The 57,671-nt window shown below is 67.3% G+C and carries 45 protein-coding genes (1 of these 45 running past the window's edge); 21 read left to right on the top strand and 24 right to left on the bottom strand.

Annotated elements, in window-relative coordinates; all coding sequences use genetic code 11:
• Positions 1–3,017, bottom strand: the 5' portion of a protein-coding gene (locus tag JR064_RS15520; protein ID WP_241093103.1) for a hemagglutinin repeat-containing protein. 12,367 nt of this gene lie to the left of the window's left edge; 3,017 of the gene's 15,384 nt are visible here — the first part of the coding sequence; the start codon lies at positions 3,015–3,017; the stop codon falls past the left edge of the window.
• Positions 3,018–3,111: 94 nt separating this feature from the next.
• On the bottom strand, positions 3,112–4,788 hold the full coding sequence (locus JR064_RS15515; protein WP_206230333.1) for a ShlB/FhaC/HecB family hemolysin secretion/activation protein: 1,677 nt from the start codon (positions 4,786–4,788) through the stop codon (positions 3,112–3,114).
• A 446-nt stretch (positions 4,789–5,234) separates the two neighbouring features.
• Between JR064_RS15515 and JR064_RS15510 the strand changes: the two genes are divergently transcribed.
• From JR064_RS15510 to pyrF, 4 genes are all read left to right on the top strand, one after another.
• Complete coding sequence (locus JR064_RS15510) at positions 5,235–5,852, top strand: TetR/AcrR family transcriptional regulator (protein ID WP_206230332.1); 618 nt, start codon at positions 5,235–5,237, stop codon at positions 5,850–5,852.
• Entirely contained in the window at positions 5,852–7,153 is a 1,302-nt protein-coding gene (locus tag JR064_RS15505) for an NAD(P)/FAD-dependent oxidoreductase (RefSeq protein WP_206230331.1), read from the top strand. The genes JR064_RS15510 and JR064_RS15505 overlap by 1 nt, the downstream gene beginning before the upstream one ends.
• Positions 7,154–7,348: 195 nt before the next feature.
• Complete coding sequence (locus tag JR064_RS15500; RefSeq protein ID WP_206230330.1) at positions 7,349–8,245, top strand: 5'-nucleotidase, lipoprotein e(P4) family; 897 nt, start codon at positions 7,349–7,351, stop codon at positions 8,243–8,245.
• Positions 8,242–8,976, top strand: coding sequence for an orotidine-5'-phosphate decarboxylase (gene pyrF / locus JR064_RS15495; RefSeq protein WP_179570085.1), 735 nt, complete (start codon positions 8,242–8,244; stop codon positions 8,974–8,976). Before JR064_RS15500 ends, pyrF begins: the two co-directional genes overlap by 4 nt.
• A gap of 203 nt (positions 8,977–9,179) precedes the next feature.
• Here pyrF and JR064_RS15490 read toward each other — a convergent pair whose 3' ends face one another.
• The 4 genes from JR064_RS15490 to JR064_RS15475 all read right to left on the bottom strand — a co-directional run bounded on the left by JR064_RS15490 (position 9,180) and on the right by JR064_RS15475 (position 18,052).
• A complete protein-coding gene (locus JR064_RS15490) occupies positions 9,180–10,697 on the bottom strand; it encodes a tryptophan halogenase family protein (protein WP_206230329.1) in 1,518 nt (505 codons plus the stop codon).
• 119 nt (positions 10,698–10,816) lie between these two features.
• Positions 10,817–13,840, bottom strand: coding sequence for a TonB-dependent receptor domain-containing protein (locus tag JR064_RS15485; protein ID WP_206230328.1), 3,024 nt, complete (start codon positions 13,838–13,840; stop codon positions 10,817–10,819).
• A 91-nt stretch (positions 13,841–13,931) separates the two neighbouring features.
• Complete coding sequence (locus JR064_RS15480) at positions 13,932–14,978, bottom strand: LacI family DNA-binding transcriptional regulator (RefSeq protein WP_425510304.1); 1,047 nt, start codon at positions 14,976–14,978, stop codon at positions 13,932–13,934.
• A gap of 8 nt (positions 14,979–14,986) precedes the next feature.
• Complete coding sequence (locus JR064_RS15475) at positions 14,987–18,052, bottom strand: galactose-binding domain-containing protein (RefSeq protein WP_206230326.1); 3,066 nt, start codon at positions 18,050–18,052, stop codon at positions 14,987–14,989.
• 389 nt (positions 18,053–18,441) lie between these two features.
• Between JR064_RS15475 and JR064_RS15470 the strand changes: the two genes are divergently transcribed.
• Together JR064_RS15470 and plsB are read left to right on the top strand one after the other, a co-directional pair.
• Entirely contained in the window at positions 18,442–19,386 is a 945-nt protein-coding gene (locus JR064_RS15470; RefSeq protein ID WP_206230325.1) for a hypothetical protein, read from the top strand.
• Positions 19,386–22,058, top strand: a complete 2,673-nt coding sequence (plsB, locus tag JR064_RS15465) for a glycerol-3-phosphate 1-O-acyltransferase PlsB (protein ID WP_206230324.1) — start codon at positions 19,386–19,388, stop codon at positions 22,056–22,058. Before JR064_RS15470 ends, plsB begins: the two co-directional genes overlap by 1 nt.
• A 138-nt stretch (positions 22,059–22,196) precedes the next feature.
• Here plsB and JR064_RS15460 read toward each other — a convergent pair whose 3' ends face one another.
• Positions 22,197–22,775 (bottom strand): DUF488 domain-containing protein, encoded by a 579-nt coding sequence (locus tag JR064_RS15460; protein WP_191826104.1) that lies wholly within the window; start codon positions 22,773–22,775, stop codon positions 22,197–22,199.
• Positions 22,772–22,975: a YdcH family protein gene (locus JR064_RS15455; RefSeq protein ID WP_179570107.1), complete on the bottom strand. Its 204-nt coding sequence runs from the start codon at positions 22,973–22,975 to the stop codon at positions 22,772–22,774. The genes JR064_RS15460 and JR064_RS15455 overlap by 4 nt, the downstream gene beginning before the upstream one ends.
• A gap of 163 nt (positions 22,976–23,138) precedes the next feature.
• Between JR064_RS15455 and JR064_RS15450 the strand changes: the two genes are divergently transcribed.
• Positions 23,139–23,711 carry a hypothetical protein gene (locus JR064_RS15450; protein WP_179570109.1) on the top strand — a complete coding sequence of 191 codons (573 nt, stop codon included), beginning with the start codon at positions 23,139–23,141 and terminating at the stop codon, positions 23,709–23,711.
• Positions 23,712–23,792: 81 nt separating this feature from the next.
• On the opposite strand, the gene JR064_RS15445 is transcribed toward JR064_RS15450, so the two are convergent.
• The 3 genes from JR064_RS15445 to JR064_RS15435 form a co-directional block, all read right to left on the bottom strand.
• Positions 23,793–24,809, bottom strand: a complete 1,017-nt coding sequence (locus JR064_RS15445) for a glycoside hydrolase family 43 protein (RefSeq protein WP_206230323.1) — start codon at positions 24,807–24,809, stop codon at positions 23,793–23,795.
• Positions 24,810–24,839: 30 nt separating this feature from the next.
• Positions 24,840–26,324, bottom strand: coding sequence for an MFS transporter (locus JR064_RS15440; protein ID WP_179570113.1), 1,485 nt, complete (start codon positions 26,322–26,324; stop codon positions 24,840–24,842).
• 176 nt (positions 26,325–26,500) lie between these two features.
• Positions 26,501–29,440, bottom strand: a complete 2,940-nt coding sequence (locus tag JR064_RS15435) for a TonB-dependent receptor (protein WP_179570115.1) — start codon at positions 29,438–29,440, stop codon at positions 26,501–26,503.
• A gap of 495 nt (positions 29,441–29,935) precedes the next feature.
• Here JR064_RS15435 and JR064_RS15430 point away from each other — a divergent pair, with 495 nt between their 5' ends.
• The 5 genes from JR064_RS15430 to JR064_RS15410 all read left to right on the top strand — a co-directional run bounded on the left by JR064_RS15430 (position 29,936) and on the right by JR064_RS15410 (position 37,899).
• Complete coding sequence (locus JR064_RS15430; protein WP_206230359.1) at positions 29,936–31,243, top strand: MFS transporter; 1,308 nt, start codon at positions 29,936–29,938, stop codon at positions 31,241–31,243.
• 99 nt (positions 31,244–31,342) lie between these two features.
• Entirely contained in the window at positions 31,343–32,326 is a 984-nt protein-coding gene (locus JR064_RS15425; RefSeq protein WP_206230322.1) for an endo-1,4-beta-xylanase, read from the top strand.
• Between the two features lie 58 nt (positions 32,327–32,384).
• Positions 32,385–33,803: a glucuronate isomerase gene (uxaC, locus tag JR064_RS15420; RefSeq protein WP_206230358.1), complete on the top strand. Its 1,419-nt coding sequence runs from the start codon at positions 32,385–32,387 to the stop codon at positions 33,801–33,803.
• Positions 33,804–33,913: 110 nt separating this feature from the next.
• Entirely contained in the window at positions 33,914–36,604 is a 2,691-nt protein-coding gene (gene galB / locus JR064_RS15415) for a beta-galactosidase GalB (protein WP_241093108.1), read from the top strand.
• Between the two features lie 95 nt (positions 36,605–36,699).
• Complete coding sequence (locus tag JR064_RS15410; protein WP_206230321.1) at positions 36,700–37,899, top strand: endo-1,4-beta-xylanase; 1,200 nt, start codon at positions 36,700–36,702, stop codon at positions 37,897–37,899.
• A gap of 48 nt (positions 37,900–37,947) precedes the next feature.
• Here the strand turns inward: JR064_RS15410 and JR064_RS15405 are convergent, their stop codons facing one another.
• The 3 genes from JR064_RS15405 to JR064_RS15395 all read right to left on the bottom strand — a co-directional run bounded on the left by JR064_RS15405 (position 37,948) and on the right by JR064_RS15395 (position 41,382).
• A complete protein-coding gene (locus JR064_RS15405; protein ID WP_206230320.1) occupies positions 37,948–39,117 on the bottom strand; it encodes a serine hydrolase domain-containing protein in 1,170 nt (389 codons plus the stop codon).
• A gap of 280 nt (positions 39,118–39,397) precedes the next feature.
• Positions 39,398–40,741, bottom strand: coding sequence for an XVIPCD domain-containing protein (locus tag JR064_RS15400; RefSeq protein WP_206230319.1), 1,344 nt, complete (start codon positions 40,739–40,741; stop codon positions 39,398–39,400).
• Positions 40,742–40,752: 11 nt separating this feature from the next.
• Entirely contained in the window at positions 40,753–41,382 is a 630-nt protein-coding gene (locus JR064_RS15395; RefSeq protein ID WP_206230318.1) for a hypothetical protein, read from the bottom strand.
• 204 nt (positions 41,383–41,586) lie between these two features.
• On the opposite strand from JR064_RS15395, the gene JR064_RS15390 reads away from it, so the two are divergent.
• Positions 41,587–42,624: an SMP-30/gluconolactonase/LRE family protein gene (locus JR064_RS15390; RefSeq protein ID WP_206230317.1), complete on the top strand. Its 1,038-nt coding sequence runs from the start codon at positions 41,587–41,589 to the stop codon at positions 42,622–42,624.
• A 64-nt stretch (positions 42,625–42,688) separates the two neighbouring features.
• Complete coding sequence (locus JR064_RS15385; RefSeq protein ID WP_206230316.1) at positions 42,689–43,177, top strand: DMP19 family protein; 489 nt, start codon at positions 42,689–42,691, stop codon at positions 43,175–43,177.
• Positions 43,178–43,795: 618 nt separating this feature from the next.
• Here the strand turns inward: JR064_RS15385 and JR064_RS15380 are convergent.
• Positions 43,796–44,668, bottom strand: a complete 873-nt coding sequence (locus JR064_RS15380) for an aldo/keto reductase family oxidoreductase (protein ID WP_206230315.1) — start codon at positions 44,666–44,668, stop codon at positions 43,796–43,798.
• A 112-nt stretch (positions 44,669–44,780) separates the two neighbouring features.
• Between JR064_RS15380 and JR064_RS15375 the strand changes: the two genes are divergently transcribed.
• Positions 44,781–45,677 carry a LysR family transcriptional regulator gene (locus JR064_RS15375; RefSeq protein WP_206230314.1) on the top strand — a complete coding sequence of 299 codons (897 nt, stop codon included), beginning with the start codon at positions 44,781–44,783 and terminating at the stop codon, positions 45,675–45,677.
• Positions 45,678–45,863: 186 nt separating this feature from the next.
• On the opposite strand, the gene JR064_RS15370 is transcribed toward JR064_RS15375, so the two are convergent.
• Positions 45,864–46,427, bottom strand: a complete 564-nt coding sequence (locus JR064_RS15370; RefSeq protein ID WP_206230313.1) for a DUF6891 domain-containing protein — start codon at positions 46,425–46,427, stop codon at positions 45,864–45,866.
• A gap of 208 nt (positions 46,428–46,635) precedes the next feature.
• The gene (locus JR064_RS23135) at positions 46,636–47,073 is read right to left on the bottom strand and encodes a SymE family type I addiction module toxin (RefSeq protein ID WP_241093100.1); all 438 of its coding nucleotides are present in this window, start codon (positions 47,071–47,073) and stop codon (positions 46,636–46,638) included.
• 577 nt (positions 47,074–47,650) lie between these two features.
• On the opposite strand from JR064_RS23135, the gene JR064_RS15360 reads away from it, so the two are divergent.
• The 4 genes from JR064_RS15360 (at position 47,651) to JR064_RS15345 (ending at position 49,485) form a co-directional block, all read left to right on the top strand.
• Positions 47,651–47,971 (top strand): DUF6968 family protein, encoded by a 321-nt coding sequence (locus JR064_RS15360; protein ID WP_206230312.1) that lies wholly within the window; start codon positions 47,651–47,653, stop codon positions 47,969–47,971.
• 68 nt (positions 47,972–48,039) lie between these two features.
• A complete protein-coding gene (locus JR064_RS15355; RefSeq protein WP_206230311.1) occupies positions 48,040–48,429 on the top strand; it encodes a hypothetical protein in 390 nt (129 codons plus the stop codon).
• Between the two features lie 68 nt (positions 48,430–48,497).
• On the top strand, positions 48,498–48,989 hold the full coding sequence (locus JR064_RS15350) for a HEPN domain-containing protein (RefSeq protein WP_206230310.1): 492 nt from the start codon (positions 48,498–48,500) through the stop codon (positions 48,987–48,989).
• Between the two features lie 253 nt (positions 48,990–49,242).
• Positions 49,243–49,485, top strand: coding sequence for a hypothetical protein (locus JR064_RS15345; protein ID WP_206230309.1), 243 nt, complete (start codon positions 49,243–49,245; stop codon positions 49,483–49,485).
• Positions 49,486–50,420: 935 nt separating this feature from the next.
• On the opposite strand, the gene JR064_RS15340 is transcribed toward JR064_RS15345, so the two are convergent.
• Both JR064_RS15340 and JR064_RS15335 read right to left on the bottom strand, forming a co-directional pair.
• The gene (locus tag JR064_RS15340) at positions 50,421–50,900 is read right to left on the bottom strand and encodes a hypothetical protein (RefSeq protein WP_206230308.1); all 480 of its coding nucleotides are present in this window, start codon (positions 50,898–50,900) and stop codon (positions 50,421–50,423) included.
• A 466-nt stretch (positions 50,901–51,366) separates the two neighbouring features.
• Positions 51,367–52,296 carry a LysR family transcriptional regulator gene (locus JR064_RS15335; RefSeq protein WP_206230307.1) on the bottom strand — a complete coding sequence of 310 codons (930 nt, stop codon included), beginning with the start codon at positions 52,294–52,296 and terminating at the stop codon, positions 51,367–51,369.
• Between the two features lie 139 nt (positions 52,297–52,435).
• Here JR064_RS15335 and JR064_RS15330 point away from each other — a divergent pair, with 139 nt between their 5' ends.
• A complete protein-coding gene (locus JR064_RS15330; protein ID WP_206230306.1) occupies positions 52,436–52,834 on the top strand; it encodes a RidA family protein in 399 nt (132 codons plus the stop codon).
• Positions 52,835–53,026: 192 nt separating this feature from the next.
• Positions 53,027–53,935, top strand: a complete 909-nt coding sequence (locus tag JR064_RS15325; protein WP_241093099.1) for a DUF6624 domain-containing protein — start codon at positions 53,027–53,029, stop codon at positions 53,933–53,935.
• Positions 53,936–53,975: 40 nt separating this feature from the next.
• Here the strand turns inward: JR064_RS15325 and JR064_RS15320 are convergent, their stop codons facing one another.
• From JR064_RS15320 to JR064_RS15300, 5 genes are all read right to left on the bottom strand, one after another.
• Positions 53,976–54,338 carry a VOC family protein gene (locus tag JR064_RS15320; RefSeq protein WP_206230305.1) on the bottom strand — a complete coding sequence of 121 codons (363 nt, stop codon included), beginning with the start codon at positions 54,336–54,338 and terminating at the stop codon, positions 53,976–53,978.
• A 70-nt stretch (positions 54,339–54,408) separates the two neighbouring features.
• Positions 54,409–54,807, bottom strand: a complete 399-nt coding sequence (locus tag JR064_RS15315; protein ID WP_206230304.1) for a hypothetical protein — start codon at positions 54,805–54,807, stop codon at positions 54,409–54,411.
• 84 nt (positions 54,808–54,891) lie between these two features.
• The gene (locus JR064_RS15310; RefSeq protein WP_206230303.1) at positions 54,892–55,227 is read right to left on the bottom strand and encodes a hypothetical protein; all 336 of its coding nucleotides are present in this window, start codon (positions 55,225–55,227) and stop codon (positions 54,892–54,894) included.
• A 47-nt stretch (positions 55,228–55,274) separates the two neighbouring features.
• A complete protein-coding gene (locus JR064_RS15305) occupies positions 55,275–55,799 on the bottom strand; it encodes a carboxypeptidase-like regulatory domain-containing protein (RefSeq protein WP_206230302.1) in 525 nt (174 codons plus the stop codon).
• A 60-nt stretch (positions 55,800–55,859) separates the two neighbouring features.
• Entirely contained in the window at positions 55,860–57,323 is a 1,464-nt protein-coding gene (locus JR064_RS15300; protein ID WP_206230301.1) for a mannitol dehydrogenase family protein, read from the bottom strand.
• Positions 57,324–57,671: the final 348 nt, after the last annotated feature.

The raw sequence follows: 57,671 nt of genomic DNA, 5'->3' as shown, positions 1-57,671 counted from the left end.
CTGGCCGCGCTCAGGGTCAGATCGCGGCCGGCGAAGACGCGGGCCTGGTTGTCCAACGCCTGATCCGCCTGCAGCGCGACATCGCGCCCGCCCTGGGCGATGCCCGACAGAGAGAGGGCGCCGCTGCTGCGCAGGCTCAGATCCGTGCCGGCATCCAGCGCGCCGCGGCTGTCGATCGTGCCCGCGTCCACCTGCAGCGCCGTGGCGGTCTGCACCACGGCGTCCTGGCCGAGCGCGACGCTAGCGCCGCGCATGCCCAGATCGCCGCCTGCGACCGCCTGGCCGCCCACGTTCAACGCGCGCTGCGCCTGCAGCTGCAGCGTCGTCGCGCTGCGCAGCGAGCCGGCCAGGGTCAGATCGCGGCCGGCCTGCAACTGTGCCGATTGCGCCTGCACGCCGCCACGCTGTTGCACATCGCCGAGCGCGGCGGCGCGCAGCGCACCGGCCGCTACCACGACGCCATCCAGGTTCAGATCGCCGCGGCTGTCGAGCGCGAGCTCGCCGCGCTGGCTGCCGAGCTGGCCGCTGCTGGCGATGCTGCCGGCGGCGATGCGCACGTCGCCGCCGCCGACCAGGTCGCCACGGTTGTCCAGCGCATCGGTCGCGGCGAGGTCGAGGCTCGTGCCGCCATAGGCCTTGCCGGTTTCGGCCTGGGCGAAGCTGCCGGCGCTCAGGCGCAGGGCGCCATCGGCATGCAGGCTGCCGTCGTTGCGCAGTGCGGCGACACTGGCGATGGCGGCATCGCCGCTCGCCGACAAGGCCGCACCGCTGGCGTTGTCCAGGCTGCCGGCGGCCACCGCCAGGTCGCCCCCGGCGATCACCTGCGCCTGGTTCTGCAGCGTTGCGGCGCTGTCGAGCGCGACGTCGCCGCGTGCCTGCAGCGTGCCGGCCAGGCGCATCGCGTTGGCGCTGCGCAGGGACAGCGTGGTGCCCGCGTCGAGCACGCCGGACTGGTCGATGTCCGCGCCTTGCAGGCGCAGCGCGCCACCGGACTGGATCTGCCCGGCCTGCAGCAGCGCGCTTTGCGCATGCAGATCGGCGTCGCCGCCCGCGGCGATCGTGGCGGAACTGCGCAGTTGCCCGTCGGCGCTCAGTTGCAACGCGCCGTCGGTCTTCAGCGTGCCGTCAAGCGACGCGTCGCCGCCCGCCTGCAGCTGCGCGCTGGCCGCGCTGAGCGTGCCGGACTGGTGCAGGTCGCCCGCGGCCTGCGCCGTCAGCGCCCCCTTCGCCGCCACGGCGCCGTCGAGCGCGAGATCGCCGCGGCTGTACAGGCTGGTGGTGCCGCGCTGGCTGCCGAGTTCGCCGCTGCTGGCGAACTGCGCCGCGTTCACGCTTAGCGCATCGCCAGCGACCAGGCTGCCGCGGCTGCGGGTGACGCCGCTGCTGGCGATGTCCGCATTGCGGCCGGCATAGCTGCTGCCGTCATTCGCGAAGGCCGCCGCGTCGATCCGCAGGTCGCGCCCGGCGTACACGGTGCCGGCATTGTCCAGCGTACCGGCGGTCGCCAGGGCGACGTCGCCGCTGGCGGACAGCACGCCGTTGGCGCGGTTGCCGATCGCCGCCGCAGCGATGTCCACGCGGCCGCCGGCGCTGAGCTGGCCGGCGTTGTCGAGGCGGCCGCCGGCCTGCAGCGCGGCGTCCTGCCAGGACTGGACCAACCCGGACAGGCGCATGTCGCCGTCGCTGCGCACGCCAAGGCCGGCACTGGCATCGAGCGTGCCGGCGGCATCGATCCGTGCCGCCTGCACGCTCATCGCGCCACCGCTCTGCAACGTCCCGGCGCTCTGCAGCCAGCTGCCGCCGGCATGCAACGTCAGCGCAGCGCCGGCGTAGGCCACGCCGCTGTTGCGCAGGGTGCCGCTCGCGTCCAGGCTCAACGCGCCGCTGCTGTACAACGTGCCGCCGGCATCGAGTTCGGAGCCGAACAGGCTGATCGCGCCGGCGCTGCTGCGCCCGCTGTGGTCGAAACTGCCGCTGGCGCGCGCGTCGAGCAGACCGCTGGCGACGGTGTCGCCGCTCAGGCTCAATTGCGCGGCGCGCAGGCGCACGCCGGCCTGCTGCGAACCGAGCGTGCCCTGCTGGGTCAACGCGCCTGCGGCGCGCAGGTCCACGTCGTCGCGGGCGACCGTGGTGCCGCTCAGGCTGAGCTGGCCGGCGCTGTCGATCTGCAGGCTGCCGCTCTGCGCGGCCAGGGTGCCGCGGCTGACCACGCCGACGCCGGCTTCGGTGGCGATCAGGCGGATGCGGTCGGCGTACATGCCGCCGAGATAGGCCACGTCGATGCCGATCGACGGCGCCGCGCCATCGCTGCCCGGCAGCAGCTCCAGCAGCATGCCGTCGTAGCCGATGCGCTGCGCGCCGGTGCTGGCGAGCAGGTCCTTGGCCCACACCGAGCCGTCCACGCTGAGCTGCCGCGACAGCAGATCCAGGCGATCGACGTTGGACGCGTCCAGGCCATTGCTGCCGATGCTGAGCACGCCGCCGGTGATGCCGAAGCCGTTCAACGCACCGTCGCTGCCGAGTTGCGGCGTGCCGGTGGCCAGGGTGACCCGCGAGGCGTTGAGGAAGCCGCAGCCGTCGCAGCTGATGCCGTTCGGGTTGGCGATCACCAGCTGCGCCCTGGCCCCGGCGATTTCGGTATAGCCCTGCAGGCGGCTGGCGGTGCTGGTGACTTCGTTGAGGATCAGCGTGGCCGCACCGCTGTTCTTCAGGTTGTCGTTGCCGGCGATGTAGCCGCCGAGTTCGGTCTTGGAGATGTTGGCGCTGTTGTTGAGGATCAGGCCGTTGCTGCCGACGTCGAAGCGCGAATAGCGGTTGTGCGAGACGCCGCGCGCGTTGGGGGCGACGATGTCGACCACCGGCACGCCGTTGGCCGCCGCCTGCTGGCCCGGCTGTTGCCCGCCTGGATTGGCGACCGGCACGACCTGCGCGTAGAGCGGCAACGAGGTCCAGGTGACGGTGCAGCACAGCAGCATCGCCACGCCGCGCTTGAAGCGGTCGGCCATCGTGGTGCCCATCCCAGCGGAATCCTTGTCCATCGCCATTTCTCTCTCGTCGCGCCATGGGCGCTCAAAAAAACAAAAACCCGGTCCGCCCAGCGGCGGCCCAGGGTCAGAACTGATAGGTCACACGCACGCCGTAGGCCGGCTGCGCGGTATCGAAATCGCGTGGTGCGTGCAGATCCCAGCCGGCGAAGCCGTCCCAGCTGAGTCCGCCGCGCGCGCCGCGCACGCCGACGAAAGCGCCGACCAGGCTGCGTCCGTCCTGCCCGCTGGCGCTGGGGCCACCGATGCGGCCGGCATCCATGCCCAGGTACGGGACGATGCCCAGGCGCTGCACCGGCAGATTGAGCGTGTTGCGCCAGTACGCGCCGCGTTCCGCGCCGAGGGTGCGTTCGCCATCGAAGCCGCGCACGCTGTAGCGCCCGCCGATGCTGATGAACTCCGAGCCGAGCAGCAGCTGCGAGGCAGTCTGCGCATGCAGGCTGCTGTCCCAGCTGGCGGCAATGCTGCCGAGCTTGAACGGCAGCCCGGTGCTCACATCCAGCGTGGTGACGCCGTAGCGGAAGCTGGGGAAACCCACCGCCGGGTCGTAGCCGGTCCATTGCCCGTCGAACCAGGGCGTGCCGCGGCGGTGCGCCAGGCGCAGGTCCAGCTGCATCGGTCCCAGGTAACGGCGGTGGCTGAGGTAGGCCTCGGCGCTGGTGGTGTGGCGGCGCTGGATGCCGATCTCGATGCCGTCCAGGTAGCTGCGCGCCTCGCGCTTGGCCACGACCACGCCGGCGGTGGTCTTGCTGCTGCCGTTGCGATGGACGACGCGCTGCAGGTCGAGCTGGGCACTGTTGGATTCGCCGCTGGACTGGAAGCTCTGCAGGTAGCCGTCCACGCGCTGGTGGTAGCGGTAGGACGACAGCGACAGCGCGAACGTCCACCAGCCCCACGGCACGCTGTAGCTGAGGCTGTTGCCGCGCGTGCCGCGCTCGGCACCGTGATCCACCAGGTCGTGGTTGTAGCCGATCGACAGCAGGTCGTTGATGCCCAGCGGCGCGTCCAGCGCGAAGTCGATCCCGCCCTGCGCACGGCCGGTGGCGCGCACGCCGGAGTCGTCGGCGTTGAGCACGCTGCGCCAGCGCCGGCTGTGCTGCAGGGTGATCACCAGGTCCGATTCGCCAGGCTGCTCGCCCGGGGCGATGTCGATCTTGGCGTCCTGCGAGGGCACCCGCTTGAACTGCTCCACGGCCTGCTCGATCGCGCGCAGGTCGACCAGGTCGCCCGGCCGCAGCGGCAAGGCGCTGCGCCAGAACGCACGGCCATCGGCAGACTCAACGCGGACCTGGCGCAAGCGGCCGGGCATCAGCTCGAAGCGCAGGCGGCCGCTGGACAGGTCCTGCTCGGGCACGCCGATGCGGGTGGTGACCAGGCCGCGTGCGACCAGCTGGTCGAGCGCGCGGCGGCGGATCAGATCGATGCCCTCGCGGCCGATGCAGCGCCCCTGGTACTGACGCAGGGACAGCCACAGCCAGGCGAAGCGCGCGCCATCGGCGCCGGCGCCGCCCAACTGGATGCGCTGGATCGGGAAGCACAGGGTTTCGGTGGGCAGCGCGATGCTGCGCATGTCGGCGGGAGCCACGGCCTCACGCGGGCCGGCAAACGGCGCCTGCCGGTCCTGTTCCTGCTTGCGCTGCACTTCCTCGGCCTGGCGCAGCTGTTCCTGGCGGTCCAGCGTAGTGGGCGGGTCCTGGGCCTGGGCGGACAGCGCACAGCCTGCCCAGGCGCCTACGGCCAGCACGGCACGGAACGTTGCTTTTTTCCACGGCACTACGGCAGTCCCCTGTTACGCATCCGGCGTCTCCCTGCCTGCGCAGGGCGTCGTTCGCATCCTTCCGACTTGCGCTGCACGTCGCGTGCAGGCAGCGCGAACTGTGGTGCACACCACGGGAACCGAGAATCCGGGTGGCCCCGGCGCGCTGTCGGGAGATTCCCTAACGCTCGGGGGATTGCGTGACTCACACCCCGTTTGATATGGAACGGCTGCGCTCTTGCCTGTATTTGTCTACGAAACGCACCATCCGGCGTTTTCCAAGCGCCTAGGGAGTTTCCTTGGTTGCCTGACAGCATGGCGCTCCGCCATCCAGGCTCCATCGGCGCGTTGCTGAAAAATAGATTGAATGTTCATTCTAGTATGAACATACTACGCGAGAACGCTGTAAGCCCAGGCCCCCAAGGAGCAGACCGATGACCACATTGCCGCCTAAGCAGCAGGAGTCCGACAAAAGCGAACTCCGGCGCCGCCAGGTTCTCGATGCCGCGACCGAGTGCTTCCGCCGCGAGGGGTTCCACGGGAGCAGCATCGCGCGGATCTCGAAAGTCGCCGGGATGAGCCCTGGCCACATCTACCACTACTTCGCCAACAAGGAAGCCATCGTCGAGGCGATCGCCGAGCGCGAGCGGGACGAGATGGCCGAGTTGCTGCTGAAGATGGAGCAGGATCGTGTCGGCGGCGACCTGGTCGCGCGCCTGACCCGACACACCGCGGAGGTGGTCGAACGCAACAGCGATCCGGCGACCGTCGGGCTGATGCTCGAACTCGGTGCGGAGGCCGCCAGGAACCCGGCGATCGCACGGATCCTCTATCGCACCGACCAAGCCATCGCGCGCCAGTTCTCCGCGCTGGTCGATCGCATCGGCGCTCCGGCCTGGCTCGACGCGCAGGAATTGCAGTTGCGTACCGGAATGCTCGCGACCCTGTTCCGGGGGCTGGCAATGCGGGCGTTATTAGAGCCTGATCGGGATCAGGCCGCGACCGTACGCCTGGTCAACGAGATCGTGCAACTGCTCCTGGGAGAACGCTGATGGCCGGTACCGCCGAATCGTTGCCGCGCATCGCCATCGTCGGCGCTGGCATCGCCGGGCTGGTGCTGGCCACCCGTCTGGGCCATCGACTGGGCAAGCGCGGCAAGGCCAGGATCCTGCTGATCGACCGCGAGCCGACCCATGTGTGGAAGCCGATGCTGCACACGTTCGCGGCCGGGACGTGGAACATCTACCAGCAGCAGGTACAGCTCCTCGCCCATGCCAGGACGCACCATTTCGACTATGTGCCCGGGCAGCTCGACCACATCGATCCACCAGGCCGGCGCCTGCGCCTGGCGCCGCTCGTGCTCTCCGGCGAAACGATCGCCAAGGCGCGCGATGTCCCGTTCGATGTCGCCGTCCTGGCGTACGGAAGCCGCGCAAACGACTTCGGCACGCCCGGGGTCATGCAGTACTGCCACTTCATCGATGGGCAGCAGCAGGCCGATGCGTTCAACATGCGGCTGCGCGCCTACGTCGCGCGCAGCTTCTCGGGCGTGGGCGAGGTGCAGATCGCGATCGTCGGTGGGGGCGCGACCGGCGTCGAACTCGCCGCCGAGCTCAGCAGGATGATCGACCTGGCCTCCGGCTATGGGGCGAACGGCATCCAGACGCGCCTGCGCTTGACGCTTCTGGAGAGCGGACCGCGCATCCTCGGCGCATTTCCGGACGATGTCGCTGCCTCCGCCACCGCGCAGTTGCGCGCGCTGGGAGTGGATGTACGCACCGGCGTGCGTGTCGTCAGCGCCGATGCCGCTGGATTCGCGCTTGCCGATGGTGGACGCGTGGAGGCACCGCTCAAGGTTTGGGCAGCGGGGATCCGTGCTTCGAGCGCGCTTGTCGAGAGCGGTTTCCAGTTGAATGGCGCTGGCCAGATTGTCGTTGCGGACAACTTGGTGGTCGAAGGACAACAGCGGATATTCGCGTTGGGCGATTGCGCCAGCCTTATTCCGGAAGGCGCCGCGCGGCCACTTCCGGCCACAGCCCAGGTCGCCAACCAGCAGGCATTGCATCTGGCTAGGCACCTTCCAGCGTATCTGCTGGAAGGCAGGGGGCCACCTGCGTTCCGCTTCCGTGACCTGGGGTCTTTGGTCTCGCTCAGCGACTACAACGCGTTCGGAACGCTAGGGCGCTTCGGGTTCTTCCGGGCCCGCTTCATCAAGGGCCGCTTCGCACAGTTGAGCCACGCCTGGTTGTACCGCCAACACCAGGTCTCGCTGCATGGCGTTCCGCGCGCCGCGCTGCTCTGGGTCGCAGAGCGCATCAACGCCATGGTGCGCCCCAGGATCCGCCTCAGTTGAGCTCCGACCGCTTGTCCGGCAATCGCTCATGCAGGCGTGGCTGGCCCATCACGATCTGGCTGCTGCACGGACGCAGTAGACAATTGCCGAGCCCCGCGGCGATTTTGCCGCGACCGGCGTTTGCCGTCGCCGTGCTACGACGGCGAGCGCAACCGGCTAAAATCGGCGGACTAATTCGCTAGGTCCCCGCGCCCGATGACCCCGATCGCCCGCACCGCACTGGCCTGCGCCGTGCTCGCCCTGTCCGCCTGCAAGCCGCAGGCGCCGGCCACCGATGCCGCGGCGACGCCGGCCGCCAAGACCGCCGACACCGCCGTGGCCGGCGACGACAACCTCAACGCGGTGCTGTGGATGCAGCGCTCGGCCGAATACCGGGCCGTGGCCGAGCAGACCTACCGCGCCGCCGCCGACCGCCTGGATGCGGCGCTGAAGGAGCCGAACTGGGACGCGCTGGTGCCGGAGGAGCGCGGCAACACCGCGGCCGGGCTGAAGCCGGCGGTGGTGATGGACGTGGACGAGACGGTGCTGGACAACTCCCCGTACCAGGCGCGGCTGATCCGCAACGGCAAGGAATACGACGAGGTCAGCTGGGACCAGTGGGTGGCCGAGAAGAAGGCCAAGCCGATCCCCGGCGTGGTCGATTTCGCCAAGGCGGCCACCGCCAAGGGCATCACCGTGCTGTACGTGTCCAACCGCGCGGTGCACCTGACCGACGCGACCCTGGCCAACCTGCGCAGCGCCGGCCTGCCGGTGGCCGACAACAGCGTGCTGCTGGGCCTGGGCACGGTGGTCAAGGACTGCGAGCAGAACGGCTCGGAGAAGAACTGCCGGCGCAAGCTGGTCGGCCAGCAGTACCGCGTGCTGATGCAGTTCGGCGACCAGCTCGGCGATTTCGTGCAGGTCGTGGCCAACACCCCGGACGGCCGCGCACAGCTGCTGCAGCAGTACCACGACTGGTTCGGCGAGCGCTGGTGGATGCTGCCCAACCCCAGCTACGGCTCCTGGGAACCGGCGCTGTTCAACAACGACTTCGCGCAGCCGCGCGCCGCGCGCCACCAGGCCAAGCGCGACGCGCTGGAGCTGGCGCAGTGAGCCGCGCGCCGCTGGCGCTGGAGGCGCGCGAACGGCTGATCTTCGCCCTGGACGTGCCCGGCCGCGCCGAGGCGATCGAGTGGATCGAGCGGCTCGACGACGCGGTGGCGTTCTACAAGATCGGCATGGAGCTGCTGGCCTCCGGCGAATACTTCGACGTGCTGGAGACCCTGGCCGCGCGCGGCAAGCGCGTGTTCGTGGACCTGAAGTTCTTCGACATCCCGGCCACCGTCGGCGGGGTGATCCGGCGCCTGTCGCAGTGGCCGGTGGACTACTGCACGATCCACGGCTGGCATCCGGCGATGATGCAGGCCGCGGCCGCGGCCAATGGCGGCGACATGCGCCTGCTGGCGGTGACCGTGCTGACCTCGATGGGCCGCGCCGACCTGGCGTCGATGGGCATCGACCGCGAACCGCAGGACGTCGTGGTGGAACGCGCCCTGGCCGCGCAGGCCGCCGGCATCGACGGGGTGATCGCCTCCGGCCAGGAAGCGGCGCCGATCCGCCGCGCCACCGGTGCCGGCTTCTCGATCGTGTGTCCGGGCATCCGCCCCGGCGGCCCGGTCGGCGACGACCAGCAGCGCACCGTCGGTGTGGCCCAGGCCTTCGCCGATGGCGCCGATGCGATCGTGGTCGGCCGCCCGATCCGCCAGGCCGCCGATCCGCGCGCCGCGGCCGAAGCGATCCAGCACGAGATCGCCGCGACCCTGGCGCATGCGGCGGCGCGTTGATCGATCAATAAATATCAACGACTTAGCTAATAAAACTTAAACCATTGCATTAGCTGCGCACTGCCGGTAGCATGCGCAGCGTCCGGCGTTGCCGGAGATGCGCCACAAACCGTTCTCCGGCTTCGGTCGGATTTTGAAGAGGCCCGCGCCTTGGTGCGCGAGGCCTCTTTTTTTACGCCCGGCACGCGATCCGGGCAGCCCGCTCAGCGTGGCGCGGCGGCGCAGTAGCGGTCGATGAAGGCCTGGTGCGGCGGCATCGCGTCCACGCAATGGCCGATGGTCTGCTCGATGCTGGCGACGAAGCGTTCGATGTCCGCGGCCGGCACCTGGTCCACCAGCGGGTGGTAGGCGCGCGGCAGGATGCCCTGCCCGACCATCACCTGCACCCAACTGATCTCGGCGAACATCTCCTCGCCGTTGCGGTAGAAGCGGCCGCTGTCGGCGAACAGGTCCAGCGTCGCCTGCAGCTCCGGGGTGATCGCCATGCTGCGGCACTGCCGCCAGAAGTCGCTGTCGTCGCGCTCGGTGGCGGTGTAGTGCAGCACCAGGAAATCGCGGATGCGGTCGAACTCGAAGGCGATGCGGTCGTTGTAGCGCTGCACCAGCACCGGGCTGATGCTCTCGCGCGGGAACAGCTCCAGCAGCTTGGAGATGCCCGACTGGATCAGGTGGATGCTGGTGGATTCCAGCGGTTCCATGAAGCCGCTGGCCAGGCCCAGCGCGACCACGTTGCGGTTCCACACCTGCTTGCGGCGCCCGGTGACGAAGCGCAGCGGGCGCGGATCGGCCAGCGCCGCGCCGTCCAGGTTGGCCAGCAGCGTGGCTGCGGCTTCGTCGTCGCTGATGTGCGCGCTGGAATACACGTAGCCGTTGCCGGTGCGGTGCTGCAGCGGGATGCGCCACTGCCAGCCGGCCGCGCGCGCGGTGGCGCGGGTGTACGGCGTCGGCGGGCCGACCTTGGCGCAGGGCACCGCCAGCGCGCGGTCGCACGGCAGCCAGTGGGTGAAATCGTGATAGCCGGTATGCAGCGCCTGCTCGATCAGCAGGCCGCGGAAACCGGAGCAGTCGATGAACAGGTCGCCGGCGATCGTGTCGCCCGAGGCCAGCCGCACCGAGAGCACATCGCCCGATTCCGGATGCAGCTGCACCTCCTCGACGATGCCTTCGCGCCGGGTCACCCCGCGCTGCTCGGAAAAGCGGCGCAGGAACGCCGCGTACAGCGAGGCGTCGAAATGGTAGGCGTAGGCGATGTTGGCCAGCGGCGAGTTGGGCGGCGCGTCGCTGGCCGAGGTCATGAACTTGCCGCGCTTGGCGGCCACGGTGTTGAGCGTGTAGGCGCCCAGCGGCTTGGCCTTGCCGGCCAGCGCCTGCTTGAACCAGTACTGCTGGAACGGCAGCAGCCCGAGCGAATGCCCGATCTCGGTGCCGAAGCCGTGGATGTAGGAGGTGCCCGGCCGGTGCCAGTCGACGAACTCGATGCCGAGCTTGAAGCTGCCCTGGGTCTGGCGCACGAACTCGGCTTCGTTGATGCCGAGCAGATTGTTGAAGGCCTTGATGTGCGGCACGGTGGCCTCGCCGACGCCGACGATGCCGATCTGTTCCGATTCGATCAGGGTGATGCGGTAGTCCGGGCCCAGCACGCGCGCCAGCGCGGCGGCGGCCATCCAGCCGGCGGTACCGCCGCCGACGATGACCAGGTTGCGGAGAGGGGCGGCGATCATGCGTGCGCGGTCCTGTGCGGAAAGAAGGGAGTATCCGATACGCGAACGGGGCCAAGCGGCCCCGTCCGGAAAAACCCCACGCGCGCCGGTCGGGCACGCGCGTGGGCGATGGCGGTGGATCAGAACTTGGCGCCGATCTCGAAGGTCACGGTGCGCGGCACGTAGTTGATGTCGCCGGTCCTGTTGATGGTGATGTCCGGCTCGAAGTTCCCGTTGCTGCCCCAACCGTTGTAAGCATACGAGGAGTAGTTCTTGAAGTTGAAGGCGTTGAGCAGGTTGATGCGCGCCGACAGCTTGAAGTCGTTGTACACGGCGAAGTCCTTGGTGGCCTGGAAGTCGACGGTACGGTAGCCCCAGATCTTGCCGCCAACCAGGAACTTGCCACTGCCCGGGGGCGTGACGCCGACCTGCTGGCACGTGCCATTGTCCGCATCGACCCTGCCGTAGCAGGCGATTTCGTTGATGGGCTCCGGGGTCGCCAACACCACCTTGGCGCCGAAGGTCACGCCCCACGGGCCATCGATCGAACCCGACGCGACGAAACGATGCGCCGACGCTGCGTCGGACTTCACGAATGGATAGTCGCGAATGGTCGGCTTGTCGAACGCGTATGGCTCGTCGATCTTGCGGTTCTGGCGCGCGCTGGTGTGGGTGTAGGACAGCGTCAAACCCCATCCCGATTCCTTGGTGTAGGGCTTCTCCGCGGACAACAACACCTGGCTGCTGCGCTGCTCCAGACCGTTGTTGCCGATGATCGTGTTCTGGTAGCCGGGCACCGGCTCGCCCCACGGCGCGGCGCCGGTCGCATCGAAGTACGCGCCGTCGGGGTAGCGGTTGATCAGCGACATCACGAAGCCGTCGTAGCTCAGGATGCGCTGGAAGGTCACATCCGTCAGCCAGTCGCCAACCTGGTTGCTGATGCCGATGCTGTACTGGTCGCTGTAAGGGGTCTTGATCTTGTTGTTGAACATGAACAATTCGGCGCTGCCACTGACGCCGGGAATGGTGTTGAGTTGATCCACGCCCTGCAGGAACCTGGGATCCCAATCGAAGCAAACGCGGTCGGCCTTGTAGCAGGACGAGGCGGCGGGATCCTTGAAGTACACCACCACCGGCGATAGCGCCGCCTTGCTGGTTTCCAAGGCCAGCTGTTCGAACAGGTTGCGGTCGTAGGACCGGCCGGCACCGCCGTGCAGCACTGCGGTCTCGTCGCCGAAGAAGTCGTAGGAGAAGCCCAGGCGTGGCGCCCAGGCATCCTTGAAGTTCTTGCGGTTGTTACCGGTGCTGATGTAGTTAGCCGCATTGATGCCGCTGGGCAGCAGGCGGTCGGCCCACGGATGGCCCGGGTTATCCGGATCGTCGCCGTACAGTGCGTCGACGAACGCCTGCGAGGTCACGAAATCCGTATAAGCCGGATTCTTCTCGTAGTCCCAGCGCACGCCGACGTTGATCATCAGCTTGTCGGTCGCGGCCCAGTCGTCCTGGATGTAGATGCCGTACTGCTTGGACGGCGACTCCACCGTGGCCTTCTGGCCCGGCGTGGTGTACGGCGCGATGAAATCCACTCGGTACGGGATGGAGGCGACACCGTTGGCATCGACCGAGTAGCTGAATTGCGGATTGAGCGCGGCCGCGTCCTGCGAGGTCAGCTTGATGTCCTTGTAGCTCACGCCCATCTTGATGGTGTGCTCGCCATGCCATTCGAAGCTGGTGAACGTCAGGTCGTTCTGCAGGAACCAGCCCTTCTGACTCTTGCGTTGCACGTTGAGACCGCCGGCCGAGCCGGTTTCCAGATAAGTGTATTCGCCGATGTTCGGGTCGTTATAGTTCAGATACTTGTAAATGATGCCGTTACCGATGCTCTTGGGCGTCGGGTTGTTCTCCGAGTCCTCGGTGCCGACAATCAACTCGTTGAACCAGTTGTCGGCGCTGTGCTGCCAACGCAGGCTGGCGCGCTTATCCTTGTTGACCTTGTTGGTGCCGTGCTCAGGGGTGCTGGTGCCGCCCACGTTGCCGGTCTGGGTTTCATCGCGATACTGCCCGCTCAATTCGATGCGGTCGCGGTCGGTCGGTTCGAAATCGATCTTACCGAAGTACAGGTCTTCGGTGAATGGCATGTTGGCCGCGCCGAGCTGGCTGGACAGGTTGGACGGCAGAAGACCGATCTGAGGCTGTGCATTGGCGTCAGCCTGCACGCTCTTGGGCACCACGTTCTCCTTGCCTTCGTAGGCGACGAAGAAGTGCATGCGGTCCTGCAGGATCGGGCCGCCCAGGGCGAAGCCGTACTCCTTGGTCTGCGAATCGATCTTGCCGTTGTCCTCGTCCGGGCGCTTGTCGCGCAGGTCCTGGTCGGTATAGCGGTAGAACGCCTCGCCGTGGAACTCGTTGGTGCCCGACTTGGTCGCCGCGGTGATCGCCGCGCCGCTGATCTGGCCGTACTCGGCCTTGTAGTTGGAGGTGATGACCTTGTATTCGCCGATCGCCAGCTGCGGGAACGGATTGCCCTGGGTATCGCTCTGGCCGGCGATGCCGCCGCCCTTGACGTAGCTCTTCTGGCCGACGCCATCGATATACAGGTTGCCGGCACTGGCGTTGGAGGCGCCGCCACGCAGCTTGGTATTTCCATTGCCATCGATCTGGAACACCATGCCCGGCACGGTGTCGGCGAACTCGAGGAAGTTGCGCGTGGCCTGCGGCAGCTGCTGGATCTGGCGCAACGAGACAACATTGCCGACCTCGGAGGTCTTGACGTCCTTCATCGACGGCGGCGCCGTGACGTTGACCGTCCCCAGCGTGGTGGCGTCGCCGCTCGGCGCTGCGGCCGTGCCGGCGTCGAGATCGACCGTGGACGAGGAGGCGACCTGCAGCGTCACGCTGCGCTTGACGCCGTTGGCCTCGACCGTATAGCTGCCCGGTGGCAGGCCAATCACGGTGTAGGTGCCGTTGGGCCCCGCCGGCGTACGTCGCACCGAACCGGTGGCGGTATTGGTGACGACCACTTCGGCGCCGGCCTGGGCCTGGCCGCGCAGGATCGCGGTGCTGGTCTGCGCCATCGCCGGCATCGTCGCGAACAGGCTGGTCGCCAGGGCGCAGCACAGCAGGCTGCGTGCGGGCATATTGGAAGCAGAACGCTTTCTCTTCATGACAGAAACCCCTCCCAGGGCAGTAAACGGGTTCATTCGTTGTTTCTTCTAGTTGGATGCAAACGGTAAGGGTGGAGCGCGACGGGCGGTGTCAGTCCATGGCGGGTCCTCGCTGGGCACTGGACGCACGGACGATCAATTGGGGAGCGATATCGGAGGAAAGCGGCGCATCCGCGCCTGCGGTCTGCGGCTCCAGCGCGGCGAGCAGCAGCTGCATCGCGCGCGCGCCGAAGCCGGCGATGTCCACCCGCATCGTGGTCAGCGCCGGGTGCACGTAGCGCGCCATCGGCACGTCGTCGAACCCGGCCAGGGCGATGTCGTCGGGCACGCGCAGGCCGGCGTGAGTGAAGGCGAACAGGCAGCCGAGCGCCATCATGTCGTTGGCCGCGAACACCACGTCCGGACGCTCACCCTGCAGCAGCGCCTGCCCCGCGCGATAGCCGGAGGCTTCGTCGAAATCGCCCGGCAACACCCGCGGCGCCACGTCCGGGCAACGCTCGTGCAGTTCGTCGCGGTAGCCGCGCAGGCGTTCGCGCGCATCGAAGTTGTCGTCCGGCCCGGCGATGAAGGCGATGCGGCGATGGCCGCTGTCCAGCAGGTGGCGGGTCATCGCTCGTGCGCCGCCGTAGTTGTCCACGTTGAGCACCTGCGCGTCGGCGATGCGCTCGGCGCAGTTCATCAGCACCGCCGGCAGCGTGCCGGGCAGCATGTCGGCGGCTTCGTCGGCGTTGGTGCTCAGATAGGGCGACATGATCAGCAGCCCGTCCACGCGCCCGGGCATGCGCCGCACCGCCAGCCGCTGCTCTTCCGGCTCGCCGTGGTAGCTGGACACCAGCAGGTGCAGGCCGCGCTCGCGCGCGACCGTGTCGATGCCGCGGATCAGCTCGGAAAAGAATTCGCCGTGCAGGTCGGGCAGCACCACGCCGATGGTGTGGGTGCGGCGACTGCTGAGGCTGCGCGCGGCATGGTGCGGCACGTAGTGCAGGGTGCGCGCGGCTTCCAGCACGCGCGCGCGCACCGGCTCGGCCACGTGCTGGTGGCCGTTCATGGTGCGCGACACCGTCGCCACCGAGACGTTGGCCAGGCGCGCCACGTCCTTGATGGTGATGCTGGCGCGCTGTTCCGGCGCGTGTGCGATGCGCGGATTCACCAGCGTGCCTCCAGGGTCCGGAACGGCTTGCTCAACACCACCCCGGCGGCGTCGTAGGCGTCGATGCGCCGCCCGTCCACGCGCACCTGCGCCGGCCGCGTGCGCGAGGGCCAGGCCACGCGCACCGCGGTGCCCGCGCGCAGGCCGCTGCCGAGATCGATCCGCAGCACGTCGTCGCGCTGGCGCGCGCGCATGCTCAGCTGGCCATAGGCGGTCGGCAGGCGCTGCACCGCCAGGCCCTCGCCCTCGACCCAGGCCGGCGGCGTGCCCGGCAGCAGCACCAGCGCGTCGTCGCCCTCGTGCATCAGCATGCCGAACACGGTGCGCGCGTACTCGGCGCCGATCCAGGTGTGCGGCATGTCGCCGAGATAGCGCGGGAAACGCGGCCGCGAATGCACCACTTCGGCCAGCACCTGCCATTCGAACGGGCGGCGGTCGCGCAGCATGTCCTGCAGCAGTTCGTCGGCGACCTGCGGCTGGTCCAGGTGCACGTAGGTCAGCACGTTGCGCATCTCGTACGGCGAATACGCCCACAGCGCATTGGGCTGCTTGCGCTTGCGCACGTCGTCGAGATAACGCGCGAAGGTGGTGCGCAGCGCCTGTTCCGGCAGCAGGTCCTGCTGGCCGGTGGGATCCAGCGCGATCGACACGCTGCTCGGATCGCCGTCGCCCAGATCGGCCGCGGCGGGGATGAAGTCGGCGCCCTTCCACGCCATCGTGGCGCGGATCGAGGCGGCCAGCGAGGTGCGCAGCGCGGCGTACTGTTCGCGCGCCCAGGCCGCGGTCGCCGCATCGCCCAGCGACTCGGCCAGCCACGCGCCGTCGTGCCAGCCCTTCAGCGCCCAGTAGTCGTCCCAGTAGCTGTGGGTGGGGCTGGAATAGCCTTCGTGGCTGATCGACGGCGCCAGGATGCCGCGGAAGCGCTCCGGCGCCGGCTGCTCGCCCATGTAACCGGGCACCAGGGTGCGCTCGCGCAGTTCCTGCATGAACTGCATCGCCAGCTTCACCTTCGGCAGGTAGGCGCGCACGCTGTCCGGGCCGCCGTCCAGGCGCGCCACGTCGGCGACCAGGGTGATGTATTCGCCCTGGCTGTCGTATTCCAGGTCCGAGCCGAAGCCGTCGTTGACGCTGCCGTCGTCGTTGAGGATCGGCGACACCAGCCCGTTCGCATGCACCGCGTGGTCGCTGTACCACTGCAGGTAGTCGCGCGCGACCTTGGCCTGGCCCATGCGCAGCAGGATCGCCGAGGTGGCCATGCCGTCGCGGATGAAGGAGCGGTTGTAGTTGCGCGGGCCGGGCTGCATCGCCGGGCCGGTCTGGTTGATCAGCATGTACGCGGCCTGCGCGCGCAGCATGTCGACCAGGCTGGCGTCGGGCAGGCTCAGGCCGACGTTGCCCAACCGGCGTTGCCAGTCGGCGGACACGCGCTCGGCCAGCGCATCGAAGCCGCGGCCCGGGTCGCGCGCCTCGGCGCCGAGCAGCGCGGCGCGATCCAGCGCCGGTGCCGGCGGCAGCCGGCCCTGCGCGTCGGCGCTGGCGGTGCCGAGCGGGAACGCCAGCACCACGTCCTGCTGCGCGCCCGGCGCCAGCGTCACCGCGTAGTTCAGCATCGCTGCGGCAAGGCCGTCGGCGTCGTGCGCATCGCGCTGCGCGGGCAACGTGCCGGCGGCGACGTGGCGGGTGATCTCGGTTTCCCCGTGCGGGCCGAACGCCTCGGCGCCGGCGCCGCTGGGCGCGCTCAGCGATTCCAGCAGCAGGCGGCCGTTGACGCGCACCGCGGCGTCCTCGACGGCGATGTCGTGGATCGGCGACAGGCCGCCGTTCTGCCACGGCGGGTTCATCTGCATCGGCCGCACCAGCAGCGACAGCGTGCCGCTGACCGGGCTGCTGCCGGTATTGCGCAGGCGGTGGCGCAACATCGTCACCGGTTGCCCGCCGTGTTCGATGGTGAAGGTCTCGCTGCGCAGTTCCAGCCCCGGCTGCGGCGACCAGCTCACCGACGGCATCGGCTTCCAGCCATCGCGCAGCGCATGCGTCAGCGCGTGGCCGTCGGCGCCGGCGGCAGTGCCGGAGGCGTCGCGCCACAGCGGCTGCACCAGCGGCGCGCCCTTCCACGCTTCCAGGTTGCCGTATTCGTCGAAGATCGATTTCTGCCGGCCGGCGTGGATGCCGACCGCGGTCCAGTAGGTCTGCTGCATGTGCAGCGAGGCCGGGAACAGCGCGCCCTGGCCGCGCTGCGCGGCAACCTGGTAGCGCTTCATCGGCGTCATCACCGCCTTCGGCCCGAGCAGGCGCAGGCGGCGCAGCGCCGGTGCGGCCGCGCCCGGCACGGCATCCACGCTCAGCCGCAGCGCGCGCGCCTCGACCGGCGCGGTGCCGGCCAGATAGGCGCTGTCGCTCTGCCCGGCCTGCGGATCCTCGGCCAGCGTGCGCCAGCGGCCCGCGGCGTCCTGCGCCTGCAGCCGCGCCGCGCCATGCGCGCCGGCGAATTCGACGATCAGGCCGGCGCTGGCGAAGGCCCTCGGGAACGCGATCTCCAGCTGCCGCGGCTGCGCGCCCTTGCCGGGCATGGCCAGCGCCGCACCGCCTTGCCACAGTGCCGCCGCCGCGCCGGCCGGCACGCCGCGCAGCCGCGCGCTGTCCGCTGCGCCCAGCGGCTCCATCTCGAAGATCGAGATGCCCCAGTCGGCGGTGCGTTCGGGACTGGCCAGGCGCAGGTAGCGCGCGCTACGCGGCGCGAAGAACAGCGTCTCGGTGCCGCCCATCGAATCGGCCATGGTGTAGACCGTGTCCCAGCGCTGGCCGTCGCGCGAGGCCTGCAGCAGGAAACCTTCCGGATTGGCGCTGTCCCATTGCAGGCGCACACCGCCAAGCCGCGCCTCGCGGCCCAGGTCGACCTGGAACCAATGGCCGGGACTGAACGCGCCGCCGGTGCGAGTCGTGGCATCGCCGTCGATCAGGTAGCCGATCGCCTGCGCCTTGACCTGGCTGGAAGAACTGGAGGCGCGCCATGCCTCGCGCGGCGGCAAACGGCCGTCCTGCGCGTACGCGGACAGGGTCATGGCCAGGCCACACAGGACGCCGGCCAGGGCCAATCCGCCACGGCCGCTACCAGCGTGACACAGTGCTCGGAAGATTTCGGACATGTATCGCACTGGGACCCCCGTCCAGTACCACCTCGAGGCAAGGTGGGCGGACGGTAACAGCAACTGCAAGCGGTTACATGATGCGCCGCAACATTGCGCAATGTGGCGGCACACTGTGCGATACACCGACATCGCGCCGACATCGTTGTCTCGACCAGTCCGATCGGGCCAAGAATTGTCCCGGCACGACATCGGTATCCAGCCCCCGACAATCGCCACGACCGCACTGCCAGCGGCGCACGGCTTGCCCGAATCGCGCGCGCCCAGCAAGATGCGGAACGTTTTGGGGAACGAGCTAGCACCATATGCCGCCACGTCCGACCCGGCTCACACCCTTGCATGTCGTTCCCGCGCTGCTGCTGGCCGCCCTGGCCCTGTCCGGGTGCAAGCGCAGCCCCGCCGAGCTGCCCGGCGCCAGCGCCGAACCGGCCGCGGCCGTGCGCGAACTGGCGCATACGCTGCAGCGCAACGACCTGGCCGGCTATGCCCGCGCCGCGGTGCCGCCCGCGCACTATCAACGGCTGCAGCAGGCCTGGAACGAGGACCGCAGCCGCTGGCCGCTGACCCAGTCGCCGCTGGCCGAACGCCTGCCCGAGGTGCTCGACACGCTGTCCGCGCCGGACGCCGAACGCCAGCTGCAGCGCGCCTTCGACGCGCAGTTCGGCGGGCAGAGCGCGAGCCTGCGCCAGGCCGCGCACTCGCTGGGCCTGTTCGGCGTGCAATACCTGCGCAACCAGGGCGACTACACCCCGGAACAGCGTGGCCACTACGTGCAGCTGGTCCAGGCGCTGAGCGGCTGGGCCGAACACGCGCCGCTGGCCGAGCGCAAGCGCGCGCAGGCGGCGATCGCGCAGCTCAGCGCCGCCGCGCGCCGCACCGGCCTGCGCAGCGACGCCGACCTGCATGGCCTGGGCATGGAGCAGAGCCTGCAGCGGCTCGGGCCGTTCCTGGGCGAGCTGAAGACGGTGCTGGCCGGCTACGGCCTGGACCTGGACGCCAGCGCGCGCGAATTGCGCACCGGGCTGGTCAGCCAGCAGGGCGATCAGGCGGTGGTGCGCATCCAGTACCCGCTGGGCGGCGCGCAGATCGACACCACCGCGGTCCTGGTGCGCCGCCAGGGCCGTTGGTATTTGCGCGATACCCTGCACGAGGTGGACGCGCTGCTGGCCACCGCCGCGGCACCGCATACGGCCCCGGCCGAGGCGCCCACGGCCCCGCCCGCCGACCCCGCAGCGCCGGCTAAGCGATAATGACGCCGATGCCAGAACAAAATCCCCTCCCCTTTCCCGACGACGCTGCGGCTGCGCGCGCCTCGGACCCGGCGCACGCGCCCGCCTCTCCGGCCAGCGGCGATGCCGCCGGCAGCGTGCCGCCGGCTACCGGCACTGCAGCGCTGCCGAGCCCGGTGCTCGCCGCGCGCGCCGCCAAGCGGCCGCTGTGGGCGCGCCTGCTCGGGCGCGTGGCCGATCCGTGGCTGGGCCTGAACATCGAACCGGCCGAACCCGGCCAGTACGACGACGGCCGCCCGGTGGTCTACGTGCTGGAGGACTACGGCCTGTCCAACGCGCTGATCCTGGACAAGGCGTGCCGCGAGGCCGGCCTGCCGTCGCCGCTGGTGCCGCTGCCCGGCGACCCGCTGGGGCGCAAGCGCGCCTACCTGGCGCTGTCGCGGCGCAGCAGCAACAACGCGCTGATCCCCGAGCAGCGCGGCGCCAAGACCCATTCCGATTCGCTGGCCAAACTGCTGCAGGCACACCGCGAGCGCCCGGACCTGGACATCCACCTGGTGCCGGTGTCGATCTTCGTCGGCCGCGCCCCGGACAAGCAGAGCGGCTGGTTCGCGGTGCTGTTCTCGGAAAACTGGGCGCTGGTCGGCAGCTTCCGCCGCCTGCTCGGCGTGCTGCTCAACGGCCGCAGCACCATCGTGCGCTTCGCCCCGCCGGTGTCGATGCGGCTGACGATCGAGGAAGGGCTGCCGCCGGAACGCACCGTGCGCAAGCTGCAGCGCGTGCTGCGTACCCACTTCCGGCGCATCCGCGAGGCGGTGATCGGGCCGGACCTGTCGACCCGCCGGCTGCTGGTGGACCAGGTGCTGGCCGCCGAACCGGTGCGCGAGGCGATCGCCGCGCAGGCCAAGCGCGACAACAGCAAGCCGATGGACGCCTGGCGCAAGGCCCATGCCTATGCCTGGGAGATCGCCGCCGACTATTCCAGCCCGGTGGTGCGCTCGGCCAGCTTCCTGCTCACCCACGTGTGGAACCGCATCTACGCCGGCGTGCTGGTGCACCACCTGGACAAGCTGAAAGAAGCCGCGCCCGGGCACGAAGTGATCTACGTGCCCAGCCACCGCAGCCACATGGACTACCTGCTGCTGTCCTACCTGCTGTACGAACGCGGCATCGTGCCGCCGCACATCGTGGCCGGCATCAACCTCAACCTGCCGGTGGTCGGCACGCTGCTGCGCAAGGGCGGCGCGTTCTTCATCCGCCGCTCGATTCGCGGCAACGCGCTGTACTCGGCGGTGCTCAGCGAATACGTGGCGCAGCTGGTGGCCGGCGGCTACTCGATCGAATACTTCGTCGAAGGCGGGCGCTCGCGCACCGGCCGTCTGCTGCAGCCCAAGGGCGGCATGATCGCGATGACCCTGCGCGCGTTCCTGCGCCAGCCGCGCAAGCCGGTGCTGTTCCAGCCGATCTACGTCGGCTACGAGAAGCTGATGGAAGGCAACAGCTATCTCGACGAACTCAGCGGCCGGCCCAAGGAGAAGGAATCGATCTGGGGCCTGCTGTGGAGCATCCCCAAGGTGCTCAAGCAGAACTACGGCCAGGTGGTGGTGAACTTCGGCGAGCCGATCGCGCTGAGCCAGGTGCTGGCGCAGCGCGCGCCGGACTGGGACGGCCAGCCGCTGGGCGAGGACGAAAAACCGAGCTGGTTGAACGGCACCGTCGATGCGCTGGCCGAGCAGATCCAGGTGCACATCAACGCCGCCGCCGACGTCAATCCGGTCAACCTGCTGGCGCTGGCGCTGCTGTCCACGCCCAAGCACGCGATGGGCGAAGCCGACCTGATCGCGCAGATCGAACTGTGCAAGAAGCTGCTGGCCGAACTGCCGTACTCGGACCGGGTCACCGTCACCCCGCATTCGCCCGAGCGCATCATCGCCCACGCCGAGGAGATCAACGTGCTGACCCGCACGCCGCATCCGCTCGGCGACGTGCTCAGCGTCAACGGCGACAACGCGGTGCTGCTGAGCTACTTCCGCAACAACGTGCTGCACCTGTTCACCGCTTCCTCGTGGGTGGCGTGCTGCTTCCAGAACAACCGCCGCATGAGCCGCTCCGGCCTGCTGCGGCTGGGCCGCACCGTGTACCCGTTCCTGCAGGCCGAACTGTTCCTGCCGTGGAGCGAAGACCAGTTCGCCGAACGCATCGAGCGCACCATCGAGGTGTTCGTGCGCGAAGGCTTGCTGCTGCAGGTCAACGACGACGACGGCGGCGTGCTGGCGCGCAACACCGGACAGACCGACGAAGTGTTCCGCCTGCGCGCGATCGGGCATTCGCTGCAGCAGGCGTTCGAGCGCTACTACATCGCCATTTCGGTGCTGGTCAAGAACGGCCCCGGCAAACTCGGCGCCGGCGAACTGGAAAGCCTGTGCCAGCAGGCCGCGCAACGCCTGAGCCTGCTGTACGCCCCGGCCGCGCCGGAGTTCTTCGACAAGACCCTGTTCCGCGGCTTCATCCAGAAGCTGCGCGAACTGAAACTGGTGTGGCCGGACGAGAACAGCAAGCTGATGTTCGACGAGCGCCTGGACGCATGGGCGAAAGATGCCAAGTTCATTCTTGGCCGCGAACTCCGCCACACCATCGAACGGGTCAGCCCGGAGGCGGCGAAGCCGGAAGAGCCGGTGGTGCCGCAGGATTGAGGCGGCCACCGCATGCTGCTTTTCTCGCCGCTAGCGACAGCCCTGTAGGAGCGGCTTCAGCCGCGACAGACACCGCCCGGCGAGACCCTGTCGCGGCTGAAGCCGCTCCTACAGGTGACATCGTACGGATCGAATCGCTCAGCCGCCGAACAGATCGCCAGTGACCGGCCCGGCAGGCGCGACGTTCGCCGGATAGACCAGTTGCCCATTCGCATCGCTGCGCGCGGCGGGGTTGAGCGTCGCCGGCTCGCGGCGCCTGGCGTCGAGCAGGTGGATCACCGGGTGGCCGTGGTGCAGCAGGTGGTCGCAGACGATCTGGCGGTGGCATTGGCGCCAGTCGGCTTCGGCGCACATCACCGCGCAGGCGCCGCGGTTGCCGAGCGCGCGCAACTGGGCGAAGGCCTCGCCGAAGTCGGCGCCCAGCGCGTAGTCGGCGTAGTTGTGGAAACCGGCGCTGCGCCAGTGGCCGTTGCGTTGCGGGTCGATGCCGGGTTGCCTGTCGCGGCGCCCGCCGAGCGCACGAAAGTGCGTATAGCCGATGCCGGCCGCGGCCAGGCTGCGCGCCAGCGCGCTGCCGTCGAACTGCGGAAAGCGCCGCGAAGACGGAAACGCGCGCACGTCGGCCAGGTGCGCGATCTGCGCGCCGTGCAGGATCTCCAGGAACGCGTCCAGGCCACGCGTGGAGTGGCCGATGCTGAAGAACGTCGCCGCGCTCACGCCGGTTCGTCGGGGATCAGCAGGTTTTCCAGGCGCATGATGCAATCCTTGAGCTGCAGCTTGCGCTTCTTCAGCCGCTTGGCCTGCAGTTCGTCGTCGAGGTTGGCCGGGGTGCGCTGGATCTGTTCGTCGAGCGCACGGTGCTCGCGCCGCAGGGCGTCGATGCGCAAGGAGATCTCGGCGGGCGTCATGTCGTCCATTGCGTCCGAGCATACACAGCCAGCGCACCCGCCGTCACCGTGTGCGGCGCCGGCGTTTTCCGCGACCGCGCTTGCCGGCACAATGCACGCGCCGGGAACCGGCACGGCGCCGCGTTGCGGCACCGCCAACCGCGGCCGCCGCGCCGCCAGAAAGGAGTCTTCCATGCGCCCCACCCAGTCCCTGCTCGCCCTGGTCCTGGCCACCGCCCTCCCCGGCCTGGCCGCGGCGGCGGACACCAAGTACGACGGCTTCCTGTGCTGCAACATGCGCAGCGACGGCAGCTGGATCAGCGACAGCAACTACGCCGAGAACGGCAAGCGGGTGATCCCCGCCGGCACCCCGGTCAAGGTCACCGGCTACGGCCGCTATCGGGTCAACGTGCTGATCGATGGCCAGAAGCAGTCGATCGGCAACGACTACAGCCGCGACCTCGGCAACGAGGCCTTCGCTCAGCGCTACGTGATCGCGCAGGATCCCAAGCTCAAGCTGGCGGCGTATCCGCCGAAGATCCGCGAGGCGATCGGCAGCAGCCGGGTCACCAAGGGCATGACCCGCGAACAGACGCTGATGGCGCTGGGCTACCCGATCAGCAGCGAGAATCCGAACCTGGACGCCAAGCTGTGGCGCTACTGGCTGACCAGCTTTGGCGAGTTCCAGGTGTCCTTCGACGATGCCGGCAAGATCGAGAAGGTCACTGCCGATCCGCAGACCCAGAACCTGGTCTGGATGCCGTAGGCCGCGCAGCGCCTGCGCACGTGCAGCGGCGGTCGGCGCTGCGCGTGCGGCGCGGGTCGGCGAACCGGCCCCGCGCCGTCCTCACTCCCCGTACGGATGGACCAGCGCGATGCGCCCCTGCGCGTCGTGCTGCAACTCGGTGAGCTTGATCGAACGCAGATGGGTGACGCCGCCGGACAGCATGGCGTCGTGATAGAACAGGTACCAGGTGCCCTGGAACTCGCAGATGGAGTGGTGCGTGGTCCAGCCGATCACCGGGCTCAGCAACGGCCCCTGGTAGGTGAACGGACCGTAGGGCGAATCGCCGATCGCGTAGCACAGCAGGTGCGTGTCGCCGGTCGAGTACGACAGGTAGTAGCGGCCGCCGTACTTGTGCAGCCACGGCGCCTCGAAGAAGCGGCGCGCATGGTCGCCGGCCAGCAACGGCTGGCCCTGCTCGTCGACGATGCTGATCTCGCGCGGCGGCTCGGCGAACTGGGTCATGTCCGCGCGCAGCCGCGCCACGCGCGGCCCCAGCGCCGGCTCGGCATCGGCCGGTTCCTCGTGCGCCTGCGCATACGCGTTGTCGCGGTACTTCTGCAGCTGCCCGCCCCAGATCCCGCCGAAATACAGGTAGTGCTCGCCGTCGTCGTCGGCGAACGCGGCCGGATCGATCGAGTAGCTGCCGTCGATGGCCTGCGGCTCGGCGGTGAACGGCCCTTCCGGGCGCGCACCGATGGCCACGCCGATCTGGAAGATGCCGTCGGCGCGCTTGGCCGGGAAGTACAGGTAGTAGCGTCCGTCCTTGCACGCCGCGTCCGGCGCCCACATCTGCCGCTCGGCCCACGGCACATCCTTCACGTGCAGTGCCACGCCGCAGTCCACCACCGGGCCGTCGGCGCTGTCCATGCGGAACACGTGGTAGTCCTCCATGTCGAAATGGCCGCCGTCGTCGTTGAAGGCGATGCCGGCGTCGATGTCGTGCGAGGGATAGATGTACAACGCGCCCTCGAACACGTGCGCCGACGGATCGGCGGTGTACATGTGGGTGACCAGGGGCTGCGAGATGGCCTTGCTGGCCAGCCTCTGCAGGTCTGCGGCATCGGTGTCGGCGGACATTGCGTACCTAGAGCGTGAGGGGAGGAAGCGTCAGTTGCCGAGCGCGGCGGCCTGCAGGCGGCGCGTGTCCAGGTCGCGTTCGATGCGCGACTCCAGCGCCTTGTCGATCTCGTACAGGAACAGCAGCGCCACGCCGAGCAGGAACGGGATCGCGCAGTACACGCTGACCGCCAGGCGGATGCCGCCGGTCACCGCAGCGCTCTGCTGCGGCAGCGCGGCGTCGTAGCCGTAGAAGGCGAGCAGGCCGGCGACCAGCGCCCCGCCGACGCTCAGGCCGACCTTCAGCCCGCACAGCATCGCCGAGAAGATGATCGCGGTGGCGCGGCGGTGGTTCTTCCACTCCGAGTAGTCGGCCACGTCGGCGATCATCGCCCACAGCAGCGGGATGGTGATGCCGTAGAAGAATCCGTGCAGCACGTAGGAGCCGAACACCAGGCCGATCGCCTGCGGCGGATAGACCGCGAACGCCAGCAGGAACAGCGTGGACACCAGCAGCGCCGCACCGAACACGTTGCGCTTGCCGTAGCGGTCGGCCAGGCGCTTGGAGCAGCCGATGCCGACGATCATCGCCAGGATGCCGCCGGCGCTGAACACGCTGAAGGCGGAGGTCGGCGCATCCTGCGGCCAGTGCAACGCGGTCAGCCCGGCGCTGGCGAGCAAGCCGTTGATGCCGGCGATGAAGCCGTTGAACCCGGCCTGGTCGAGGAAGCGGGTCAACGCCGCCGCATCCAGGTAGTACTTGAAGTAGTACACGTACATGCCGCCCTTCATCGCCAGGTTGACGAACACCAGGATGGTCAGGGCCAGCATCACCAGCCATGGCTTGTTGCGGACCAGGTCGCCCAGGTCCTTGCGCACGCTGGACGGTTCCGCGGCGATCGGCAGCACCCGCTCGCGGGTGGTGAGGAAGGTGATCAGGAAGCACAGCGTGCCGACCACCGCGAACAGCGCCATGGTGCGCTGGAAGCCCTGCGCCTTGTCGCCGTTGCCGAGGATCAGCACCAGCGGCAGCAGCAGCACCTGGATCACGAACTGGGCGATGGTGACCGCGAAGAAGCGGTACGCCGACAGGCTGTTGCGCTGCTCCATGCTGCCGGTGAGCACGCCGCTGAGCGCCGAATACGGCAGGTTGTTGGCGACGTAGATCAGCACCAGCAGGGTGTAGGTGGTGAACGCGTAGATCACCTTGCCCTGCTCGCTCAGCGCCGGGGTGCTGAAGGCGAGCAGCGAGATCGCGCCGAACGGCAGCGCGGTCCACAGGATCCACGGCCGGAACTTGCCCCAGCGCGTGCGCGTGCGGTCGGCGAGCACGCCCACCAGCGGCGTGAACACCAGCGCGCCGAACAGGCCGACCACCGAGATCAGCGTGGCCGCGGTGCCGGCGGGGATGCGGTAGATGTCGGTGTAGAAGAACGCCAGGAACGTGATCAGGGTCTGGAAGATCAGGTTGGCGGCCAGGTCGCCCAGGCTGTAGCCGATCTTTTCGCTGAGCGGGAGGCGGTGCGTGCTGGTCATGGGCCTGGGAGTCGCGGGAGGAGCTTGCTGCCCTCTCCGCCGGGAGAGGGGCCGGAGGACGAGGGTACGGCGAAGGCGGAAGCAGGTGCAGCGGTGGCGGCGCGCCAGGCGGCAGGCCTGCGCCGGCCGCGCGCGCGATGCCTCGCCGCAGCGGGGCACCGCGCCCGGCGCCAGGCTCAGAACGAGCCGCGGATGCCGAGCATGATGGTGCGTCCGGGCTGGTACAGGTCGTAGGTGGCGTTCGGATACTGGAAGGTGGTGCGCAGCGGTTCGTTGGTGAGGTTGGTGACGTTGAGGGTGATCTGCGGCGCCGAGCGGACCCACGCCAGCGTGTAGCTGGCCGACAGGTCCAGCTGCCCGCGCGCATCGGCCATCAGCCGCGCATCGGGAATGCCGTTCTGGTTGGCGCCGGAGATGATCATGTCGTCGTTCCAGGCGTAGGACAGGCGCACCGAGGCGTTGTTCTTCTCCCAGTACACCGTGCCGTTCCACAGGTTCGGCGCCACGCCCACCGCCACCGCCTGGATGCCATCGCCCTCGGACTCCTGCTTGACGTGGGTGTAGTTGAGGCTGAAGCCCAGGCCGTCGAGCAGGCGGTCCAGCGGCTGCACCCAGATCGCTTCCAGGCCGCGGATGTTGAGCGTGCCGTCGGCGTTGACCTGGGTCTGCACGTCCACGGTGGCCGCGTTCGGCCCGCCGCGCTGGTCGATCGCGGCCTGCTGGGTCGCGGTCAGGTCGCTGTAGGCCACGCCCAGGTCCTGGAACGGAATGCGGCGCACGCCGTTGACGGTGAAGCCGTCGATGCGCTTGTCGAACAGGGTCAGGCCGACGAAGCCTTCGCCGCCGGTGTACCACTCGCCGCCGATGTCCACGTTGGTGGACCGGTACGGCGCCAGGTTGGAATTGCCCTGGGTGGCGGTCTGCGCGGAGGGATCGCTGAAGTTGGTGTTGGGCAGCATCGCGCTGGGATCGGGCCGGGTCAGCGTGCGCGAGCCCGACAGGCGCAGCACCACGCTGTCGGCCACGTCCCAGGCCACGTTGAACGAAGGCAGCAGTTCGTTGTAGTCCGAGTTCAGCACCTGGTAGCGGCGCACCCCGCCGATGGTGACAGGGCCGCTGATCGTCTGGTCGGTGGTCACGTAGCGCACGCCGGCGTTGAAGCGCATCGACCGGTTCCATACGTCGGTCTCGCCGTTGGCCTCGACGTAGAAGCCCCAGTTCTTCTCCAGGATGCCGCCGGTGGAAGCGCCGGTGTTGGCCGCGTTGGTCTCCGGCGCACTGTCGCTCAGGCCGTAGTAGCCGCTGTCGCGCAGGAAGCGGTCGAAGTCCACGGTGATGAAGCCGCCCTGGCCGGGCTTGAGGTAGGAGGCCAGCGCCGACTGCGGGATCAGCGAGCCGGCGCCGCCGGTGCAGGTGGCGGCGGCGCCGCGGCAGACCAGGGTCTCCCACGCGGCGCTGTTGTCGAAGCCGCGGATATGGCGCTCGGCCTGATCGTAGGCGACGCCGACCTTGACGTTGCGCTTGTCTTCGCCGAACTGCAAGTCGGCGCGCGCGCCGCGGGTCTCGGTCTCGCGCTTCTCGTTGCTGATGTTGAGCCGGCCGCCGGTCCAGCTCCAGCCCAGGTTCGGATCGTTGAGGTCCAGCGGGCTGTCGATCGAGGGCTGGTCGCCACCCGTATTGCTGTAGTCCACCGTGGTGAACGGCGAGGTCACCAGGATGCTCGGCGACTGCCGGTACATCCAGCTGCGCGTGGCGTTGGCCTGCACGTTGAGCTTGATGTCCTGGTTCGCGCCGAACAGCAGTTCGGCGCCCGGATTGACGCTCCAGAACTTGACGTTCTCATGGTACGGGCGCGCTTCCAGGAAGTACTGGGCATTGGTGAAGGTGGCATCGGTGACGACGCCGTTGCCGTCCACCTGCATGTCCAACGGAATCATGTTCCCGTTGCGCCCGATCAGGTTCATGCTGGTGCGTTCGGTGTCGCGCTTGGCCTTGGAGAACAGCGTGTCCAGGTAGAAATGCGCGGTGTCGCTGGGCCGCCATTCCAGCGACATCACCGACGCGTCGCGGCTGCGGTCGCCCTGCATCTGCACGCGGCGACCCAGGCGCGGGATCAGCGCGTCGCTGATCTGTTCGATGCTCAGGCCGGGGTTGTGCGCCAGCAGCCAGGCGGCGTCGATGCTCTGCCCGGGGGTGAGGCCGGCGCCGGCGGTGACCGGCACGGTATCGGGAATGCGCCAGTTGCCGCCGCCGTTGGCATTGCACGCGGCCGGCTGGTTGGTCGATGGCGTGCCGGCCGGCGGGGTCAGCCCGCACTGCGCGTAGGTCAGGCCCGGATTGGTCCAGCCCACGCTCTCGAAGCCTTCCACGCCGAGCTTGCTGCGCACCGAGGCCACGCCGAACAGCGCGCCGAAGGTACCGGCCGCGTTGGTCCAGCTGCCCATCAGCGCGCCGCGCGGCGTGGTCTTTTCGCTGGTGCTGTTCCAGTCGCCTTGCAGCTGGTAGGTCAGATGCGTGCCGGGCCGATCGAACGGCCGCGCGCTGCGCATGTCGACCACGCCGGACACGCCGCCTTCGAGCATGCTCGCGGTCGGCGTCTTGCTCACCGTCAGCTGGGTGAAGAACTCGGTCGGGAACAGATTCAGATCCACTTCGCGGTTCTGGTTCTGCGCATTGAGGCCGATCGAGGCGGTGGCGATGCTGGCGCCGTTGAGCGTGGTCTTGGTGAAGCTGGTGCCCAGGCCGCGGATGGCGATGTTCAGGCCTTCGCCATTGACGTCGCGCGAGAGCTGCACGCCGGGAATGCGGTTGAGCGACTCGGCGATGTTCATGTCCGGGAACTTGCCGATGTCCTCGGCGAACACGGTATCGCTGAAGGTCACCGAATCGCGCTTGGCGTCGGTGGAGAACTGGATGCTGCGGCGGTAGCCGGAGACAGTGACCGTATCCAGTTGCTTCACCGCATCGTCGCCGGCCGGTGCGGGCGATGGCGCCGCCTGCGCCGCAGGCGCCTGCGTGGGTGGCGCGGTCTGCGCCCAGGCGCTGCCGGCAGCCATGCCGAGCAATGCGGTGGCCAGTGCATGAGACAACGTGGTGCGCGCGTAACTGTTCTTCACCGTGATCCTCCCCAAAAAACAGGCGACCTGCGGCTCCGTGAAGGTGACGCGGAGCGACCAGCCGACGAATTGCCCGAGCGACGGAAAAACGTGCAGCGACTTCAAGGCCCGTGGCTGGGCCGTGGCCGCGGATGTTAGCGCTACCAAGATGGCTGTCACGCTGCAGGGCAACATAAGCCCGCCACGCACCGATACATTCCGGAAAACGTGCGCATGGGTACGGCGGATGCGCGTCGCATCTCGGTGTCGGCATCGCGTCTCGTGCTGCTGTGCACGATGGATCGCCTGCGGCGGCGTGCTAATGATAGCGCTACCAAACGGCGGCGACCGCCGCGCCCTGTGGGGATCGAAGCGTATGCACCGAACTGGGAACAGCGCAGATTGCGTGCTGCATCGCAATATCCGACAGCTGCATAGAAGCGGCGCCGCATGTTGCCGCCGACCTTCGCGACGCACTGCGCGCATCCAGGCCGCCATGCCGGTATCGCGGACATGATGCCCTCGCCCGGCGCCGATGCGACCGACACCGCCGGCACCGCCGCCGGCTCGCGTCTGGGGCGCATGCGCTGGCGCATCTGCGCGCTGCTGCTCGCCGCCACCACCATCAACTACATCGACCGCCAGGTGCTCGGCGTGCTGGCGCCGTTCCTGCAGGTGCAGATCGGCTGGAACGAGATCGAATACGGCTACATCGTCACCGCGTTCCAGGCCGCCTACGCGCTGGGCCTGCTGTGCAGCGGCGCGGTGATCGACCGCTTCGGCACGCGCGCCGGCTACGCGCTGGCGATCGGCATCTGGAGCCTGGCGGCGATGAGCCATGCGCTGGCCACCAGCGTCGTCGGCTTCGCGATCGCGCGCTTCTTCCTGGGCCTGGGCGAATCGGGCAACTTCCCGGCGGCGATCAAGACCGTGGCCGAATGGTTTCCGCGGCGCGAGCGCGCGCTGGCCACCGGCATCTTCAATTCCGGCTCCAACATCGGCGCCATCGTCGCCCCCCTGCTGGTGCCGGTGATCGCCAGCACCTGGGGCTGGCAGTCGGCGTTCCTGTTCACCGGCGCGCTCAGCGCCACCTGGCTGGCGGTGTGGTGGCTGAACTATCGCGCGCCGGAGCAGCAGCCGCGCCTGAGCGCGGCGGAACTGGCGCATATCCGCAGCGATCCGCCCGAACCCGTGCAACGGCTGAGCTGGGCGCAGGTGCTGCGCCACCGCCAGGCCTGGGCGTTCGTGGTGGCGAAGTTCGTCACCGATCCGATCTGGTGGTTCTTCCTGTTCTGGCTGCCCAAGTTCCTGCATGCCGAGTATGGGCTGAGCCTGCTGCAGCTCGGCGCGCCGCTGATCGTGATCTTCGTGCTCGCCGACGTCGGCAGCATCACCGGCGGCTGGATCGCCGGGCGCTTCATCGCCCGCGGCTGGAGCGTCAACCGCGCGCGCAAGACCGCGATGCTGATCTGCGCGCTGGCGGTGGTGCCGATCGTGTTCGCCGCGCGCGCCGACAACCTGTGGCTGGCGGTGGGGCTGATCGGCCTGGCCACCGCCGCGCACCAGGGCTGGTCGGCGAACCTGTTCACCCTGCCCTCGGACATGTTCCCGCGCCACGCGGTGGCCACCGTGGTCGGCATCGGCGGCTTCGCCGGCGCGGTCGGCGGCATGCTGATCGCCACCTTCATCGGCTTCCTGCTCGAGGCCACCGGCAGTTACGTGCCGGTGTTCCTGATGGCCGGCTCGGCCTACCTGCTGGCGCTGGCGCTGGTGCAGTGGCTGGCGCCGCGCCTGCAGCCGGCGCAGTTGCAAGACCATGCCTGACCGGGCTTGCCTGGTGCAGGCCGGGAGGCGCGGACGTGCGGGCGTGCCCGCGTCCATCCCGACAGCGTTCCATCCCTGCTCCCCCCCCATCGAGACGCCATGATGAAAACGATCGCTTCGCTTTTGTTGTCGCTGTTGCTGGCCGTTTCCGCCGCAGCGGGCGCCGCGCCGCTGGCCACCGGCAAGCAGCGCTTCCTGGGCAGCGCCTACAGCCCATCGCAGGCGCAGGGCTTCACCCGGTACTGGAACAAGGTCACGCCCGAGAACGCCGGCAAATGGGGCAGCGTGGAAGCGGTGCGCGGACGCATGGACTGGAGCGCGCTCGATGACGCCTATAACCTGGCCAAGCGCAACAACATGCCGTTCCAGATGCACGTGCTGATCTGGGGCAGCCAACAGCCGCTGTGGATGCGGACGCTGCCGCCCACGGAACAGCGCGCCGCGATCGAGCAGTGGTTCGCCGCGGTGGCGCAGCGCTATCCGGACATCGACCTGCTGGAGGTGGCCAACGAAACCCTGCCGGGCCACAATCAGCCCGACGACAGGAAAGACGACAGCGGCAACTACCTGCAGGCGCTGGGCGGCGCCGGCAGCACCGGCTGGGATTGGGTGCTGCAGTCGTTCCGTCTGGCGCGGCGCCATTTCCCCCATGCCAAGCTGATGATCAACGACTACGGCATCACCAACAGTGCCGACGCCACGCGCCAGTATCTGCAGGTCATCCAGCTGCTGCAGCGCGAGCGCCTGATCGATGCGATCGGCCTGCAGCAACATGCCTTCGAGACGCGGGCGGACGTGCCGATCTCGGTCCACCGCGCCAACCTCGACACGCTGGCCGCGACCGGCCTGCCGATCTACGTCACCGAACTCGACCTGGACGGGCCCACCGATGCGCAGCAACTGGCCGACTACCAGCGCGTGTTCCCGCTGTTCTGGGAGCACCCGAGCGTGCGCGGCGTGACCCTGTGGGGCTTTCGCCGCGGCCTGTGGCGCGACAAGGAAGGCGCGTACCTGATCCGCGACGACGGCAGCGAGCGCCCGGCGCTGGCGTGGCTGCGCGGCTACGTGGCGAGCAAGCCGTAGCGCCAAGCGCGCTGCTTCCGACCATCATCCCTCCACGACCCGCCTGCCGACCATGACCCTGTCCTCCCCCGCCCTGTCCCTGCATCCCGACCGTCTGCTGCCGCCGGAGCCGGGCCTGCGCGCGATCGCGCGCCGCCTGTACGCGCAGGTCGCCGCGCTGCCGATCGTCAGCCCGCACGGACACACCGATCCGGCCTGGTTCGCCGAGGATGCGCCGTTCGCCAACGCCACCGAACTGCTGCTGGTGCCCGACCACTACGTGTTCCGCATGCTCTACAGCCAGGGCGTGGACCTGGACGCGCTGGGCATCCCGCGCGCCGACGGCAGCCGCGCGGCGGTGGATCCGCGCGCGGCCTGGCGCGTGTTCGCCGAGCGCTTCCAGCTGCTGCGCGGCACGCCCTCGGCGCTATGGTTGAACCATGTCTTCCACGAGGTGTTCGGCCTGCGCGTGCGCCTGGACGCGGCCAGCGCCGACCTGTACTACGACCGCATCGGCGAGGCGTTGCAGACCGCGGCGTTCCGGCCGCGCGCGCTGTTCGACCGCTTCGGCATCGAGGTGATCGCCACCACCGAATCGCCGCTGGATCCGCTGCAGCACCACGCCACGATCCGCGCCAGCGGCTGGGGCGGACGGGTGATCACCGCCTACCGTCCCGACGCGGTGATCGATCCGGAACACGAGCAGTTCCCCGATGCGTTGCACCGTTTCGGCGAGCTGACCGGCGAGGACGTGTACGCCTGGGACGGCTACCTGCGCGCGCACCGCCAGCGCCGTGCGTTCTTCGCACAGATGGGCGCCACCTCCACCGACCACGGCCACCCCAGCGCGGCCACCGCCGACCTGCCCGCGGCCGAGGCCGCGCGGCTGTTCGCGCGGGTGCGCGGCGGCGGTGCCAGCGCCGCGGACGCGGAACTGTTCCGCGCGCAGATGCTGACCGAGATGGCGGCGATGAGCGTGGACGACGGCCTGGTGATGCAACTGCATCCGGGCTGCTTCCGCAACCACAACCGCCGCCTGTTCGCGCGCTACGGCCGCGACAAGGGCGCCGACCTGCCGCTGCGCACCGACTACGTGCACGCACTCAAGCCGCTGCTGGACCGCTTCGGCAACACACCGGGCTTCACCCTGATCCTGTTCACCCTGGACGAGAGCACCTACGCGCGCGAACTGGCACCGCTGGCCGGGCACTATCCGGCGCTGCTGCTCGGCCCGGCGTGGTGGTTCCACGACGCGCCGGAAGGCATGTGGCGCTTTCGCGAGCAGACCCTGGCCAGCGCCGGTTTCTACAACACGGTCGGCTTCAACGACGACACCCGCGCGTTCCTGTCGATCCCGGCGCGGCACGATGTCGCCCGCCGCGTCGATTGCGCATTCCTGGCCAAACTTGTGGCCGAGCATCGCCTCGACGAGGACGAAGCCGCCGAGGTCGCGCTGGATCTGGCGTATCGGTTGCCGAAGCGGGCCTACAGGCTGTGACAGCGGGTGCCACCTGCGGCGCCGCGTCGGCGCGCGAACGTGCGCACACCGTCGTGGCGATGCCCAGGCGCGCGCTGCAACGCGCGCTCGCACCGTTGCTGGTGCTGGCCATGCTTGCCGTCGGCCGCGTCGACGCGGCGCCGGCGCCGCAGTCGCCGCCCCCGCGCGAGCGGCTGTCGCTCGATGCCGATTGGCGCTTCCATCGCGGCGACGCGCCCGGCGTCGGCGACACGCTGGACTACGACGTGCGCCCGGACATCGCGCGCAGCGCCGACGGCAAGGTCGCCGATGCCCGGCCCGACGCCGCCGAACGTGTGGTGCCGCGCACGCGGCCAGTGCTCAAGCCGTGGATCCTGCCCACCGGCAACGCCTTCATCGCCGACCCGGCGCAGCGCCACCCGCGCCCGCCCGGCGACCCGGGCAGCGACGTGGCCTTCGTGCGCGCCGACTTCGACGACAGCGCGTGGACGCGCGTGGACCTGCCGCACGACTGGGCGATCGCCGGGCCGTTCCTGAAGGACGGGCCGTACGGCGGCATGGGCCGTCTGCCGAGCTGGGGCGTGGGCTGGTACCGCAAGCGCCTGGACATTCCCGCCAGCGACCGCGGCCGCGCGGTGTTCCTCGACATCGACGGTGCGATGTCCTACGCCACGGTCTGGCTCAACGGCCGCCTGGTCGGCGGCTGGCCGTACGGCTACAGCTCCTGGCGCGTGGACCTGACCCCGTACCTGGTGCCCGGCGGCAGCAACCAGCTGGCGATCCGCCTGGACAACCCGCCCGAATCGGCGCGCTGGTATCCCGGCGGCGGCCTGTACCGCAGCGTGTGGCTGAGCAAGACCGCGCCGGTGCATGTCGGCCAGTGGGGCACGCAGGTCAGCACGCCGCAGGTATCGGCGCAGGCGGCGACGGTGCGCGTGGCGGTGACGCTGGACAACAGCAGCGACGCGGAAGCAGAGGTACAAACCAGCACCGCGATCTATGCGCTCGATGCCGAGGGCCGCCGGCAAGGCGCGGCGGTGGCGCGGATCGCCGCGGCCAGTACCTGCATCGCCGCGCGCGCCAGCGCCACGCTCGACGGCAGCGCGCGCATCGCCAAGCCACGGTTATGGGGTCCGCCGCCGACGCAACGGCCGCACCGCTACGTCGCAGTCACCGAAGTGACGCAGGACGGCCGCGTGGTCGATCGCTACGAAACCCCGTTCGGCGTGCGCACGCTGCGCTGGGATCCGGACCGCGGCCTGCTGGTCAACGGCGAACACGTGCCGATCCGCGGCGTCAACAACCACCACGACCTCGGCGCGCTCGGCGCCGCGTTCAACCTGCGCGCCGCCGAGCGCCAGCTGCAATTGCTGCAGGGGATGGGCGCCAACGCGATCCGCATGAGCCACAACCCGCCGGCACCGGAACTGCTGGAACTGACCGACCGCATGGGCCTGCTGGTCGTCGACGAACTGTTCGACAGCTGGGAAATGAAGAAGACCCCGCTGGATTTCCACCTGGTGTTTCGCGATTGGCACGAACCGGACCTGCGCGCGCTGCTGCGCCGCGACCGCAATCATCCGTCGGTGATCCTGTGGAGCGTGGGCAACGAAGTCGGCGAGCAATACACCGGCGAGGCCGGCGCGGCGATCGCGCAGCGCCTGCAGGCCATCGTGCACGAAGAAGATCCCACCCGCCTGGCCACCGCGGCGATGAACTACGCCGCGGCGGACATGCCGCTGCCCGCGGCGCTGGACGTGATCGGCCTCAACTACCAGGGCGAAGGCATTCGCGACACGCCGGAGTTCGCGGGCACCGAGCGCATCCGCAAGCCGCCGCAATATCCGCTGTTCCATGCGCGCTTCCCACACAAACCGATCTTCAGCAGCGAGACCGCCTCGGCGCTGAGCAGCCGCGGCGTGTATCTGTTCCCGGTCACCGCTGAGAGCAGCGCGCCGGTACGCGACGGCCGCGGTGGCGATTCGGTGGCCCACCAGGTCAGCGCCTACGAACTGCACGCGGTGGATTTCGGCGCCAGTGCCGACAAGGTGTTCGCTTCGCTCGACACGCACCCGTTCGTCGCCGGCGAATTCGTCTGGACCGGCTTCGACTATCTGGGCGAACCGACCCCGTACTACTCCTCGCGCAGTTCCTACTCCGGCATCTTCGACCTGGCCGGCTTTCCCAAGGACCGCTACTGGCTGTACCAGGCGCGCTGGCGCCCCGAGCTGCCGATCGCGCACCTGCTGCCGCACTGGACCTGGCCGGGCCGCGAGGGCCAGGTCACACCGGTGCACGTGTTCACCTCCGGCGACGAGGCCGAACTGTTCGTCAACGGCGTCTCGCAGGGACGCAAGAAGAAGGCGCCGCTGCAGTACCGGCTGCGCTGGGACGAGGTGGTCTACGCGCCGGGCGAACTGCGCGTGCAGGCCTACAAGGACGGCAAGCCGTGGGCCAGCGAGCGCGTGCGCACCGCCGGCCCGGCCGCGCGGCTGCAGGTCACGCCGGACCGCACCACGCTTCACAGCGACGGCCGCGACCTGGCCTTCGTGACCGTGCGCCTGCTCGACCGCGACGGCACTCCCGCGCCCACCGCCGGGGACCGGCTGCGCTTCCGCGTCGAGGGCCCGGGCGAACTCGTCGCCACCGACAACGGCGATCCCACCGACCTGGAGTCGTTCGCCGCGCCCGCACGCAATGCGTTCAACGGCCTGGCGCTGGCGATCGTGCGCGCCCTGCCGGGTGAGAGCGGCACCATTACCCTGCACGTCGAAGCGGACACGCTGCAGGCCGCGCACACGCAACTGCGGGTGCAGCCATGAACGACGCGCCCGTCGGCACGCAGGCGCCGCCTGCACGTCGCCGCACGCGTACCACGCTTCCACGCGACCCCCACGCTCGAACAAGGACCGCCGCCATGCCTGCATTGCGCAAGACACGCGTCGCGACCCTGCTGTTGGCCTGCCTGCTCGGCACGGCGACGGCGGGCGCCGCCGACCGACCTGCCGCCGCGTCGCGCACGCCGAACGCAGCGGCGGACGGCCGCGGCCTCAAGGACGCCTATGCCGGCGCGTTCCTGATCGGCACCGCGGTCAACGCCGACATCGTCTCCGGCAAGGACGCCGCCTCCGCCGCGCTGGTGCCGCGGCAGTTCAACGCGATCACTGCCGAGAACGCGATGAAGGCCGAAGTGGTCAATCCGCGCCCGGGCGTCTTCGACTTCGCCGCCGCCGATGCCTTCGTCGACTACGGCCGCCGCCACGGCATGTTCGTGGTCGGCCATACCCTGGTCTGGCACAACCAGACCCCGGATTGGTTCTTCGTCGATGCGCAGGGCAGGCCCAACGGCCGCGACGCGCAGATCGAACGCATGCGCGCGCACATCCAGGCGGTGGCCGGGCGCTACGTCGGCAAGGTGCAGGCCTGGGACGTGGTCAACGAGGTGATCGACGAGGACGGCAGCTACCGCAACACCAAGTGGGTGGAGCGCGTCGGCGACGGCGACGAACTGGTGCGGCAGGCGTTTCGCTTCGCCGCGCAGTACGCGCCGGATGCGCAGCTGTACTACAACGATTTCAACGCCTGGCGCCCGGAAAAGCGCGACGGCATCGTGCGCATGGTGAAGATGCTGCAGCGCGCCGGCATCCGCATCGACGGCGTCGGCATGCAGGGCCACTGGGGCCTGGACTACCCCAGCCAGCACGACATCGAGGCGGCGATCGACGCCTACGCCGCGCTCGGGGTTAAGGTGATGATCACCGAACTGGACGTGGACGTGCTGCCGCTGACCAAGGAAGGCCAGGTGATCGGCACCGGGATGGCGCACAAGCAGTTCCAGCTGCCGGAGTTCAAGCGCTACCTCGATCCGTACCGCGACGGCCTGCCGGCGGACGTGCAGGCGCAGCTGCGCGACCGCTATGCCGAACTGTTCCGGCTGTTCTGGCGCAAGCGCGACAAGCTGGCGCGGGTCAGCGTGTGGGGCGTGGACGACGGCATGTCGTGGAAGAACGACTACCCGGTGCCGGGGCGCCGCAACTATCCGCTGCTGTTCGACCGCGAACGCAAGCCCAAGCCTGCGTTCGACGCGGTGCTGGCGGTGCCGGCGCAGGCGCAGTAGCGCGCGCCCAACAGCGCGCGGCTGCGATCGGCGATCGACAGACGCCGTTCAACGGACGAACTGCATGTCGCCGTACTCCCACGTCCACGGCGCACCGGTCTTGCCCATGGCGAAGTCGATCAGGGCCGGGAACGCGCGCTCGGCGCGCACGTCGTTCGACAGGATGACCACGCAGCGCTGGTAGCGCCTGGCGCAGACCAGCAGATTGCCGGTGCTGTCGTTGTGCCCGCCTTTCAGGAACGCGGCGCCTTGCGCTCCGCGGAACGCCACTACGCCCAGGCCCGCGGCGAGGTCGGCGCGCCGGCGCTCGGGCGGGAGTTCGTCCTGCAGCGTCGGGAACTGCGACGCGGTGGTGATCGCCAGCTGCGGCGCGGTCAGCATCGACGCGCCCCGCGGCGAAAGCCCCTTGCCCGCGAGATAGCCTGCCGCGAACTTGGCCATGTCGGCGATCGTCGTGTCCATCGAGCCTGCCGCGCGCACCGTGCCGCGTTCATCGTGCGGCTCCACGCTGCCGTCCGCGGTCCATCCATCGGCCAGGTTGGCGGCGAAGTCCGGCCGCCAGGTCATGCTGGTGCGCTGCATGCCGAAGCGGTCGAACACGCGGCGCTGCATTTCCTGACCCACGTCCAGACCCAGGCCGCGTTCGAGCACGAACTGCAGCAGGATCAGGCCTTCGCCGGAATAGGCGTAGCGGCTGCCGGGAGCGAAGTGGATGCGCAGCTTGCCGTCGGGCTCCACGAACGCGAAGTTGGCGAAGCCGGCGCTGTGGGTCAGCAGCATGCGCGCGGTCAACATGCGCCAGCGGGGATCGCCGGCGAGGTCCGCCCAGGGTCCGTATTTCGGGTCGGCCGGATAGTCGGGGAGCGGTTTGTCCAGGTAGTCGGCGATCGGGCGATCCAGGTCCAGCACGCCCTGCTCGGCCAGTTGCATCACCATGTAGGCGAACGCCATCTTGGTCAGCGATGCGCCATACATCACCGTGTCGGGCTGCAAGGGATCGCCAGCGGCGTTGCGCTTGCCATAGGCGCGCACGTGCACGACCCGCCCCTGGTCGATCACCGCCAGCGCGAGGCCGTTGGCATGCGTGGCGGCCAGCGCACGCGCCACTTGCGCATCCAGCGCGCTGGCGTTGGGCAACCGTGTCGGATGTGGCTCTGTTGCCAACGCAAGCAAGGGACACACGGCCAGCAGGGCGGCAGCATATCGGCGCAGACGCATGACCTCTTCCTCCCTAGTTCGTCATGGCTGCACGATAGGGCGGCAGGCGTCGCGCGGCAGCGCCATTAAGTCAGGGTGACTAGCGGGCTATGCGTACAACCCGCGGTGCAGGCGGCCGACGCCTTCTGGCCATGACCGCGAGGGAAAGCGACCGTCCGGCGACACGGTGCCGTTGTCGTCGCGGATGAGGCGAACGCAGGGGCCGCGCCACGGCGGCGGCCCCTGCCTGGCGCCGCGCGGCGAGAGATGGCGCGGCTCCGACGTGCAATACGGCTGCGGCTCAGCGCGTCAGGACCGGCGGCGACGTGGCCTGGGTCTGTGCCTGCGCTTGCGTGGCCTGTTCCTGCGCCTGCACCGTGCGCTGGGTCTGCGCCTGCTGCGCGGTCTGCTCCTGCAGCTGCTGGTAGGTCTCCTGCGCCGGCCGCGCGATCGCCTCACTGGTCGTCATGTGCGCGCGGTTGGCGTAGGGATCGGGCGACGCCGTGGCGCCGTCGCGGTACACGAACGCCAGCTCGCCGCCCTGGTGCGCGCCGGTGGGCCGGTTGAAGCCCACCGACAGCTGGTCGCGCTCGCTGAAACCGCTCTGCCTGGCCAGCAGGGTCAGGCTGGCGGTCATGCGTTCGCTGTTGTCGTCCCAGCCCTTGCCCAGCGCCTGCTCGGCCTGGGCCACACCGCTGCGCACCTTGTCGTGCAGCGCGCGGTCCGCGCCGGTCGGCTCGGCCGTAGGTGCGCCGGCACGCGGCGCCGGCGGCGTCGCGCCGGTATCGCGGAAACCGTTCGGGATCCACGCCGCCGGCACCTTGGCTTGGTCGATGCCCAACGCTTTCAGGTCGGCGCGCACTTCCGGCGGCGCACGCTTGGGATCGCGCAACTGCGCAGCATCCTCGGCCTCGGCGACCATGCCCAGGTCGCGCGCACCGTAGTTCTGCGGATAGCCGCGCGCGTCGTAGAACAGCTTGCCCATCGCCTCGACGTTCTTCGGCGCGTTCGCGTCGATCTTCAGGTCGTTGCCGAAGGTCAGCCCGTCCTTGGCCTTGTAGGTCGCCTTGGCGCCCTCGCCATCCTTGTCGATGTAGTTGGCCATCTCCGTGCTGGCGTTGTACAGGTCCTTCAGCGTCGCCTTGGGATTGCTGTGCTTGACGTAGTCGGCCAGCGTGTTGATCCCGGCGATCTCGTCCTTGGACTCGCGCGTGCGCTCCTCCGCGCCATGCGCCTTCAGTGCCGCGGTGTAGTCGTGCGGCGAAGGCGACCTGGCGATCTCGTCGATCTTGTCCTTGAACGCGGCATCGGACTTGTCGATCGCCGCCTTGTTGATCGCATGGCCGATCTCGTGGCCGAGGATGATCCGCGCGGTATTGGCCGAATCGTCGCGCGGCGCGTCCATCTTGGCGGTACGCAGCACGTCCATCGGCAACAGAATCTCGCCGGTACTCGGCCGGTACGCGCCGCCGCCGTCGCGCGGATGCGGCCCGAACCCGGACAGCTGCTTCTGCTCGATCGCCTGCTCCACCCGCGCCTTGAGCTCGGGCGTGTTGTCCAGCATCTTGCGCAGCGCCTGGCCTTCCTTGGCGTGCGCCGCCTCGAACGTATCCACCATCTTCTTCAGGTCATCGTCGGTCGCCATCACCCATCTCCTTATGCGGTGGCCAGGATCTGCAACAGCGACACGCAGGCCTGCGCATCATCCGCGCCGGCAGCGTGGCCGACGAACGCGTACACCACCACGGCGCCGCGTTCGAAATGCCAGCGGCCGGGGCTGCCCGGGCGCGGCGGCGCGATCCACTGCGCGGCGAAGCCGGCCTCGGTCAACGCCTGCTTGTACGCACCGAGCGGCTGCGTGCAGCGCGCCGGCGCAGCGGATGCCGGTGCGAAGGCGAAGTCCAGCCGCGACGGCAGCTCTCCATCGGCATCGGCGACCGACTCCAGCGCATAGCGCCCGCCGCCGGCGACCGGGCCCGACGCGCTGAACGCATGCGCGGTGTCGCCGGCCTCCACCTGCAGGCCCGCATGCGTGGCGACCTGCGCCGGGGTCAGGTCCTGCTTGCCGCCGATCGCCAGGATCAGCCGCACTACGCCTTGTGCCAGTTGCTCTGGCGTCATCTCCGACATGGCCCGCTCCTTTGTAGTGGGAATCGATGAAGGTGGGGGTTGCGCACCGGCGCAGGCGGCCAGCAGCGCCGCCGCCAGCAGCGTCGCGCCGCGCTGCACGAGCCGGCGCCCAGCGCGCGGCGGTGGGCGGATGTCGCCGGGGGAAACAGAGTCCATGGTGCGCCTCTCCTTTGAACGCCTGTCGCGCGTGTCCGCGGCCAGGCATGTTGCCGGCGATTGTAGCCATCGCGTCGGCGCGCTGCAGCCCGCACGGGCGCGCCACCGTGGCCGCGAGCATACGCAGCCGTGCGGGCGCGCGGAGGTGAAGAGCACGCGCCCGGCAGATGGCATCATCGCCCCACACCACCCAGGAATCCTCCGATGCGATTGCCGACCCGCGTCCTGCTCGCCGCCTCCGTGCTGGCGTTGCTCGCCTGCTGTGCGAAGAGCCAGCCGCCCGCGCCGCGCTTCCCCGTGATCGGCCATGTCACCGCGTTCGACCCCGCGTTCAGCGACACGGTGGCGGCGGACGCGCGCATCGAACGCATCGCCGAAGGCTTCACCTGGTCGGAAGGCCCGGCCTGGGTCCGCGACGGCGGCTACCTGCTGTTCAACGACGTTCCGCAGAACACCATGTACCGCTGGTCCGAGCGCGACGGCCTGTCGGTGTTCCTCAAGCCCTCCGGCTACGCCGGCCCGCCGCTGGACGCCTTGCGCGAGGCTGGCGCCAACGGCATGCACGCCGAGCCGTCCGGCAGCGTGCTGCTCGCCGATTCGGGTACGCGCGCCGTGGCCCGGCTCGATCCGGCCACGCGACGCAAGACGATCCTGGCCAGCGCCTACGACGGCCACCGCCTCAACAGCCCCAACGACCTGATCCAGCGCAGCGACGGCGTGGTGTTCTTCACCGACCCGCCGTACGGCCTGAAGGACGGGGACAACTCCCCGGTCAAGGAACTGCGCTTCAACGGCGTCTATCGCCTGGACACCGACGGCAGCGTGCACCTGCTCGACGACAGCCTGAGCCTGCCCAACGGCATCGCCCTGTCGCCCGACGAGCGCACCCTGTACGTGGCCAATTCCGATCCGGCGCGACCGATCTGGACCGCGTACACGCTCGACGCGCGCGGCGAAGTCACCGGCAAGCGCCTCTTCGCCGACGCGTCCGACATCGTCGGCGACGCCAACCCCGGCCTGCCGGACGGCATCGCCGTGGCCAGCGACGGCCGCCTGTTCGCCACCGGCCCCGGCGGCGTGCTGGTGTTCGCACCCGACGGCCGCCGCCTGGGCCGCATCGAAACCGGCGGCCCCGTCGCCAACTGCGCCTTCGGCGACGACGGCCGCACGCTGTACATGACCTCGCACAAGATTTTGGCGCGGGTGCGGGTGAAGGCGACGGGGCTCGGTTTTGCGCCGTAGCTGACCGACGGGTTCCGCCCGTCCATTCAAGCCGCCTCGGGCGGCCAATGCGGACATTGGGTCTATGGAAATCATGCGATTCGCGGATGCAGTAGAGCTGGATGAACCCGCATATGCGGTCTTCAAGGCTGCGCTCGGCGTAGTCTTCGACAAGGGCGACGGCGTTACGGAGCATATCGATCGCCTCTCTCCTGAAGCGCGGCTTGTCTACTTGCTGTGGTGCTTCGACGGAGAGATCCACAATGGTGGCTTCGACCAGCTTTTCACGAACTCGCTGGGCAACCATTGCCTCGAGATCCTTGGCCACTTGCAGACCATCGGCGCGGGCAAGTCCCACGACCTTCTGTCCAAAGCAGTTTCGTGGTTTCCGAACTCAACGCCGTCCAGAGATCGCCAGGTCAGGTGGTCGCAACGTGAGTCCTTTTCCGACACGCCTGAGTACGAGGCGGAGCTGGACAGGCTGGATGCGGAGTTCTACAAGTACGAGGACAATCTGGGTTCACTGCTGAACTCGTATGTGGCCGAGCACCCCAATGCGTCGATCAGAGCCTGATCCGCTCCAACGTTCGGCCTCTTGGGACGCATTCGATGGCTCGCCTTGGTGCCCATTTCGTCCTGTCGGACGAAGATGTTGCCGTTCTTCTATCTGAGCAATGTAACGAAGAACGTCTGGCCGTCGTTCAAGAGGAAATCAAGGGCGCCACTTCGAGCTGCCCAGAACCTACATTCCCTTCTCCCACCGGGACCATGGCCCCTTTTCGAGGGGAAGGTGGCGCGCAGCGCAGAATGAGGGTACGTCCGCCCGAGGCATTTGCACGGCGCGCCAAGCTGCTTCTTTCACGGCCCGCGTCCGCGGTGGATGCTCTTCAATCCAACGATTTCCGCCACCGTAATGTCTGCCGCTTCGTTCGTCGCGGCTGAAGCCGCTCCTACAGGAAGAATTCGAACCGACTTGAATTTACCGAACGTCTACCTGCTTGGAGGAGTGAGAGATAGCGTTGTTGCGAAAGGCCTGCTGATTTGCGTTGAACTTTTCAGCCATACGCCATAGGATCCAGATCTAAGTGGACAGGAAGTTCCCGGTCGGCGTCATAGCCTCGGTGCGATCACCGGGGCTTTTCGCTTTCTGGCGGACGGAGACTTTGGCCAAAGTCTCCGTCAAACGCCAGCTTCAGCCGCCTTGCCCGATGCGATCCAACGCAGCCAGCACCTCCGGCGACAACGACAGCTCCGCCGCCGCCAGGTTCTCCCGCAGATGCGCAACCGACGAGGTGCCCGGGATCAGCAGGATGTTCGGCGCGCGCGCCAGCAGCCAGGCCAGCGCCACCTGCATCGGCGTGGCGCCGAGTTCCTGCGCGATCGACGACAGCGCGTCGGACTGCAGCGGGCTGAAGCCGCCGAGCGGGAAGAACGGCACATAGGCGATACCGTCGCGGCCTAGCGCATCGATCAGCACATCGTCGGCGCGGTGCGCCAGGTTGTAGTGGTTCTGCACGCAGACCACCTTGGCGATGCCCCGCGCTTCCTGCACCTGCGTGGCCGTGGCGTTGCTGATGCCCAGATGCCGGATCAGCCCGCGCTGCTGCAGCTCCGCGAGCGCGCTGAACTGCGCCTCGATCGAGCCTTCGCTGGGCTTGTACACATCCAGCATCACCCGCAGGTTGACCACGTCCAACACATCCACGCCGAGGTTGCGCAGATTGTCGTGCACCGCCTGGGTCAGCTCGGCGGGGCTCTGCGCCACCTGCCACGACGCGTCGTCGCCGCGCACGGCGCCGACCTTGGTGACGATGGTCAGCTGCTGCGGGTACGGATGCAGCGCCTCGCGGATCAGCTGGTTGGTGATGTGCGGCCCGTAGAAGTCGCTGGTGTCGATGTGGTCCACGCCGGAGGCCACCGCCTCGCGCAGCACCGCCAGCGCGGCGTCGCGGTCCTTGGGCGGCCCGAACACGCCCGGTCCGGCCAGCTGCATCGCGCCGTAGCCGATGCGGGTCACGCGGCGGTCGCCGAGGGAAAAGGTGCCAGCTGTCGAAAGCTTGCTCATGACTGCCTCCAGAAGGGGTGGGCCGAAGCCCGGGTGAGGCCTGCACTGTAGGCCGCGCGCCGATGCGCGATAATCCGGTCGAATCGGCACGGGCTGTGCGGGATCTCGAACAATGACCACGGACCTGCAAGACCTTTTCGCCTTCCTGGCGGTACTGCGCGGCGGCGGCTTTCGCGAAGGCGCGCGGCTCAGCGGCAGCTCCGCCTCCAGCCTGAGCGAGGCCGTGCGGCGCCTGGAAGCCCGCCTCGGCGTGCGCCTGTTCAACCGCACCACCCGCAGCGTGCTGCCCACCGAGGCCGGCGCGCGCCTCGCCGAACGCCTGATCCCCGCCCTCGGCGAAGTGGAAGCGGCGCTGGACGTGGTCAACGGCTTCCGCGACCGCCCCAGCGGCACCCTGCGCCTCAACGTGCCGGGCGCCGCCGCGCGCCTGGTGCTGCCGGCGATCGTCACCCCGTTCCTGAAGGCCTATCCGGAGATCAGGCTGGAGGTGATCGTGGAAGACAGCTTCGTCGACATGCTGGCGGCCGGCTGCGATGCCGGCATCCGCTACGACGAGCGGCTGGAGCAAGACATGATCGCCGTGCCGATCGGCCCGCGCGTGCAGCGCTTCGCCACCGCCGCGGCGCCCGAGTACCTCGCCGTGCACGGCCACCCGCAACACCCCCGCGACCTGCTCGCGCACGCCTGCCTGCGCGGCCAGTTCGCCAGCGGCGCCATACCGGCCTGGGAATTCGAACGCGACGGCGAGGTCGTGCTGGTCGAACCGACCGGCCCGTTGTTGGTGCGCCTGGGCGCCGCCGTAGACCTGGCCATCGACGCCGCGGTCGGCGGCCTGGGCGTGATCCACCTGTTCGAAGACTGGCTGCGCCCGCACCTGGACAGTGGCGCGCTCGAGCCGGTGCTGGAACCGTGGTGGCAGAGTTTCAGCGGCCCGTTCCTGTACTACCCCGGGCGCCGCCATCTGCCCGCCCCGCTGCGCGCGTTCGTGGATTTCATTCGGACGCCGTGAGTGCGGTGCAGGGGAGACGCCACGACGCCGCTCCGGCATTCGGAATACATCGCTAACCGCTGCTCCCCGCTCCCTGCTCCCTGTAGGAGCGGCTTCAGCCGCGACCCGCCACACCGACAACGCCCAGCGCGCCAGCCGGAGGCGCGCCATCTGCACCGCCCCCACCACTTGCAAGAAAACTCCCAACTACTCCCGAAACCGCCGCAACCAAACAAACCCAGGCACCGCGATCCGCATCTTCGACGTCCCATCCCACGCCAGCACAAACCCCGCATCCACCAACGCCGCAGCGACCTGCCGCCCGACCGCAAGATCCGCATCCGCCCCACCCTGCAAATCCCCGAACGCGATCAACAACCCGCCGCCGTCCACCGCGCACTCCACATCCTGCCCGTGGTAGAAACAATAGCCGCGGTACTCGCCCTCCGGCGCCTCCGCCACCGCCTCGGTCACCTCGGTGTGGCCATCGGACATCGTGTAGCCGGCATTGGCCAGCGCGCAGATGCCCGCATCGTGCAGCTGCTCGAACACCGCATCCAGACGATCGCAATCGGTTAGCACAGGCCAACCGTGCTCAGCCTGCTGCTTGGCCTGCCACTGGCTGCCGACCGCGGCACGCAGCATCGGTTCGTCGCAATCGTCTTCCAGAATGTCGTCGAGCATCTCCTCGCGGATCTCGGACTCAGAGTAGTAGCCGGACCAGACCCACTTCCGGATCGAATCGAGGACATACGCATCGGTGTCGTTCACGCTCGCTCCTTTGGAGGCCAGGCACTTGCCTGGCGCGCACGGTAGCAGGGCGACGTTTCGATCTTGGAAACGCCGAGTGAATCTAAGGATCGAGGCCAGCGCTATCGAAGCAAAAGCCGGCCACCGACACCACGCCAGTCGCCACCTCACGCGACGCTGGCGTGGCTATGGCAGCGCACGCCACACGGACGTGCGCACACCAATGACATCAGACCTTGGCTCGCAGCGGAGGCGAAGCGGCGCGCGTTGCGCGCGCCTTCTTCTTCCCCGCAGCCTGCGCCGATGGCACGACCGCAGCCGGCACGCGACTGATCAACAACACCCCGCGCCCCACCGTCACCCGCAACGCATCGCCCACCGCAAAACCGTACTGCTCCAGCCAGCGCCCGGACAGGCGCAGCTTGGGCACGGCACAGCCGACGACATCCTCGGCGCGGCGCACGTCGTAGTGCTGGTAACTCATCGTGCAGCGCTCGGGCACGCGGAAGCGTAGGCGCGACGCGGTAGGTGTGGCGAATGGGGAGGCATCGGCGGTCGCGGGGTGCTCAGCGGCCTGCGTGTCGGCTGATCGAGCGCTGCGCTTGGGTGTACGCGACGCGGATGCAGCCTTGGGGGGAATGAAGGTGGTTCTGTTGAAACGATGCATGTCGGACTCCTCGGTTGGATTGGAGTCCACCTCCACGCTGTCAACCGAGGTGGCGGACGGTACGCGGTTGACAGACCGGACCGAGGACCGGCAGACCTTGCGGTCTCCGCGCACCGCCCGCCAGAAAGCAGGCACGTTCCCATCGCCATGCAGGCACAAAAAAAGCGCCGGCATCGACGATGGGCGCTGTGCGCCTCGGTCGTTCGAGCTGTCAAACTCGGCTGCGGGATTTGCCGCAACGGACTAATCATGCGGCTGAGTCTTAAATCCTGTCAATAGATGTCCCTCCATCCTTTCAAAAAGCTTGCTAGTAAGAACACGGCCGGCCACAACGAATCGGATGTCTACCATCCGAATCGCAAGAGTCCTTGCGACCGTCGAATTATGCTGATAGCGTCACACTAATCGGCTTTCACGGGAAGGACACCATGATTAGGCACGGGGTTTACACACCTACTTCGTGGAAATCTGTTGGTGTGATAAGGCCGCTATTGCAGCTAGGCCTAGCGGAAGCGAGGATAGACACCTCGTTTACAACCCAGACTGTCGTCGAATAGTAGTTAGGCGGCACCACACAATGACAGCACTTATAGCAGAGCGAATTTTTGATGGAGTTGATCCTCACGGTAAGCGAATCAAGTTCTTGTTCTCACTTGAGGCGCCAGAGAAGATCGACGATGAATCGTGGGGATGCCAGGTTAAGATGGTCGGATTTGGCGATAAGCCACATCAGGTTGTAGGACAGGATTCATGGCAGGCGCTGAGCTTGGCCTTTGCGTTGGCGGAGCAACTTCTTACTTACTTCGTTCAAGATGGCGGCAAGCTATTCTGGGAGGACAGCGATGAGCCTATGCTCGTTAAGGACGTCGTCTCCAGATTCCATGGCAATGCCGCCTAACAATTCGTTCAAGCCAAGCCCAAATCGTGCCGTCTTAACTCAGGCGTTAGACCCCATAAGGAAAGTCAATGGCAGCCACCGTACTCGCGGCAGTAGCAACATCAATGCAACTTGTCTCGCGCCTCAGAGAGATAAACAAGAACATTGAGAACGCAGAGTTCAGCAATGCGCTTGCCGATCTCGGTTTGGAGCTCGCAAAGCTTAAATCTGAGCTGGCCAGTGTCTTGGACGAGAACACAGACCTCAAAATGCAGTTGGCCGTCAAGCAATCTACGCCTGTCCTTGAGTTCAAAAATGGCGCGTACTTCAAGCAAGACGGTGAAGGTCCGTTTTGCTCCGGCTGCTACGACAATTCGCGTAAAACAATCCGCTTGGCTCCAGTACCCACAACGTTCAAAGATTTGGCTAGCCATATGTGCCCGGTATGCCAGAGTACGTATGGTGGCAGTGGGGTCTAACAATTCATTCAAGCCGAACTGAACTGTCTCCACCAGTCGACTTAATTCAGGCGTTAGACCGCACAGACATGTCCTCTCTAGCTGAAGCAGCAACAAATCTTGCGAAAGCGTACGAGTGGGCTGCTTACAAGCTCTTGGATGATTTTGATTTCAGCAACACCAAGAAGACCAAATCCGGCATGGTTCATCTGGCTACACTCGGGCCGATTGTTGGCGCAGTAGTACTGACATCGCTGAGCATAGAAGTTGCACTTAAGGCCTTGCTACTCAAGCATCATGGGAAAGCTTTACGTACGCATGATCACGTTAAGCTCTTCAATGCCCTGCCAACTGACGTAAGGCGCAACCTTGAGCAGCGGTACGCGCGGATTGCTAAAACGAGGAACAAGAGCAGCGGTGGCAATCAGACCGTAGAAATCGCCGAGGTTTTCGCTGCTACCAAGGATGTATTTACTAGCTGGCGCTACGCATATGAACCAACAGAACTGGCTCGCAATATTGATATCAGCACAGCGGCATGTGCCTCTCGCGTCATCTCAGATGAGGCAGGTGCAATTTAAAAATTCATTCGGAACAACGGGGCCAGAGTAAATGTCTATTTCAAACACATATTTTTTCCTCTGATCCCTTTGTTCTAGTATTTGAACAATCGCGCGGGGAGCGATGGAACTCAAAGAATTCGTCGCCGAAGCTCTTCTAATGTCTTGCTATTGGGTCTAGTGTTGGCTACACCTAGAGAAAGTCTCATTCGAGCCTTTCCCGCTTCGCCGGTAGACCCATTTCAGACCTTCTGGCCAATCATGGAGCATCCTCATGCAAGAGATTGAACTTCGCACTTTCCGCCATAGAGATCAGGACTTCACTCTGAAACTCTCACAGACGGAGAATGGCTACTCCGTAGTTGCATTTCTTGGTGAGTGCCAAATTAGTCCCGCGTATAGCGTCGACTTCATCACGCACATGGATTACTTTATGCAGCACAAGCAGCGCCTGACCGAGAATCTTTTCGGCATTGCTCAAGCGGACATTGAGCGCGGCATATATTTTCGCTCTTAATTAATAATTCCATACGACACCTTCGGCGCGGCTTAACTCAAGCATTAGCTTATAAGGGAATTTTCATGAGCGGACAACTAACTCCTAGCAACCCTACTCTTCCCGCGCTGCCGGATACTGCAAGTAATAGGGTCAGGTTCACTTAATAAGCAAACCTGACCCGTTATTATTGATTACAATCCAAACTGTAGCCGAATAGTAGCTTCTGGCCAAAAGGATTCTCATGAACTGGCAACCAATAGCGACAATCGCGGCTCCGATCGTTGCGTTCTGGATTGGCTTCATTGCGAATCGATACCTAGAGAGGCGACCAAAGCTCGTGTCTTTTATGTCGCATTCTGCTGCCGTACCGGTCCGACCTCAAAATGGTCAAATGTTCAACGTTCATACTCACACAGTGGTTGTCCGCAACTCCGGAAAGGCCGCAGCAACAAATGTGAGACTGTCGCATGCAACACTCCCGCAAGACTTCTCGGTATTTCCATCGGTGCCTTTCACGGTAGAGCACCTACAAAATGGGAGCGCGGATATAGCTTTTCCAAAGCTTGTTTCCTACGAACAAGTATCAATAATATATATTTACTATCCACCACTCTTGTTTAGCCAAATCAATACCTCATGCAAGTCGGACGAGGGCTTTGCTAAGATCGTCAACGTCCTGTGGAATCCGCAGCCTCCGGCATGGCGTAGATACCTTAGCGCCACCCTCATTGCAATCGGTGTAGTCGCCATATTCGTAGCACTAGTAAGGCTGGCGGCGTACTCATGGGGCTTGGCAGTTGCCTCCTAACAATTCACTCAAGATAATAGGGTCAGGTACACTTAAGAAGTCAGCCTGACCCCGTTACCGCTTCTAAATAGAGCGGATCCAACAATGGGGCCAGAGGAAATATTCAGCTCAAGCGATATTCCCCGACCCCATTTCCCGTTATCGGCTATTCCACACGATTGAAATGGTTCGTCGTTATCTCCGGCTTGCCGTTGATGTTCAGCCAGACAACGGTTTCGAGCATCGTCTTGCCGTCCGCGGCCACAGTGTAAGTGCGTGTGGTGCGCGGCATTCCCTTCAGGTAGAACGCTGCAACCATGACGTTCGGCGTCGGCAGCGCCACCGCCGTGGTATCGACCGTCGGATATCCCTTGCTTGGCGCAGCGGTTCCATTGAGCGGATAGGTCGCGGTGGCATGGATTTTATTTCCTTCGCGACCAACGACGTCGGTATCCGTCCGCCACTTACCGTCGCCTGCCTCGCTGTACGTCATCGTCACACTTTTCGGTCGCATCTCAAGTGGAGCCTGCACGCTTTCGACATCGAGCACCCATTTGCCGAGCAATGGAGACTTAGGCGATTGGGCGAGCATTGGCGCACTGTAAGCGAGGCACGCGATCAGCAGCATTGCAAGAGGCTTCTTCATATGAACTCTCCATGGACTGACGAACATTTCAGCGTGACGTTTCATCGCGATTCCCCGATGCATCGGACACCTCCTGGAATTGGAATCCGATGGAGGGGGTTGTCGCACTTGGCTTGATCGTAGAATCCTTAGACTTCACAGGATCAGCCAATGCCAAATCTTAGGACAGAACTCTACTGCAGCGAAGTTTGCGAAAACACGATGATCGTTCGGTCTTTCGGGAAATGTCCCGAATGCAACCAAATTTGGAACATGCAAGGTACTGGCGATCAGAGGCACTACCGCAACAACGCCTGGATGCTGTGTGACACATGTTCTAGAGCGCAGGGCCGCTGTGTCGTTTGCGGATCAGACGTTCGCCCCGCCCCTTAGTGCACGCTTTCCTCCCGCTGTCGCACCAGGCAACGTAGGCCATACGAGTACCCGGCCCGTTGTCGTTCCCTTCGCCGCTCGACTGCGAGCCGTCTCACTCTTTCGACGGAGGCCGCACAGGCGCATGCACCGCCATCAGCGCCGCGATCCATTCGATGAACACGCGCAACTTGGCGCTTACATGGCGGCTGGGTGGAAACGCGACGTACAGCGGCATCGGCTCCAGCCGCCAGTCGGCGAACACCGGCACCAGCTCGCCACTGGCCACATGCGGCCCGGACATGTAGTCCGGCAGCCACAGCACACCCATGCCCGCCAATCCGGCGGCGAGATAGGCATTGCCGTCGTCCACCGCCAGCACATGGCGGCCTTGCACGTTCAGCCGCTCGCCGTCGCGCTGCATGGCATAGGCCATGACCTTCCTGCCGCGACTGGAGCCGGTGAAGCCGACGATGCGATGGTGCGTGTCTTCCAGTTCGCGCGGATGCGCCGGCATGCCGGCGCGATCCAGATAGGCCGGGGCGGCGAACACGCCGGCCTGCAGCTCGCCGATGCGCCGGGCGCTCAGCGATTGCTCGTTGGGGACACCGCCGCGCACCACGCAGTCCACGTTCTCGCCGATCAGATCCACGTGGCGGTCGCTGACCCCCAGATCGAGCTGGATCTCCGGGTAGCGCGCGTGGAACGCCGGTAGCGCCGGCACCAGGATCAGGCGCGCCAACGGGCTGGGCACATCCACCCGCAGCCGGCCGCGTGGCGCGGCGGCCGCGCCGGACAAGCTGGTTTCGGCATCGTCCAGATCCGCCAGCAGCTGGATCACGCGCTCGTAGAACGCCGCGCCATCGGCCGTCGCGGCGACCTTGCGCGTGGTGCGATTGAGCAACTTCACGCGCAGGCGTGCTTCCAGCTGCTGCACCGCTTGGGTGACGCTGGCCTTGCCGACGCGCAAGGTCTCCGCCGCCTTGGTGAAGCTGCCGGTTTCGACCACCCGCGCGAAGGCCAGCATCGCCTCGAACCGATCCATCCGTGCTCCAGTGTGGTTGGGATTGTTCGGATTCTACAAACAGTGATGCAGCGAGGCGCCGGTTTATCCACCGGCATCCTGCGCGTACCGTCTTGCCCTTGTCATGACTGGCCCGCGCGGGCCGAGGAAGAGAAGACAGATGGCCACACGCGACGTTGTTTTCCCGCCCGGGCGACAGGCCCTGTACGAGCGCAACCGCTATTCGCCGGCGGTGCGGGCCAACGGCCTGCTGTTCGTGTCCGGACAGGTCGGCAGCCGCGAGGACGGCTCGCCCGAGCCGGACCTGGAAGCGCAGGTGCGGCTGGCGTTCGACAACCTCAACGCCATCCTCGCCGCGGCAGGTTGCACATTCGATGACGTGGTCGATGTCACCTTCTTCCTGGTCGACCCCGAGACGACGCTCGACACGGTCTGGGCCGTCCTGCCCTCGTACTGGGGCGAGGCCCCCTACCCGACCGTAACCGCCATCGGCGTGACCTGGCTGTACGGGTTCCAGTTCGAGATCAAGGTGATCGCGACATTGCCCGAGGCACTGTAGCGACGCGTCGTATTGGGCGCACGAGGAAAGATTTTTTTCAATCGCGTACTCCCTCTGATGCAGCTGTTGCGATCCCTGTGGTCGCCTTCTTCACCATCGCACCGCTTGGCCTATGCCATGGAAGAACGGTTGATGTAAGGTCTCATCCCAATGGCGCCCGCAAGCATGGGCGATGGGAAGCATGGGATTCGCATGAAACATGGCTATGTGCTTTTTGCCTCGCTGCTTGTCGCCGGCATCGCTACGGCCCATGCCGCTGACACCCCAAACCTTGCCGCGGCCTTCCAGGCCTACGACGCGAAAGACTACGGGAAGTGTGCCGACACCCTGGCCGCGATCGACCAAACAACTGAAGGGCTGCCGAGTGGCGCGGATCTCTTCTACATCGAGTGCTTGTCCGCTGCCGGAAGAACGGATGCCGCGTTTGCTGTCCTCGACACGCAGCTGCCCCAGGGGCGAATCGATGTGGAGGATCTGAAGCACAAGGACCGTCCAGGCCTCGACAAACTCCGCACCACTCCAGGTTGGGAAACGATGCTAGCCAAGGCCGAGCGGCTCGATGCCGCACGCCAGGCGCGTATCGACCAGCCGCTGCGGCGGGAGTTGCTGGCACGCGTGGAGAAGGATCAGGCCGTAAGGCAGCAGGCCGTTGCTGACGGCAACACTGCCGAAGCGTGGGAGCGGACGGTGCCGGTAGACCGAGACAACACCGCGTGGTTGAAGAAGGTGGTGGCGGAGAAAGGATGGCCTACCAAGTCGATGGTCGGCGAAGACGGCTCCAAGGCCGCCTTCCTGATCGCCCAGCACGCCACGCTCGACCCTACCTTCCAGGAGCAGGTTCTGGCGCAGATGCAGGCAGCGCTCGAACAGAAGGAGACCGACCCTGCCGATTTCGCGCTGCTCAAGGATCGCGTCCTGTTACACCAAGGCAAGCCGCAACTCTATGGAACCCAGTTCGGAACAGATCCGGACGGAACGATGTTCCTGGACACCACCCAGGACCTCGACGGCCTGGATGCACGTCGCCAGGCGATGGGGCTGCCGCCGATCGCCGACTACAAGAAAACCCTGTCCGAGCTCTATCACGCGAAGGTGCGGTGAACTGCTTGGCGCGCAACCGAGACAGCCACGCCGAGTGTCCTCACCCCTCGGCCGGCCACTCGCGAAAGTTCACGCACACCGTGGTCTTGTCCAGCATCGCGAACTCGCGCGAGCCCCATGGCCTGAGCGCGACGGTGTTGCAATTCGGGTGTAGTAGATGCGGCACGCGTGCGGACATTTCCGCGAAGATCGCATCGACATCATCGGTCTCGATGCTGAGCTCCGGACGGTCCTTCGCCGCCCACTCGGGGTTCTCGACCAGATAGGCCTTGGCGCCGTCGCGGGCGACGACGGCCATCGTCGCGTCCTTGTAGAGGACGGCAAAGCCCAGGCCATCGACGAAGAAGTCGAGTCCGTCCTGCAGGCGGTCGTAGAAGATCTTCGGAATGAGGTTCTTGAACATTAGGGTCTCCTGCGTTGGAAGCCTGCTGGCGGCCAGAGCTAAGGTAACACCGAGAAGAGCCGGGTCTTGCTCACAACTCCGTGGCATCCTCCGCAAGCGCCCACTCCTTCATGTCCGGGATCACCTGCCCCGCCACGAACGCGAACACGTCTTCATAGCTGGCGACGACGATGTTCCAGGTGCGAGGCGATGGCGTGGGGCTGTCGGCGAACACGGGATGAAAGTAGACGACGGTGTCGCTGATGCGGCCATCGACCACCAGCAACCCGGCGAAGTCGTCGCGGTCCTGGCGCCTGGCGAAGGTGAAGACGTCGCCACCGCTGACATCCTCGCGGGCGAATGCGCGCGACGCGAACGCCAGCTCCGACGCTTCGGTGATGAAGTGCCAGGGGGTGAAGCTGGTCAGGTCCTGCGCAAGGAACCAGCGCAGTGCGTTGGGCCAGGCGGGATCGATTTTCGAACGTTCCATGCGCTTCCAAAGTACGTGATGCTCGACACAGCGAAATCCGACGGACGGTGTAACACGCTGTCGGATATCTGCCCGCTCGGCAAGTCAGGCGACCACCTCATCGACGAAGACGAACTGCGGTGGCGGAAGTTCCCGGCATAGCAGGCGATACCCCTCCTGCGCGGCGCGCATGAAGCGTTTGCGTTCTTCGTCTGTCCAAGCCTTGCTGGAATCCGATGGCGATGCCCAGTCGATCGACATGTCGAACCATGTGATCAAATGCGTCAGGTGGCGCTTAGTGTCCTCCGACAGCGGCAACTCCCGATGCTCGATTGGATAGCCGTATCGCGCGCGGGCGGCATCGTTCTTCGCCCAGAGGCAAATGCCGCTGCCGGCATCGAAGGCGAACCCGATTCGTATGTCATGGCGTCTTGGAAACACCCATGCTCGCTACCGCTGCGGCGAAACAGCACCGCTTGGACGACATGTCAAAGGCAACTGCGCGCCAGTTCAGCATACTGTTCCTGCGAGAGTTTGCTTGTCGTCACGGTGCTTGTGACGGAAGTTCCTACAGGCGCAAGTCTAACGCTTGCTTCATAGCTGCCAGGTGTTGGCTTGACCACCACAGGCTTGTAACCGGGTGCCGACACGCCAAACTCGAATGGCAATGCATCCGGACCGCCAAGTTGGAAGCAGCCAGATGCTGCCGAGCGCGTTTCGTAGCCATAGAGGCTTACGGCGGCATCGGCGATGGGCTGATCGGTAATGGCGTCCTTTGTGGCGCCAGCGATATAGGCCGCGGGATGGCATGCCACCAAGTGGCAGCAACCCGCAAGCATCGCCGGCAAACCCATAGCAGCGGCCAAGCGAAATTTCATCATCGACCAGCCAAATGGCTGACATCGCGCGGCCCAACTCAACCCTTCCAGCAACTGGCGCGGCATGGTCACTTCACGAATTGCGATGCTAGTCCCCGGATCTTCCACGCTTTCTGGCGTTGGAGGAATACCCACCCGACTCCGTGAGCGCGGTCGGCGTTGATTGGAGACGAGGCGAGCGGCGCGCTTCGGCAGCTACTTCGGCTCGAGAGCGCGCTGTACTCCAGCAGCGTTGCCATCGCCGAGCGCGGCATAGGCACTTCGCAAGGCCCGGACAAAACGCACATCTCCCGATAGCGGGGCAAATACTGCTTCCAGTGCAAGGAACGCATCGATGTCATGGCCCGCATCGCCAGTCGCACCACGTCCGATCTCGGTCAGCACCTCGCTCATTGGATCCACCAACGCCACACCGTCGCGCGCCTGCCGCCGCACGAACTGCATCCACGCTGCGATCGGCAGGCACAGGCGGTCGATACGGCGGCCGGCGGCCAGGGCGTCGGCGATGGTGCCGAGCAGGCGCACCGGGAGTTTCTGTGAGCCGTCCCAGGCGATCTGCGCCAGGCGGTGGGCGATGGCGGGGTTGCGGAAGCGGGCGAGGATGGCGCCGGTGTAGTGCTGCGGGTCGAAGCCGGGCATCGGCTGTAGCGTCGGCGCGATGTCTTCGCGCATCAGGGTTTCGACGAAGGCGGCCAGCTGCGGGTGGCGCATGGCGTCGGCGACGGTATCCAGGCCGAGCAGGGAGCCTAGGTAGGCCAGCGCGGAGTGCGGGCCGTTGAGCAGGCGCAGCTTGGCGCGGTCGAAGCCGGCGATGTCGTCGCTCAGGGTGACGCCGGCGCGCTCGAAGGCGGGGCGGCCGTTACAGAAATTGTCTTCGATCACCCATTGGCTGTAGCGCTCGCGCTGGATCGGCCAGGCGTCGTGGCAACCGAGTTGCGCGGCGACGCGGTCGCGCAGGGCGTCGTCGCTGGCCGGGGTGATGCTGTCGACCATCGAGCGCGGGAACGCGGCTTCGGTCTCGATCCAGGCGGCCAGTGCGGGGTCGATGGTGTGGGCGAACTGCAGGACGGCGCGGCGCAGCTTGCCGCCGTTGTCGGGCAGGTTGTCGCAGCTGAGCACGGTGTACGGCGCCAGGCCCAGGCGCAGACGTTCGCGCAGGCCGGCGACGAGGTAGCCGATGGCGCTGCGCGGGGCGTGCGGGGCGGCGAGGTCGTGGACGATGTCCGGATGGGCGAAGTCGAGCTGTTCGCCGGCCAGGCAGTAGCCTTTCTCGGTGACGGTGAGGGTGACCAGGCGCACCGCGGGGTCGGCCAGGCGGGCGAGGACGGCGGGCTGTTCGTCCTGCGCGCAGAGCACTTCGCGGATGGCGCCGATGATGCGCAGCTCGGGGGGTTCGTCGAGCAGGGCTAGGGTGTAGAGGCCGTCCTGTGGGCGCAATGCGTCGCGGACCTGCGGGCTGTACAGGGAGACGGCGCTGATCGCCCAGTCCGGTTCGTCGGCGAGCAGGTCGTCGAGATAGACCGCCTGGTGGGCGCGGTGGAAGGCGCCGGCGCCGAGGTGGACGATGCCGATGCGGACGCGGTCCAAGGCGTAGGTTGGGCGCGCGATGGCCGGCGGCAGGTTGGGGAGCTTGGCGGCGGTGAGGCGTGGTTCGGTCACGGGATTTCCATGGGGGAGGCGTTCGGTCTGAGGCTTGGTCGGTAAGGCTGTCGGGACTGAAGTCCCTCCCACAGTGGAGCTGAGGCGAGCTGGTGGTTGGTCGGTGAGGCGGTCGCGGCTGAAGCCGCTCCTACAGGAGAGTTGAGGCGGGCTGGTGATTGGTCGGTCAGGCGGTCGCGGCTGAAGCCGCTCCTACAGGGGAGTTGAGGCGGGCTGGTGATTGGTCGGTGAGGCGGTCGCGGCTGAAGCCGCTCCTACAGGGGAGTTGAGGCGGGCTGGTGGTTGGTCGGTGAGGCGGTCGCGGCTGAAGCCGCTCCTACAGGGGATTTGAGGCGGGCTGGTGATTGG

This window comes from Xanthomonas bonasiae (assembly GCF_017163705.1).
Taxonomy (GTDB): Bacteria; Pseudomonadota; Gammaproteobacteria; order Xanthomonadales; family Xanthomonadaceae; genus Xanthomonas_A; species Xanthomonas_A bonasiae.
The sequence above is the reverse complement of the archived record's forward strand: the minus strand, read 5'-3'. Positions and strand labels throughout refer to the sequence as shown.

What these genes read in the sequence shown, in the direction of transcription:
- JR064_RS15510 (WP_206230332.1), top strand. Translation starts at nt 5,235, where the DNA reads ATGACCACATTGCCGCCTAAGCAGCAGGAGTCCGACAAAAGCGAACTC.
- JR064_RS15505 (WP_206230331.1), top strand. Translation starts at nt 5,852, where the DNA reads ATGGCCGGTACCGCCGAATCGTTGCCGCGCATCGCCATCGTCGGCGCT.
- JR064_RS15500 (WP_206230330.1), top strand. Translation starts at nt 7,349, where the DNA reads ATGACCCCGATCGCCCGCACCGCACTGGCCTGCGCCGTGCTCGCCCTG.
- JR064_RS15490 (WP_206230329.1), bottom strand. Translation starts at nt 10,697, where the DNA reads ATGATCGCCGCCCCTCTCCGCAACCTGGTCATCGTCGGCGGCGGTACC.
- JR064_RS15485 (WP_206230328.1), bottom strand. Translation starts at nt 13,840, where the DNA reads ATGAAGAGAAAGCGTTCTGCTTCCAATATGCCCGCACGCAGCCTGCTG.
- JR064_RS15475 (WP_206230326.1), bottom strand. Translation starts at nt 18,052, where the DNA reads ATGACCCTGTCCGCGTACGCGCAGGACGGCCGTTTGCCGCCGCGCGAG.
- JR064_RS15470 (WP_206230325.1), top strand. Translation starts at nt 18,442, where the DNA reads ATGCCGCCACGTCCGACCCGGCTCACACCCTTGCATGTCGTTCCCGCG.
- plsB (WP_206230324.1), top strand. Translation starts at nt 19,386, where the DNA reads ATGACGCCGATGCCAGAACAAAATCCCCTCCCCTTTCCCGACGACGCT.
- JR064_RS15455 (WP_179570107.1), bottom strand. Translation starts at nt 22,975, where the DNA reads ATGGACGACATGACGCCCGCCGAGATCTCCTTGCGCATCGACGCCCTG.
- JR064_RS15450 (WP_179570109.1), top strand. Translation starts at nt 23,139, where the DNA reads ATGCGCCCCACCCAGTCCCTGCTCGCCCTGGTCCTGGCCACCGCCCTC.
- JR064_RS15445 (WP_206230323.1), bottom strand. Translation starts at nt 24,809, where the DNA reads ATGTCCGCCGACACCGATGCCGCAGACCTGCAGAGGCTGGCCAGCAAG.
- JR064_RS15440 (WP_179570113.1), bottom strand. Translation starts at nt 26,324, where the DNA reads ATGACCAGCACGCACCGCCTCCCGCTCAGCGAAAAGATCGGCTACAGC.
- JR064_RS15430 (WP_206230359.1), top strand. Translation starts at nt 29,936, where the DNA reads ATGCCCTCGCCCGGCGCCGATGCGACCGACACCGCCGGCACCGCCGCC.
- JR064_RS15425 (WP_206230322.1), top strand. Translation starts at nt 31,343, where the DNA reads ATGATGAAAACGATCGCTTCGCTTTTGTTGTCGCTGTTGCTGGCCGTT.
- galB (WP_241093108.1), top strand. Translation starts at nt 33,914, where the DNA reads ATGCTTGCCGTCGGCCGCGTCGACGCGGCGCCGGCGCCGCAGTCGCCG.
- JR064_RS15410 (WP_206230321.1), top strand. Translation starts at nt 36,700, where the DNA reads ATGCCTGCATTGCGCAAGACACGCGTCGCGACCCTGCTGTTGGCCTGC.
- JR064_RS15405 (WP_206230320.1), bottom strand. Translation starts at nt 39,117, where the DNA reads ATGCGTCTGCGCCGATATGCTGCCGCCCTGCTGGCCGTGTGTCCCTTG.
- JR064_RS15400 (WP_206230319.1), bottom strand. Translation starts at nt 40,741, where the DNA reads ATGGCGACCGACGATGACCTGAAGAAGATGGTGGATACGTTCGAGGCG.
- JR064_RS15395 (WP_206230318.1), bottom strand. Translation starts at nt 41,382, where the DNA reads ATGGACTCTGTTTCCCCCGGCGACATCCGCCCACCGCCGCGCGCTGGG.
- JR064_RS15390 (WP_206230317.1), top strand. Translation starts at nt 41,587, where the DNA reads ATGCGATTGCCGACCCGCGTCCTGCTCGCCGCCTCCGTGCTGGCGTTG.
- JR064_RS15385 (WP_206230316.1), top strand. Translation starts at nt 42,689, where the DNA reads ATGGAAATCATGCGATTCGCGGATGCAGTAGAGCTGGATGAACCCGCA.
- JR064_RS15380 (WP_206230315.1), bottom strand. Translation starts at nt 44,668, where the DNA reads ATGAGCAAGCTTTCGACAGCTGGCACCTTTTCCCTCGGCGACCGCCGC.
- JR064_RS15375 (WP_206230314.1), top strand. Translation starts at nt 44,781, where the DNA reads ATGACCACGGACCTGCAAGACCTTTTCGCCTTCCTGGCGGTACTGCGC.
- JR064_RS23135 (WP_241093100.1), bottom strand. Translation starts at nt 47,073, where the DNA reads ATGCATCGTTTCAACAGAACCACCTTCATTCCCCCCAAGGCTGCATCC.
- JR064_RS15360 (WP_206230312.1), top strand. Translation starts at nt 47,651, where the DNA reads ATGACAGCACTTATAGCAGAGCGAATTTTTGATGGAGTTGATCCTCAC.
- JR064_RS15355 (WP_206230311.1), top strand. Translation starts at nt 48,040, where the DNA reads ATGGCAGCCACCGTACTCGCGGCAGTAGCAACATCAATGCAACTTGTC.
- JR064_RS15350 (WP_206230310.1), top strand. Translation starts at nt 48,498, where the DNA reads ATGTCCTCTCTAGCTGAAGCAGCAACAAATCTTGCGAAAGCGTACGAG.
- JR064_RS15345 (WP_206230309.1), top strand. Translation starts at nt 49,243, where the DNA reads ATGCAAGAGATTGAACTTCGCACTTTCCGCCATAGAGATCAGGACTTC.
- JR064_RS15340 (WP_206230308.1), bottom strand. Translation starts at nt 50,900, where the DNA reads ATGAAGAAGCCTCTTGCAATGCTGCTGATCGCGTGCCTCGCTTACAGT.
- JR064_RS15335 (WP_206230307.1), bottom strand. Translation starts at nt 52,296, where the DNA reads ATGGATCGGTTCGAGGCGATGCTGGCCTTCGCGCGGGTGGTCGAAACC.
- JR064_RS15330 (WP_206230306.1), top strand. Translation starts at nt 52,436, where the DNA reads ATGGCCACACGCGACGTTGTTTTCCCGCCCGGGCGACAGGCCCTGTAC.
- JR064_RS15325 (WP_241093099.1), top strand. Translation starts at nt 53,027, where the DNA reads ATGAAACATGGCTATGTGCTTTTTGCCTCGCTGCTTGTCGCCGGCATC.
- JR064_RS15320 (WP_206230305.1), bottom strand. Translation starts at nt 54,338, where the DNA reads ATGTTCAAGAACCTCATTCCGAAGATCTTCTACGACCGCCTGCAGGAC.
- JR064_RS15315 (WP_206230304.1), bottom strand. Translation starts at nt 54,807, where the DNA reads ATGGAACGTTCGAAAATCGATCCCGCCTGGCCCAACGCACTGCGCTGG.